Origin of the sequence: Acinetobacter sp. AOR01_HL, assembly GCF_027855455.1 — a bacterium.
Taxonomy (GTDB): domain Bacteria; phylum Pseudomonadota; class Gammaproteobacteria; order Pseudomonadales; family Moraxellaceae; genus Acinetobacter; species Acinetobacter baumannii.
In genome coordinates this window covers 57672-115058 of record NZ_JAKTIM010000019.1, presented here as the reverse complement: position 1 = coordinate 115058, position 57387 = coordinate 57672, and the positions used below count along the sequence as shown (strand labels likewise).

General features: G+C 40.8%; 53 protein-coding genes and 2 pseudogenes (1 of these 55 cut by a window edge). 16 read left to right on the top strand and 39 right to left on the bottom strand.

Going from position 1 to position 57387, the window contains the following annotated elements:
- From MKL62_RS06935 to MKL62_RS06910, 6 genes and pseudogenes are all read right to left on the bottom strand, one after another.
- A pseudogene (locus MKL62_RS06935) lies at positions 1 to 900 on the bottom strand (IS3 family transposase); the annotation flags it as partial.
- A 126-nt stretch (positions 901 to 1026) separates the two neighbouring features.
- Positions 1027 to 1158 (bottom strand): annotated as a pseudogene (locus MKL62_RS06930) (hypothetical protein); the annotation flags it as partial.
- A gap of 104 nt (positions 1159 to 1262) precedes the next feature.
- Entirely contained in the window at positions 1263 to 2267 is a 1005-nt protein-coding gene (locus tag MKL62_RS06925; RefSeq protein WP_005129363.1) for a transketolase family protein, read from the bottom strand.
- A gap of 10 nt (positions 2268 to 2277) precedes the next feature.
- On the bottom strand, positions 2278 to 3123 hold the full coding sequence (locus MKL62_RS06920) for a transketolase (protein WP_109850629.1): 846 nt from the start codon (positions 3121 to 3123) through the stop codon (positions 2278 to 2280).
- A gap of 19 nt (positions 3124 to 3142) precedes the next feature.
- Entirely contained in the window at positions 3143 to 4444 is a 1302-nt protein-coding gene (locus tag MKL62_RS06915) for an MFS transporter (RefSeq protein WP_000381876.1), read from the bottom strand.
- A gap of 75 nt (positions 4445 to 4519) precedes the next feature.
- A complete protein-coding gene (locus MKL62_RS06910) occupies positions 4520 to 5269 on the bottom strand; it encodes an SDR family NAD(P)-dependent oxidoreductase (RefSeq protein ID WP_000926505.1) in 750 nt (249 codons plus the stop codon).
- Positions 5270 to 5453: 184 nt separating this feature from the next.
- Between MKL62_RS06910 and MKL62_RS06905 the strand changes: the two genes are divergently transcribed.
- Complete coding sequence (locus MKL62_RS06905; protein ID WP_085941188.1) at positions 5454 to 6329, top strand: LysR substrate-binding domain-containing protein; 876 nt, start codon at positions 5454 to 5456, stop codon at positions 6327 to 6329.
- Positions 6330 to 6340: 11 nt separating this feature from the next.
- Here the strand turns inward: MKL62_RS06905 and MKL62_RS06900 are convergent, their stop codons facing one another.
- Positions 6341 to 6787, bottom strand: a complete 447-nt coding sequence (locus tag MKL62_RS06900) for a hypothetical protein (RefSeq protein ID WP_005129369.1) — start codon at positions 6785 to 6787, stop codon at positions 6341 to 6343.
- Positions 6788 to 6978: 191 nt separating this feature from the next.
- On the opposite strand from MKL62_RS06900, the gene MKL62_RS06895 reads away from it, so the two are divergent.
- On the top strand, positions 6979 to 8124 hold the full coding sequence (locus MKL62_RS06895; RefSeq protein WP_005129370.1) for an aldose epimerase family protein: 1146 nt from the start codon (positions 6979 to 6981) through the stop codon (positions 8122 to 8124).
- A gap of 68 nt (positions 8125 to 8192) precedes the next feature.
- Here the strand turns inward: MKL62_RS06895 and MKL62_RS06890 are convergent, their stop codons facing one another.
- The gene (locus MKL62_RS06890; protein WP_005129371.1) at positions 8193 to 9413 is read right to left on the bottom strand and encodes an MFS transporter; all 1221 of its coding nucleotides are present in this window, start codon (positions 9411 to 9413) and stop codon (positions 8193 to 8195) included.
- A gap of 106 nt (positions 9414 to 9519) precedes the next feature.
- Here MKL62_RS06890 and MKL62_RS06885 point away from each other — a divergent pair, with 106 nt between their 5' ends.
- Entirely contained in the window at positions 9520 to 10308 is a 789-nt protein-coding gene (locus MKL62_RS06885) for an AraC family transcriptional regulator (protein ID WP_030423637.1), read from the top strand.
- On the opposite strand, the gene MKL62_RS06880 is transcribed toward MKL62_RS06885, so the two are convergent.
- Together MKL62_RS06880 and def are read right to left on the bottom strand one after the other, a co-directional pair.
- Positions 10275 to 11597 (bottom strand): glutaminase, encoded by a 1323-nt coding sequence (locus MKL62_RS06880; RefSeq protein WP_030423638.1) that lies wholly within the window; start codon positions 11595 to 11597, stop codon positions 10275 to 10277. The genes MKL62_RS06885 and MKL62_RS06880 overlap by 34 nt on opposite strands.
- 178 nt (positions 11598 to 11775) lie before the next feature.
- On the bottom strand, positions 11776 to 12258 hold the full coding sequence (gene def / locus MKL62_RS06875) for a peptide deformylase (protein ID WP_000117817.1): 483 nt from the start codon (positions 12256 to 12258) through the stop codon (positions 11776 to 11778).
- A 234-nt stretch (positions 12259 to 12492) separates the two neighbouring features.
- Between def and MKL62_RS06870 the strand changes: the two genes are divergently transcribed.
- Entirely contained in the window at positions 12493 to 13791 is a 1299-nt protein-coding gene (locus MKL62_RS06870; RefSeq protein WP_000371878.1) for an MFS transporter, read from the top strand.
- A 63-nt stretch (positions 13792 to 13854) separates the two neighbouring features.
- Here MKL62_RS06870 and MKL62_RS06865 read toward each other — a convergent pair whose 3' ends face one another.
- The 14 genes from MKL62_RS06865 to MKL62_RS06800 all read right to left on the bottom strand — a co-directional run bounded on the left by MKL62_RS06865 (position 13855) and on the right by MKL62_RS06800 (position 27311).
- On the bottom strand, positions 13855 to 15051 hold the full coding sequence (locus tag MKL62_RS06865) for a putative porin (protein ID WP_005129374.1): 1197 nt from the start codon (positions 15049 to 15051) through the stop codon (positions 13855 to 13857).
- 156 nt (positions 15052 to 15207) lie between these two features.
- Positions 15208 to 16848 (bottom strand): thiamine pyrophosphate-binding protein, encoded by a 1641-nt coding sequence (locus tag MKL62_RS06860; protein WP_005129376.1) that lies wholly within the window; start codon positions 16846 to 16848, stop codon positions 15208 to 15210.
- Between the two features lie 38 nt (positions 16849 to 16886).
- On the bottom strand, positions 16887 to 18353 hold the full coding sequence (locus tag MKL62_RS06855) for an aldehyde dehydrogenase (protein ID WP_001040549.1): 1467 nt from the start codon (positions 18351 to 18353) through the stop codon (positions 16887 to 16889).
- Between the two features lie 13 nt (positions 18354 to 18366).
- Positions 18367 to 19158, bottom strand: coding sequence for an aspartate dehydrogenase (locus MKL62_RS06850; RefSeq protein ID WP_005129378.1), 792 nt, complete (start codon positions 19156 to 19158; stop codon positions 18367 to 18369).
- A 15-nt stretch (positions 19159 to 19173) separates the two neighbouring features.
- Positions 19174 to 19968 carry an SDR family oxidoreductase gene (locus tag MKL62_RS06845; protein WP_000009973.1) on the bottom strand — a complete coding sequence of 265 codons (795 nt, stop codon included), beginning with the start codon at positions 19966 to 19968 and terminating at the stop codon, positions 19174 to 19176.
- Between the two features lie 15 nt (positions 19969 to 19983).
- Positions 19984 to 20808 (bottom strand): alpha/beta fold hydrolase, encoded by an 825-nt coding sequence (locus MKL62_RS06840; protein WP_000988612.1) that lies wholly within the window; start codon positions 20806 to 20808, stop codon positions 19984 to 19986.
- A gap of 36 nt (positions 20809 to 20844) precedes the next feature.
- On the bottom strand, positions 20845 to 21366 hold the full coding sequence (locus MKL62_RS06835; RefSeq protein WP_000211626.1) for a cupin domain-containing protein: 522 nt from the start codon (positions 21364 to 21366) through the stop codon (positions 20845 to 20847).
- A 23-nt stretch (positions 21367 to 21389) separates the two neighbouring features.
- Complete coding sequence (locus MKL62_RS06830; RefSeq protein ID WP_000064049.1) at positions 21390 to 22613, bottom strand: MFS transporter; 1224 nt, start codon at positions 22611 to 22613, stop codon at positions 21390 to 21392.
- A 42-nt stretch (positions 22614 to 22655) separates the two neighbouring features.
- Positions 22656 to 23867, bottom strand: coding sequence for an NAD(P)/FAD-dependent oxidoreductase (locus tag MKL62_RS06825; RefSeq protein ID WP_005129379.1), 1212 nt, complete (start codon positions 23865 to 23867; stop codon positions 22656 to 22658).
- A 29-nt stretch (positions 23868 to 23896) separates the two neighbouring features.
- Positions 23897 to 24826 carry a VOC family protein gene (locus MKL62_RS06820; protein ID WP_005129381.1) on the bottom strand — a complete coding sequence of 310 codons (930 nt, stop codon included), beginning with the start codon at positions 24824 to 24826 and terminating at the stop codon, positions 23897 to 23899.
- Between the two features lie 11 nt (positions 24827 to 24837).
- Positions 24838 to 25602 carry an SDR family oxidoreductase gene (locus tag MKL62_RS06815; RefSeq protein ID WP_000024372.1) on the bottom strand — a complete coding sequence of 255 codons (765 nt, stop codon included), beginning with the start codon at positions 25600 to 25602 and terminating at the stop codon, positions 24838 to 24840.
- Complete coding sequence (locus MKL62_RS06810; RefSeq protein WP_000991783.1) at positions 25595 to 26662, bottom strand: Rieske 2Fe-2S domain-containing protein; 1068 nt, start codon at positions 26660 to 26662, stop codon at positions 25595 to 25597. The genes MKL62_RS06815 and MKL62_RS06810 overlap by 8 nt, the downstream gene beginning before the upstream one ends.
- A 16-nt stretch (positions 26663 to 26678) precedes the next feature.
- On the bottom strand, positions 26679 to 26978 hold the full coding sequence (locus tag MKL62_RS06805; RefSeq protein WP_000847096.1) for a recombinase-like helix-turn-helix domain-containing protein: 300 nt from the start codon (positions 26976 to 26978) through the stop codon (positions 26679 to 26681).
- A gap of 27 nt (positions 26979 to 27005) precedes the next feature.
- Positions 27006 to 27311, bottom strand: a complete 306-nt coding sequence (locus MKL62_RS06800; protein ID WP_000118514.1) for a non-heme iron oxygenase ferredoxin subunit — start codon at positions 27309 to 27311, stop codon at positions 27006 to 27008.
- 273 nt (positions 27312 to 27584) lie between these two features.
- On the opposite strand from MKL62_RS06800, the gene MKL62_RS06795 reads away from it, so the two are divergent.
- The gene (locus tag MKL62_RS06795) at positions 27585 to 28397 is read left to right on the top strand and encodes an IclR family transcriptional regulator (protein ID WP_000051057.1); all 813 of its coding nucleotides are present in this window, start codon (positions 27585 to 27587) and stop codon (positions 28395 to 28397) included.
- 46 nt (positions 28398 to 28443) lie between these two features.
- On the opposite strand, the gene MKL62_RS06790 is transcribed toward MKL62_RS06795, so the two are convergent.
- Positions 28444 to 28743, bottom strand: coding sequence for a hypothetical protein (locus MKL62_RS06790; protein WP_005129382.1), 300 nt, complete (start codon positions 28741 to 28743; stop codon positions 28444 to 28446).
- Positions 28744 to 28757: 14 nt separating this feature from the next.
- Positions 28758 to 29339, bottom strand: coding sequence for a nicotinamide riboside transporter PnuC (pnuC, locus tag MKL62_RS06785; RefSeq protein ID WP_000074694.1), 582 nt, complete (start codon positions 29337 to 29339; stop codon positions 28758 to 28760).
- A 246-nt stretch (positions 29340 to 29585) separates the two neighbouring features.
- Between pnuC and MKL62_RS06780 the strand changes: the two genes are divergently transcribed.
- A complete protein-coding gene (locus tag MKL62_RS06780; RefSeq protein ID WP_000070457.1) occupies positions 29586 to 30374 on the top strand; it encodes a crotonase/enoyl-CoA hydratase family protein in 789 nt (262 codons plus the stop codon).
- A gap of 103 nt (positions 30375 to 30477) precedes the next feature.
- Here MKL62_RS06780 and pgaD read toward each other — a convergent pair whose 3' ends face one another.
- The 5 genes from pgaD to MKL62_RS06755 all read right to left on the bottom strand — a co-directional run bounded on the left by pgaD (position 30478) and on the right by MKL62_RS06755 (position 35441).
- Positions 30478 to 30897 carry a poly-beta-1,6-N-acetyl-D-glucosamine biosynthesis protein PgaD gene (gene pgaD, locus MKL62_RS06775; protein ID WP_000856365.1) on the bottom strand — a complete coding sequence of 140 codons (420 nt, stop codon included), beginning with the start codon at positions 30895 to 30897 and terminating at the stop codon, positions 30478 to 30480.
- Between the two features lie 81 nt (positions 30898 to 30978).
- Positions 30979 to 32238, bottom strand: coding sequence for a poly-beta-1,6-N-acetyl-D-glucosamine synthase (gene pgaC, locus MKL62_RS06770; protein ID WP_000151613.1), 1260 nt, complete (start codon positions 32236 to 32238; stop codon positions 30979 to 30981).
- A 13-nt stretch (positions 32239 to 32251) separates the two neighbouring features.
- Complete coding sequence (pgaB, locus tag MKL62_RS06765; protein WP_000632825.1) at positions 32252 to 34246, bottom strand: poly-beta-1,6-N-acetyl-D-glucosamine N-deacetylase PgaB; 1995 nt, start codon at positions 34244 to 34246, stop codon at positions 32252 to 32254.
- 236 nt (positions 34247 to 34482) lie between these two features.
- Positions 34483 to 34824, bottom strand: coding sequence for an FKBP-type peptidyl-prolyl cis-trans isomerase (locus MKL62_RS06760; RefSeq protein ID WP_000627259.1), 342 nt, complete (start codon positions 34822 to 34824; stop codon positions 34483 to 34485).
- Between the two features lie 86 nt (positions 34825 to 34910).
- A complete protein-coding gene (locus MKL62_RS06755; RefSeq protein ID WP_001185269.1) occupies positions 34911 to 35441 on the bottom strand; it encodes a YaeQ family protein in 531 nt (176 codons plus the stop codon).
- Between the two features lie 188 nt (positions 35442 to 35629).
- Between MKL62_RS06755 and dctA the strand changes: the two genes are divergently transcribed.
- Positions 35630 to 36892 (top strand): C4-dicarboxylate transporter DctA, encoded by a 1263-nt coding sequence (dctA, locus tag MKL62_RS06750; protein WP_000267735.1) that lies wholly within the window; start codon positions 35630 to 35632, stop codon positions 36890 to 36892.
- Positions 36893 to 36929: 37 nt separating this feature from the next.
- On the opposite strand, the gene MKL62_RS06745 is transcribed toward dctA, so the two are convergent.
- Positions 36930 to 37928, bottom strand: coding sequence for a CobW family GTP-binding protein (locus MKL62_RS06745; protein ID WP_000766451.1), 999 nt, complete (start codon positions 37926 to 37928; stop codon positions 36930 to 36932).
- A 498-nt stretch (positions 37929 to 38426) separates the two neighbouring features.
- Here MKL62_RS06745 and MKL62_RS06740 point away from each other — a divergent pair, with 498 nt between their 5' ends.
- Positions 38427 to 38627: a hypothetical protein gene (locus MKL62_RS06740; protein WP_000761577.1), complete on the top strand. Its 201-nt coding sequence runs from the start codon at positions 38427 to 38429 to the stop codon at positions 38625 to 38627.
- A gap of 110 nt (positions 38628 to 38737) precedes the next feature.
- Here MKL62_RS06740 and MKL62_RS06735 read toward each other — a convergent pair whose 3' ends face one another.
- The 4 genes from MKL62_RS06735 to MKL62_RS06720 form a co-directional block, all read right to left on the bottom strand.
- Positions 38738 to 39253, bottom strand: coding sequence for an acyl-CoA thioesterase (locus MKL62_RS06735; RefSeq protein WP_001142469.1), 516 nt, complete (start codon positions 39251 to 39253; stop codon positions 38738 to 38740).
- Between the two features lie 261 nt (positions 39254 to 39514).
- Complete coding sequence (locus MKL62_RS06730; RefSeq protein WP_000254582.1) at positions 39515 to 40129, bottom strand: MarC family protein; 615 nt, start codon at positions 40127 to 40129, stop codon at positions 39515 to 39517.
- Between the two features lie 11 nt (positions 40130 to 40140).
- Positions 40141 to 42207: a choline transporter gene (locus MKL62_RS06725; RefSeq protein ID WP_000179784.1), complete on the bottom strand. Its 2067-nt coding sequence runs from the start codon at positions 42205 to 42207 to the stop codon at positions 40141 to 40143.
- Positions 42208 to 42324: 117 nt separating this feature from the next.
- On the bottom strand, positions 42325 to 43947 hold the full coding sequence (locus tag MKL62_RS06720) for a BCCT family transporter (RefSeq protein ID WP_005129383.1): 1623 nt from the start codon (positions 43945 to 43947) through the stop codon (positions 42325 to 42327).
- A 265-nt stretch (positions 43948 to 44212) separates the two neighbouring features.
- On the opposite strand from MKL62_RS06720, the gene betI reads away from it, so the two are divergent.
- The 7 genes from betI (at position 44213) to MKL62_RS06685 (ending at position 53203) form a co-directional block, all read left to right on the top strand.
- The gene (gene betI, locus MKL62_RS06715) at positions 44213 to 44836 is read left to right on the top strand and encodes a transcriptional regulator BetI (RefSeq protein WP_000166965.1); all 624 of its coding nucleotides are present in this window, start codon (positions 44213 to 44215) and stop codon (positions 44834 to 44836) included.
- Positions 44829 to 46301 carry a betaine-aldehyde dehydrogenase gene (betB, locus tag MKL62_RS06710; RefSeq protein WP_005129384.1) on the top strand — a complete coding sequence of 491 codons (1473 nt, stop codon included), beginning with the start codon at positions 44829 to 44831 and terminating at the stop codon, positions 46299 to 46301. The genes betI and betB overlap by 8 nt, the downstream gene beginning before the upstream one ends.
- Positions 46302 to 46396: 95 nt before the next feature.
- Positions 46397 to 48055 carry a choline dehydrogenase gene (gene betA / locus MKL62_RS06705; protein ID WP_005129386.1) on the top strand — a complete coding sequence of 553 codons (1659 nt, stop codon included), beginning with the start codon at positions 46397 to 46399 and terminating at the stop codon, positions 48053 to 48055.
- A 510-nt stretch (positions 48056 to 48565) separates the two neighbouring features.
- A complete protein-coding gene (gene mqo / locus MKL62_RS06700) occupies positions 48566 to 50206 on the top strand; it encodes a malate dehydrogenase (quinone) (RefSeq protein ID WP_005129388.1) in 1641 nt (546 codons plus the stop codon).
- A gap of 91 nt (positions 50207 to 50297) precedes the next feature.
- Positions 50298 to 50768: a hypothetical protein gene (locus MKL62_RS06695; protein ID WP_031945834.1), complete on the top strand. Its 471-nt coding sequence runs from the start codon at positions 50298 to 50300 to the stop codon at positions 50766 to 50768.
- 216 nt (positions 50769 to 50984) lie between these two features.
- Positions 50985 to 51863, top strand: a complete 879-nt coding sequence (locus MKL62_RS06690) for a homocysteine S-methyltransferase family protein (protein WP_005129396.1) — start codon at positions 50985 to 50987, stop codon at positions 51861 to 51863.
- 5 nt (positions 51864 to 51868) lie between these two features.
- Positions 51869 to 53203: a basic amino acid/polyamine antiporter gene (locus tag MKL62_RS06685; RefSeq protein ID WP_001271336.1), complete on the top strand. Its 1335-nt coding sequence runs from the start codon at positions 51869 to 51871 to the stop codon at positions 53201 to 53203.
- Between the two features lie 55 nt (positions 53204 to 53258).
- Here the strand turns inward: MKL62_RS06685 and MKL62_RS06680 are convergent, their stop codons facing one another.
- Both MKL62_RS06680 and MKL62_RS06675 read right to left on the bottom strand, forming a co-directional pair.
- Entirely contained in the window at positions 53259 to 55172 is a 1914-nt protein-coding gene (locus MKL62_RS06680) for a lipase family alpha/beta hydrolase (RefSeq protein ID WP_005129397.1), read from the bottom strand.
- 124 nt (positions 55173 to 55296) lie between these two features.
- Positions 55297 to 56004 carry a YoaK family protein gene (locus MKL62_RS06675; protein WP_001115355.1) on the bottom strand — a complete coding sequence of 236 codons (708 nt, stop codon included), beginning with the start codon at positions 56002 to 56004 and terminating at the stop codon, positions 55297 to 55299.
- A gap of 320 nt (positions 56005 to 56324) precedes the next feature.
- Here MKL62_RS06675 and MKL62_RS06670 point away from each other — a divergent pair, with 320 nt between their 5' ends.
- Positions 56325 to 56600, top strand: coding sequence for a hypothetical protein (locus MKL62_RS06670; RefSeq protein WP_000061141.1), 276 nt, complete (start codon positions 56325 to 56327; stop codon positions 56598 to 56600).
- 13 nt (positions 56601 to 56613) lie between these two features.
- Here the strand turns inward: MKL62_RS06670 and MKL62_RS06665 are convergent, their stop codons facing one another.
- Positions 56614 to 57387: the 3' portion of a LysR family transcriptional regulator gene (locus MKL62_RS06665; protein ID WP_001105546.1), read on the bottom strand. The gene runs 117 nt beyond the window's last position; only the last 774 of its 891 coding nucleotides appear in the window; its start codon lies off the right edge, out of view — the gene reads right to left on this strand; the stop codon is at positions 56614 to 56616.

Genomic DNA, 57387 nt, shown 5'->3' with positions numbered 1-57387 from the left:
CATTTGATTTCAATACATCAATAAATGCATCACTGGTAAACTGACTGCCTTGGTCTGTATTAAATATTTCAGGTCGACCATATTTTTCAATAGCTTCATTTAATGTTTCTATGCAAAATGTAACCTCCATACTAATCGATACTCTATGCGCAAGTACCTTGCGGCTATGCCAATCAATCACAGCACATAAATAAACAAAGCCTTTTGCCATAGGGATATACGTTATATCCGTAGACCACACTTGATTACTGCGCTGAATAGCCAATCCTTTGAGCAGATATGGATATTTGCGGTGAGCTTGATTAGCCTGGCTTAAATTTGGTTTGCAATATAACGCATTAATGCCCATTTTCTTCATTAAAGTACGTGTATGACGTCGTCCTATATGATGTCCTTGACGATTCAACAAATCACGCATCATACGGCTACCTGCAAAAGGGTATTGCATATGTAACTCATCCATACACCGCATCAGCTTCAGATCTGATGCACTCACAGGTTTTGGGCGATAGTAATAACAACCACGGGAGACTTTCAGCAGCTGAGCTTGCTTAGATACTGAAATCTGAAGTGAGTCATCGATTAACTTTTGTGGTTGAAGCGGCCCAGTTTCTTCAACACACCTTCTAAAAAATCAATTTCTAATGCCTGCTCACCGATTTTTGCATGTAGTTTTTTTAGATCGATGGGTGGTTCTGTTGGAGCTTTTGATTGATCGAAAGCTTGCGAGGAAGCTGAAATCAGTTGATTTTTCCAGTCGATAATTTGGTTTTGATGAACATCAAATTCAGCACTCAATTCAGCAAGTGTTTTTTCTGCTTTAATCGCAGCAAGTGCTACCTTAGCTTTAAAATCATTTGAATGATTTCTTCTTGGTCTACGTGCCATAAAATACTCCATATATTGATGTTTATAACATCATTTGGGGAGCAAAATATCACTTATAAGTGTTGTTCAAATTTCCTGATCCACCTCTGAGGGAAAATTATAAAAGCCTAGTTGTATATCATATAAGCTTTTATATGCTCACATTACATGAATTTCCTCAACTCTTAAGTGATGCATCATCTCTCGAATAAACACAAAGTAGGTAAAAACATAAAGCTGATCTGGAGACACTTGGCTTGTGTAATAGCTTAAATGCTCAATAAAATCATTTAATCTAGCAATTAGATTAAACAATCCGTAAATAAAAAGATCCCCCAATCTTTAAGATTAAGAGATTTCTTTTCGATACTATTTATACCAAGTACACATTACTTTTACTTCAAATGTGCCTTAATCTTCTCTTTAACTGCTTCTGTTGAAATACCATATCGATCATGCAAAGTGGGTAATGCACCTGCATCTAAAAATGCATCTGGCAAACCAATCATGTCAAAACGAGGATGTTGACCATTTCTTAAAAGTAGTGAGCCGACAGCTTCTCCTAACCCACCAATGACTGAGTGATTTTCGGCAGTTAAAACAGGTCGGCCACCTTTTGCGACTTCATCCAAAATAGTTTGTTCATCTAGAGGCTTAATGGTAGGCACATGCAACACTGAAACCTCAATGCCCTCTTTTTCAAGCTCTTCGGCTGCCTCAAGCGCACGCATGGTCAATAGACCAGTCGAGATAATGAGCAAGTCTTTACCCGGTTTAATCACCTGTGCCTTACCCAATTTAAACTGGTAATTGTATTTATCGAGTACTAATGGAACCTGCCCACGTAATAGACGCATATATACAGGGCCATTATGAGCGGCAATTTGAGGAATCGCCTGTTCGATTTCCAAGGCATCACATGGATCGATAACCATCAAGTTCGGCATAGCACGAAAAATCGCAATATCATCCGTTGCCTGATGGCTTGGGCCATAGCCCGTGGTTAACCCCGGGAGTGCCGCCACAATTTTGACATTGAGGTTATCTTCCGCAATGGCCATACAAATAAAGTCATAGGCACGGCGTGATGCAAACACAGCATAAGTTGTTGCAAAAGGAACAAATCCTTCACGAGCAAGTCCTGCTGCTGCGCTCATCAAAAGTTGTTCTGCCATGCCCATTTGGTAAAACTTGTCTGGGTTTTCTTTGGCAAAGATATGTAGATCAGTATATTTTGATAAATCCGCTGACAAACCCACGATATCGTCACGCTCTTTTGCCAAGGCATTCAGTGCATGTCCAAATGGAGCTGGTTTGGTCGGTTGGCCCTCGGCAGCAATAGAAGCAATCATTGCCGAAGTGGTTAGTTTTTTCTTAGGGGGATTGGCTAACTGGCTCATGGCGTATTCCTTACTGTCCGTAGTGGGTCAAAATATTTAAAGCGTCGTCCCATTCATGTTCATCAACACGAATGAAGTGTGTTTTTTCGCGGCTTTCCAAGAACGACACGCCTTTACCCATTTTGGTGTCACAAATAATGACTCTTGGGCATGCTCCCTGATGGTTTCGTGCCTGATCGAATGCCTCAAGCAGAGCTTCCATGTTGTTGCCATCTACACGTTGGGTATACCAACCAAATGACTGCCAACGATCAACAATTGGCTCAAACGCTAAAATTTCGCTTGAGTGCCCATCTGCCTGCTGATTATTCACATCAATAATGGCAATCAGGTTATCTAGTTTCCAATGCGAAGCAGACATCACGGCTTCCCATGTTGAGCCTTCATTTAGCTCTCCATCGGACAGTAAGTTATAGACAAAAGCATCCGACTTTTTCTGTTTTAGCCCTAGACATGCACCGACTGCAATTCCAAGACCATGACCCAATGAGCCACCTGTAATTTCCATACCCGGTGTGTAAGAAGCCATACCCGACATCGGTAGACGACTGTCATCTGCACCGTAGGTTTCAAGCTCTTCACGCGGGATAATTTTTGCTTCAATTAAGGCTGCATAGAGTGCAATTGCATAGTGCCCAATAGAAAGATAAAAACGGTCACGCCCTTCCCATTCGGGGTTTTCTGGCTGATATTTCATGGCATGGAAATAAGATACTGCCAGTAGATCTGCTGCACCCAAAGCTTGCCCAACATAGCCTTGGCCTTGTACTTGCCCCATACGTAAAGCATGCTGGCGAATGTGGTAGGCACGTTGTTGCAACTCGGCAATTTGGCCTGCTTTATCAACATTTAACATTGTCATTTACTATTCCTTATTAACGATTGACCAGTTTTGCCGGAACACGCAGAACCAGACTGGCACCGAAAATTAATACTGCTGTGATTAAGAACATGCCGATTGCATTTGAACCAGTGTTAGTAGTAATCCAACCAATTAAATACGGCGAGCAAAATCCGGCAAGGTTGGCAAAGCTATTCACTGCTGCAATACCTGCCGCTGCGGAAACACCACCCAAAAAGTTGGTCGGTAACATCCAGAATAAAGAGGATGCCGTCAGCACACCTGAGGCTGCAATGCAAAGGCAAATTAAAGAGAGCGTTAGATTTGAAGCGAATAAGGTCGCAAATGTGAGTGCTATAGCGCCTGCACACATGGGGATAATTAAGTGCCAGCGGCGTTCTTGAAAATGGTCACCACTACGTCCTGCCAAAATCATGACTACAATGGCACACATATAAGGCAAGCTTGTGAGCAAACCGATATGCCAGTTATCACTAATGCCAGAGTTACGAATAAGAGTTGGTAGCCAAAATGTAATGGCGTATTGGCCCATCACGACACAAAAGTAAATACCTGCCAGTAGCCATAAGCGTTTATCCGCGATGAACTCTTTGACGCTTGCATGGCCTTCTTTGTGCTGGTTATCTTGAGCAAGCTCTTGCTTCACCAAATTTTTTTCGTCTTGGGTTAACCAGTTAGCGTCTTGAACTGAATCTTTTAAAACAGCGAGTACCAATAGGCCAACAAGTACGGTAGGAATGGCCTCAATTACAAACATCCACTGCCAGCCAAACCAGCCATGTACGCCGCTCATTCGGTCCATGATTAAGCCTGAAAGTGGGCCACCAATCATTCCTGAAATTGGAATCGCGATAAACCAAAGTACGGTCATGCGTGCGCGGCGGTAAGATGGGAACCAGTAAGTGAGGTAGAGCAACAAACCCGGAGCTAGTCCAGCTTCGGCGACACCCAATAAAAAACGTAAGGTGTAAAATTGCCATTCAGTTTGAACAAAAGCAAAACAGCCTGACAAAATGCCCCATGTGATCATGATTCGGGCAATCCAACGCCGTGCACCTACTTTATGAAGCACAATATTACTTGGTACTTCACAGAGAAAGTAACCAATAAAGAAAATCCCTGCGCCTAACCCATATACAGCTTCACTAAACTGTAAATCGCTCATCATTTGGAGCTTGGCAAAACCCACATTTACCCGATCTAAATAGGCACAAAAATAACAAAGCATTAAAAATGGCATGAGCCGAAATGCAATTTTTCGATACGCCGATTTACGAACCGTTGTATCTACTTCAGATGAAAATACTGTATCCATCATGCGAATCCCTTTACATTTGGCCACAGTATCCTCTTGTGGCCATCATTCTATTTTTATTTAAATGGTGAGCGTTTAATGAATAAGCATGCCACCATTTACATCGAGTGTTACACCAGTCAAATAAGCTGACAGGTCACTTGCCAAAAATAGTGCTGCATTTGCAACGTCTTGTGCTTTACCTAAACGGCCCAGCGGAATACCAGCCAGAATGTCGTGACGACGGTCATCATTCATTAAACCGCCAGTAATATCAGTCTGGATTAGACCTGGAGTAAGAGAATTTACACGAATCTGGTCACCACCAAACTCACGAGCCATCGCTTTTGCCAGACCTAACACGCCTGCCTTTGCAGCGCTATAATGCGGTCCGCCAAAGATACCGCCACCACGTTGTGCTGAAACTGAAGATAGACAGACAATACTTCCACCACCATTTGCTTTCATAGATGGAATAACCGCTTGCGACATAATAAGCGTTCCGCGTAGGCTGACATCTAAAACACGATCATAATCACTGCGTTGAATATCAAGTGTTTTGATAGGCTGAGTAATGCCCGCATTGTTAATTAAAATATCAATCTTTCCGTAGTGCTGTAGCGCTTGTTCAACAGCAGCTTTGACCTGCTCTTCATTTGCAACATTGGCAGCAAGACCCATATGTCCTTCGCCAAGCGCCTTTGCAGCGTTTTGGCTTTGGGCAAGATCTAAATCAACAATAATGACTTTGGCACCTTGTTGTGCAAATATTTCTGCGGTTGCTCGCCCAATTCCACGTTCTGATGCTGCACCCGTAATTAATGCCACTTTTCCTTGTAGTAACATGTTGAATCCTCTTTTACGCTTTATTTCCTGAGTTCTGACTTAGAATCCCTTTTTTCACAAAGCCCAGCAATCATGTCGAATTCAACAAGGCATGAAAAAAATTCATGCCTATGCTATTTTCAAATAAGTTTTAGGGATAAAAACGGATCATTTCATGGATAGTAGTGAAAACAATTTCAACCAAATGCCCTCAATTAAAACATTACAGGCTTTTGAACAAACCGCCCGTTTCGGCAATGTTGCTAAGGCAGCAGAGAATTTAAATCTCACCCCTTCGGCAGTGAGCCATCAAATTGCTAAGCTTGAAGAAATGATTGGGCAGAGTTTATTTATTCGTGGTGCCCGTGGTGTGACACTTACTCCTTCAGGTGAACGCTATTTTCAAGATGTCACCACCATTTTGCATAATCTGATGTTAGCCACAGAAAAAGCTGCCGATAAAAGCCCTAAAGACAGTTTATATATTCATTCATCCCCAAGTTTTGGTTTACTTTGGTTACTCCCTCGCCTTGAATCATTTAAAGAAAAGTTCCCCATGATTCAGGTTAACCTATCGTGTTCGTATGAAAATTTGCACTTTACCCGCGATAAGATCGATATTGATATTCGTCATGGTTTACCCAACTGGACAGGGGTAGAAATCAGAACCATTCGTAATGAAAAGCTTGAAGTGCTTGCGTCCCCTAAGCTACTGGAACGTAGTCCGGTTCATAAACCTCAAGATTTATTAAAGAAAGAACTAATTTTATCGCGTTCAACCTTAGTGACTTGGCCCCAATGGTTTGCCCATCAGGGTTTAAGCATTCCTGAGTTTCCCTACACTTTGAGTTTTGACCGCTCTTATATGTCACTTGAGGCGGCCACACACGGGCTAGGTTTTGTTTTAGAAAGTAATTTGCTTACCCAAAATTATTTAGAATCTGGAAAGTTGGTTAGAGTTTTTGCAGATGAGCTATCGATTCCAATCTCTGCTCATCACTTGGTATATCCAAGAACCCACCAATTTATTCCTAAAATTGAGCTATTTTTAAACTGGATTCATGATGAATTGGCAGGCTGAGAAATCATTTCTTAAATGATCTGAATTTGCTCAACTCGTAAGTGATGCATCATCTCTCGGATAAATACAAAGTAGGTAAAAATATAAAGTTGATCTGGGGCTACTTGGTTTGTGTAGTAACTCAAACGCTCAATAAAACTATTAAATCCATGCTCAAGCTCAGTACGGCTGATTTGCTTTTTAGCACTAAAAAATAACTCACTCAGTTGTGCCATGGTGGTATCAGCCGTAACGGCTATACCATTTATATTGAGATTTCTGAGTGGCTGCGACTCGATGATTTCTTCAATAAAATAAATCATCTTTTCAATCGCAAGCTCATCAATAACACCATTGCTGATACTTTTTGAATTAATAAAACCTAAGCCCTGCTCAAGGTGAATATGTTGGCTGTCTACATCAAATGACATGCCATTAAGACCAAGTGAAAACTTTAAAACCGAGTTGGGATAATTCATAAAAATAGCTTATTGTTGAAGTTTGCTAATAAAGTTAATTTGTTTATAACCCTAAATGGTATCGGCTGTTCAGTACTCAGCATTAACTGATCGATTATTATTAACACTATATATAATAAAAACCTCTTTAAAAAGATGAAAAATCAATCTTATATTCATCCAGTCTTACTATTACAAAATAGAGTATAAGCATGAAAAAATTAGCAATTTTAGGTATTACGGTTTATAGCTTTGCGCAAATTGCAAATGCAGCAACGTTAAATGTAAAACCATATGGTACGACTCAAAATGGCCAAAAAGTTGATCTATACACCATGAGTAATAACAATGGAGTCTCGGTATCTTTTATTAGTTTTGGTGGTGTAATTACACAAATCTTGACTCCCGATGCCCAAGGCAAACAAAATAATATCGTTTTGGGCTTTGATGACTTAAAAGGCTATGAAGTCACTGATACCAAGGAAGGTATTCATTTTGGCGGATTAATTGGTCGTTATGCGAACCGGATTGGCAATGCTAAATTTAGCTTAGATGGAAAAACGTATAACCTCGAAAAAAATAATGGCCCGAACTCATTACATAGCGGCAATCCTGGTTTTGATAAACGTGTTTGGCAAGTTAAGCCCCTCGTTTCTCAAGGTGAAACCGTTAAAGCTTCTCTTAAGTTAACTAGTCCAAATGGTGATCAAGGTTTTCCTGGAAAATTAAATGTAGAAGTAATCTACAGTCTTTCAGATCAAAATGAATTCAAGATTGAATATAAAGCCAAAACTGATCAGCCTACAGTCGTCAACCTTACCAATCATAGTTATTTCAACTTATCAGGCGCTGGAAACAATCCTTATGGCGTACTAGATCATGTAGTACAACTCAATGCAGACCGTATATTAGTAACCGATCAAAACTCTTTACCCACAGGTGAAATTGCTTCAGTTGCAGGTACGCCTTTTGACTTTCGGAAGCCTAAAGCAATTGTGAAAGATATTCGAGCAAATAATCAGCAATTGGCCTATGGATATGGCTATGATCAAACTTGGGTAATTAATCAAAAGTCTCAAGGGAAACTCAATCTTGCAGCGATCGTGGTTGACCCAAAATCTAAACGGACCATGCAAGTCTTAACCACTGAACCAAGTGTCCAAATGTATACAGCCAATCATTTACTCGGAAATATTGTTGGCGCAAATGGGGTACTCTACCGACAAGCAGACGCGCTAGCATTAGAAACGCAGCATTTTCCAGACAGCCCGAATCAACCATCTTTCCCGTCTACACGTTTAAACCCAAATCAAACTTATAACAGTGTCACCGTATTTACGTTTGGTATTCAAAAATAGTGTTTCTAATTGAGACTATGTCCATATGAAAAAGACTCTCAGCGGAATATGGCTGAGAGTCTTTTCATTTATTTAACCTTTGTGTTTGGTAAAAGTGCTGTTGCAAAACCAAGTAATGGCAACAATGAACATAAACCAAATACCCATTCAATGCCATTAATATCCGCTAAATGTCCTAGCCCCGCTGCGGCAATACCACTTACCCCAAACATAAGGCCAAACATTAAACCTGCAATCATACCCACACGGCCCGGAACAGCTTCTTGCGCATACACCACCATCGCTGCAAAAGCCGATGACAACACCAAACCAGCAATAATTGAAAAAACTGTTGTCCAAAATAAGTTTGCATACGGCATCATTAATGCAAACGGTGCCATACCAACAAATGAAACCCAAATCACAGCTTTACGGCCAATCTTATCGCCAATTGGGCCACCCGCAAATGTACCTACAGCCACAGCTGCCAAAAAGGCAAATAAGTGTAATTGAGCTGTTTGAATGTTGATATGGAACTTTTGAATTAAGTAAAAGGTAAAGTAGTTACTAATGCTCGCAATGTAGGTAAATTTGGCAAACATCAACAAACTAATTGTGCCCAAGGCGATAATGAGCTTACGACCATGCAATTTTGTATGTGCATGAGCAGCACGCGCAACTACCTGACTTTTAGCATGACTCACGGTCCAACGGCTTACGCCAAATAAAACCCAAATCGCTAAAAGTGCAAATATCACCAAACCCGCAACTGCATGCTGCCCAAATGGAACAATTAATAACGCTGCTAATAATGGGCCAATCGCAGTACCTGTGTTTCCGCCCACTTGGAAAGTCGACTGAGCTGTACCGAAGCGCCCGCCCGATGCCATTCGTGCCACCCGTGAAGCTTCTGGATGAAAGGTTGCGGACCCGACTCCAATCAGTGCAGATGCACATAACAACACGGCAAAACTTGGCGAAAAGGCTAACAAAATAATGCCGCAGAATGTGACGACCATTCCGAGTGGAAGAAGATACGGTTTTGGATGTTTATCGGTATAAAGTCCAATCCAAGGCTGTAGCAGCGAACCTGTAATTTGATATACAAACGAAATCAGGCCAACCTCCGCAAAACTCAGCGAAAAGTTTGCTTTTAGCATTGGATAGATGGCTGGTAGCACTGCCTGAATTAAATCGTTCAGTAAATGTGCAACCGCCACGGCGCCTACAATTTTAATAATCATTCCTTGAGACTGATCATTTGCAACGGTATTGGCAATACCATCTTTCAATTGTATTGAAGACGTCATACCTGAAAAACTCCAATATTTTTAAATGAGATGCTTATTGTAAATTGTCGCTTATAAAGTTATCTTCCAATAATCATTGTATAAGTGACAATTTTTAGGATAGTTTATGTCCGATTCTCTTATTCAGTCCGATTTGTCTGAACTGGTGATTGGACTCTCTTCCGAACATTCTTACCGAGAAATCACGCCTACTCATACACATACGCGTGCTCAGTTTTTATATGCGTCCACTGGCAACATTCAGGTGTTTACACCTAATCATGTGTGGATTGTGCCGCCCATGTGTGCGTTATGGATTCCGGCAAATGTAGAGCACAGTGTGATTTCACTGAGTCACGTTAAGTTAAATACGGCACTGGTTGAAGTAAATGCAGCCGCTCGAATGGGACAACATTGCTTTATTATTCGGGTGAGTAACCTGCTGCATGAACTTTTAATACGTTTAAATGAAATTGAACGAGAGAAAATACCAAATACAGCAACCTCTCAAGAGCTTTCCCGTTCTTTACAAATTTTGATTTTTGAAGAAATACAGCGAGCCAATTTATTGCCTATCCAGATACCGTGGCCGAAAGACAAAAGACTCTTAAAAATTTGCCAAGAGTTATTACATACGCCTAACCATTCAAGAGATTTAACAGATTGGGCTGATGATATTGGCGCGAGTTCTAGAACTTTAATGCGTATGTTCCAGAAAGAAACGGGGCTATCTTATCGGGCATGGGTACAGCAAATGCATATTGCACTTGCCTTGAGTAAAATTGCGAATGGCGAATCTATTGCTCAAATTTCAGAGTCACTGGGGTATACCAACCCCAGCGCGTTCAGTGCGATGTTTAAGCGACATCTAGGTAAAACACCTCAGCAGTTTAGAAGTGCTGCGATGTCGCTATAAGTCTTTTTTTTTGCAGGGATCTCATGCTTTTCAAGCAAATCATCGAAATCATGATAAACATGAAGTTCTCGATCTTTAGCTGTTCTTGCATGATCTAATCGTTGTTCAGGATCGACTAAAACAAGAGTATGGCCATCATCAATCAGACGATCTACACCTTCTAAGAACATACGTTTACCCACATCGTGGATAAGTGAAATCTGGGTTAAATCAATCACGATTGTGCTTTGGTCAGTGGTCTCGTCTTGTAAAATACGCAACAACATTTCAGCTTCGGTAAATTTCAATACCCCTCGAAGCACATACACACTTAACGATGCATCTTTTCCTGTACGGTAATGACTTTGTACAATCGTTTGTGCAGAAGGCGTACCTTCCATGAGATGTAATCCCATGTCACGAGATAATCGCTCTAAAATATCGATTCCTCGAACGCTATGACCGTGCTCATCTAGTCGAGGTGAAAAAGCAGCAATACTGACCTGCCCCGGCAGCACACCCAAAATACCGCCTGCTACACCACTTTTAGCAGGAATACCGACAGTTGAAAGCCAGTCACCCGCGGCATCATACATACCACAGCTCATCATAACACTGAGTACTTGTCTAACTACAGATCGGTTTAACAAACGCTTTCCAGTTTTAGGGTCAACCCCACCATTGGCAAGTACACTGCCCATACGTACTAGATCTTTAACCGTAACCAAAATCGCACATTGACGAATGTACCCATTCACAATATCGACTGGGTCAGTTTCTAAAATTCCGACAGTCCGTAACATATAACCGATCGAAAGATTACGGTAAGCGGTTTTGACTTCAGAATCATAAACAGACTCATCAAAACTTAATTCGCGACCTGCAAGCTCGCTCATAAAGCGGCGTAGAATTTCTGCGCTATGTAAACCATGTTTGACCTGAATTAATGAATGTGTCGTAATTGCGCCAGAGTTGATCATCGGGTTTTTTGGACGACCATCTTTACCCAGTGAAATTTCATTGAAGGCTTCCCCTGAAGGCTCTACTCCTACTTTCGCAAGTACTGCATCAATGCCAAGCTGTTGTAAAACATAAGCATATACGAATGGTTTAGAAATCGATTGTATGGTGAATTCAACATCATCATCGCCAACCGAATAAATTTCACCGTCTACCGTAGACATTGCTAAAGCTAATCGATCTGGGTTTGCATTTGCCAACTCAGGAATATAATCGGCGAGATGACCGCTGTTATCGATGTCACAGGCTTCAATAACATTTGCCAAATATTCTGGGAGAGGGGTTTTCATGGTTAGGAACCTTAAATGAGGAGATTTACAACATCGCGCAAAATTTCAGCACAACCTGCTGATAATATTAAAATTATATCTTTTGTAATGATTTAAATATCACGATATAAGTATTTTAATTCCGATGACTTATCCTTTTCAAGCTCATTATAGGTTTTTCAAAACTTTAAACTGAAGATTAGCTTATTCTTTCTACAAACAAGATTCCATTTAAATGATCGACCTCGTGTTGAACAATACGAGCAGGAAAACCGTGAAAAATTGTTTCAACTGCTTCACCCTGAAGTGTTAAGTATTTCACCTTAACCATTTCTGCACGTTCAACTTGTCCACGCTCATCCGGTACACTTAAGCAGCCTTCTTCGCCCAAACACGTTTCACTCGAAAATTCTAAAATTTCTGGATTTACCATGACCACAGCATTCATTTCAGGCGCATCCGGATAGCGTGGATTTGGTCGAGAAGCCACAATAATAACGCGTTTAGAGATATAAACTTGCGGTGCAGCAATCCCCACTCCATTACGCTCAAGCATTGTTGCATGCATAGCGTCAGCAAGCTGATAAAGCCAATTACTGTTTAACTCATTTGCCGAAACGGGAGCCGCAATTAGTTTTAAAATATCTTCACCACGCTTCGCGACAGGTAAAACTACACTCATCCTTTGAATCTCTTATTAAACTGGCTATGACAAGTTTTATTGTGTCGCTGAACGAAACAAAAGAAAAGTCATTCCTACATCTGTTTTTGTTTCATCTAAAGCATTTTTTGTTTTAAAGCTTTTTGATCTGCGTAAGTCCAATCGGCGTTGCCCTATAGAACAAATTTCCTCCATTTACTTTTACTTCACTTTTCCATTAATATCCAAACTTCAATTACAACAATTAAGTAAAAAATGGATCAGGAATTAACTTTGCAGGACGCGAACTATCTTAATAAAGAAGATAAACGAACTCTTGCCCTTTCTTCATTGGGTGGAGCTTTAGAGTTTTACGATTTTGTGATTTATGTGTTTTACGCCAAAATCATTTCCGACCTCTTTTTCCCAAGCACACTTAGTCCGTTTTGGGCCATGCTCAATACTTACGGCATTTTTGCAGCAGGTTATTTTTTTAGGCCCTTAGGCGGGGTTGTCATGGCCCATTTTGGTGATTTGGTCGGGCGTAAAAAACTATTTTCGCTTTCTATTTTGCTCATGGCGCTGCCTACCCTATTTATCGGGATATTGCCTACCTTTGAAAATATCGGATATTTGGCACCGCTACTTTTGTTACTTATGCGTGTGGTACAAGGGATTGCGATTGGGGGTGAAATTCCAGCCGCATGGACCTTTGTATCTGAACACGTGCCTGAAAGAAAAATCGGACTGGCCAATGGTTTACTCACCGCTGGGCTGTCTTTAGGAATTTTACTAGGCGCGCTCATGTCTTTATGGATTTCACTTAATTTTAGTGAAGGACAAATCCATGACTGGGCATGGCGTATTCCTTTCATTGTGGGTGGTATTTTTGGACTCGTTGCACTTTATTTAAGAACGTATTTGAAAGAAACCCCTGTGTTTAAAGCCATGCAGGCCCGTAAAGAAATTTCTAAAGAAATGCCAGTGAAGCAAGTCTTAAAAACACATAAAACAGCCGTTGCAACTGGCATGTTATTTACATGGTTTTTAACGGGATGTGTGGTGGTGGTGATTTTAGCCATGCCAAATTTGTTGATTGGTTCATTTGGCTTTGAGCGCGCACAGACTTTTGAAATGCAAAGTGCAGCCATTGTCATGCAAATGGTGGGCTGTATTTTGGCAGGCTATTTTGCTGACCGTTTTGGCTGTGGCAAAGTCATGATGGTCGGTGCGCTTGCTGTGGCACTTACAGCGGCAGTTTTTTATAACAGTTTGGGGCACGCGGCACATTCAACCATTTTTGGTTTATATATGTTGTTGGGTCTATGCTCTGGTACTGTCGGCATGGTGTCGAGCAGTATGGTTAAAATGTTCCCCGCGCCTGTTCGCTTCTCAGGCATTTCATTTTCTTATAATTTATCGTATGCAATTGTTGGCGGTATGACGCTGCCTTTAGTTCATTGGCTCAGTCAATATAGTGATATTGGTGCGATGTATTATATTTTCGCGCTAACCATTTTGGCCTTTGTAACTGCCTTTGTGTTTTGGAATAAGTTTGAAAAAAACAGGTATTAAAAATTTTCACTTATTAAATAAAAAACCACGCCGATTGCGTGGTTTTTTTTAATGCTGCTTATTTTAGAAAGTAAACCCGATATTAAAGTTAATACGGTATAGCCATTTATCACTATTTGGTGAAGTTGCAGAGGTATACCCTGTTGAGTTGGTTGCCCCACCAATAATGTTAGAGTTTTTCCCCCAGGTATAATCTGCCCAAACCATAAATGGTGAAGCAATAAACATCATTCCTGTAGTGTTCATTTGCGAATCTGACCAATCATCACGTTTTTTATCGAGATAACTATAGTCATTATAAAACTTAATGGCTTTTAACTTGCCCATATTCGTCACCGGCAACGTATAAGCAAGGTTTAAACTGGCAATGGTACCTTCCGAAGCAATGAAATAAGCAGGTGTAAGACCATTCGCCCCCATCAAAGTCATATCACTATTTACACCATCCGGATTTTTAGCATCGTATTGATAATGAATGACCGAACTTTGTAAATTAAAGCGTTTGTAGTTGTTTTCAGTATGTAAACCGACTGCATAATATTTGCCATCTTTATCGGTAATATCATTATGAAGCTGGGCAATTGCACCCGATACACCGAACTCTTGCTTACCGAAATCAGTTTCTAACTTACGAACAATTCGGGTATTAAACTGATGACGTTTTTCATTCTGATAAGCTTTTTGAGATGGAAATGCATTTCCTGCCAAGTCATCATAAGTTGCACTCTCAGGGGAATAACGCAAGTTCGTCTCTAACATTTGTGGGTAATAACCCAGTTTTACATCCCAATCTTTGTTGTGATAATTCCAGTTAATCCCCGGCGCAATATTGTTGCCATAACCTAAAAAGAATGGGATGTGATAGGTCCAGCCATTTTGCGGATAAGGATAAATCGTAAAAGGCTTATAAACTAAACCTGCTTCAATGCTGTTATTGGCATCTAAGTTATAGCCGACATATGCTTTTTCAATGGACGTTTTCTGTTGGTCTTGAACCATATAACTGGCATTGATATAGGCATCATCAAATTTACCTTTGAGATCTACCCTGAAAATATCAAAATGTAGCTTACCAAAACCACGGTTTGGCCCTTCCCAATCTTCATAACGTTGATTTAACCGAACCACCCCACCTAACTTTAATGAATCCGTGCCATCATCACTTTTCCATTCAAGCAATGAGTCTTTTGCAAATGCATTGACGCTTACCCCCAGCGTAAGCGGTGCAATGAATGCCATGATCAATGAAGTCTTTTTCATCTCTACATCCTTGATTGAGTTCCAGCGTCCTGCTGGAACTTTATTTGTTTTACCTGTAAAACTTCGTTTTTATTGTTTTTTAGACAAAAAAATTTATCTAAAAAAAAGGATGGCTTAGCAGCTCCCATCGCATATGTACTAAACCATCCAAACTGGTTAATACAGTTTCTTTTGCGGTGGACCCGCGAAGTTTAATGGTCCAATCGAGTTCATATCGAGCTCGATCACAGTTGGCCCTTCAAAAGCGACAGCCTCTTGAATAACCGTTTTAAACTCTTCTGCACTACCGACTTTCCAGCTTTTCACACCCATTGATTCGCCAAGAAGTTTGTAGTCCGGTGTATGCAATTCATTGAAATACTGACGACCACCGAAGTAGTTATTTTGAATGCCACGCATTACGCCATAACCACCGTCATTCATAATCATTAGGACCATATTGGTGTTTTCTTGCACCATAGTTGCAATTTCACCAATACCAAGCATTAAGCCGCCATCACCGACTAAACCAATTACTTTTTTATCAGGGTTAGCAATCGAAGCACCGATTGCTGTTGCAAGACCTAAACCAATTGCACCCGCAAGCGAGTGGATGTTTTGGTTTGGTGCTTGTACCGGGAATAAACGGCTGCCCCATGTACTACCCGACATGGTGATGTCACGTACAAAAATGCCATCTTGAGGTAGAGCTGCACGTAAGTGATCACAAATTAAAGCGTACTGATCGATTTGTTTACGCAGTGCATCAATTGCAGCCTGTTTAGCAGCCACTACAGCAGCATCGTAATCGGCGTCAACTTTTGAAGTTCCTTGAAGCTGTTCTAACACACGTGTTAAGACATCTTTGGCATCGCCACAAATGAAGTTGCGAATTTTGTAATTACGTTGCTGAGCCACCGGGTTTGCATCTATCTGAATAATATTTTCAGGGAATTCAACCGAATAAGTTTTTGTTTCATTACTACGTAAACGAGAACCCACTACCACCATCAGGTCGGCATCTTTTAATAACTGCTCAACACCTGCCGAGTTATGGAACGCACCTAAGCTACGTGGATGATCATCTGGCAACACCCCACGAGCATGAGTCGATGAAACAACTGGAATACCTAAATCTGCAATTGCTTTAACTTCGGCAACGCTATTTAAAGTACCACCACCAATCCAGAAAATCGGACGTTTTGCTTTTTTGATCTCGCTTACAAGAAGATCAATTTCAGCTTGCTCTGCCTGTGGCAATTCAAGTGCTTTCACTGGCCCAAGATTAAGTGGTAAATCAATTTCTGCTGCTTGTACATCAATTGGTAACTCAACACTAACTGGTCCCATTGGAACTGTAGTTGCGACACGAATAGCCTCACGAATCACACCAACGGCATTGTCTGGACTGGTAATACGGAACGCCGCTTTGCTTGATGCACGTAAGAATGTAAGTTGGTCTTTGGTTTCATGAATGAAGCTTGCATCACGGTCGAGATATTCACGCTCAACTTGACCCGTTAAATGCAATACAGGGCTACCTGCATTCATTGCTTCAATCAGTGAACCTACTGCATTACCTGCCCCAGCACCCGTACTGGTCAACGCTACCCCTAGGCCTTTAAAGCGTGAGTGTGCATCTGCCATAGTAACCGCACCCGCTTCACCACGTGCTGCAACAAAGCGCATTTTTTCACGGCGACCCACTGCATCGGCAATAGGTAAATTGTGGATGGAAATAACACCATAAATACTATCAACTTGGTGCGCTTCTAAAACTCTTGCGATTGCTTCGCCTACATTTACACGTTCAGTCATGTCTGTTCCTCAAAATTTGTTTTCAGTCCTTGAATTTATTAATCGCACCAAGGGTTAGGCTGTTCATTCAGCCCCATATAAATACTCTTTTGTTGCATGTACGATAAAATGCCCAAACGGCCTTTTTCGCGCCCGATCCCACTGTCTTTAAAGCCACCAAACGGTGCACTAATCGAGAATTTTTTGTAGGTATTAATCCATACCGTTCCCACTTCTAATGCACGTGCAATACGCCAAGCTTTACGATAACTTTCAGTCCAAATACCTGCAGCAAGACCAAAACAACTGTCATTGGCTTGGGCAATTAAATCTTGCTCGTTGTCGTATTTCATAACGACTAAAACAGGACCAAAAATTTCTTCCTGACAGGTTTGAGCACTGTTATTTAAGCCCGTAATAATGGTCGGTAAGTAATAGCTTCCTTTGGCATAGTCACCAGTCGTAAGTGCCTCACCACCAATCAGAACCTGACCACCTTCGCTTTTAGCAAGTTGCACATAGCGGTCAACTGACTGCAAATGTTTGTCATTGACCAGTGGCCCTAAATGCACACCAGCTTGTTCCGGATGACCCACACGTAAGCCTTTAGTAATTTCAACCAAACGCGTTAAAAACTGATCGTAAAGACTGCTATGAATAAACAAGCGAGAACCTGCGATACACGCTTGGCCTGCCGAGCTAAAAATACCGTAAGCCACACCTTTAGCAGCCAGTTCGACATCTGCATCTGGTAAAACGATAGTTGGTGACTTACCACCTAACTCAAGCGAAGTGGTAATGAGTTTATCAGCGGCAATGTGTGCCAAATGACGCCCCGTGGTTGTTCCACCTGTAAAAGAAATTTTACGAACCAATGGGTGCTGAGCAATTGCGTCACCAATGATAGAACCACGTCCCACTAACACACTAAGTAAGCCTTTTGGTAAACCTGCTTCTTCAAAAATTTTGGCAAGCTCTAAAGCAATGAGTGAAGTTGCTTCTGCTGGTTTTAACACCACGGCATTTCCTGCTGCCAAAGCTGGAGCAAGCTTTTGAACTTCACTCGCAATTGGAGAGTTCCAAGGGGTAATTGCTGCCACAACGCCTACAGGTTCATGCACACTCATGGTCATAAAGTCTGGAGCACGCTGAGTGGTGAGCTCATCGTTCAGCGTTTCACATGCTGCTGCAACATAACGCGCAGTTGCCGCCGCGCTCATCACTAAACCACGAGTTTCGGTTAAAGGCTTTCCATTATCGCGGGTTTGTAATTTCGCTAATTCATCTACACGCGCTTCAATAATATCTGCAACTTTATAGAGAATACGTGCGCGCTCATGCGGCAAGCTGTTTCTCCAGCTCGGTTGACGCCAAGCCTGATCCGCTTTTTCAATTGCTTCATTTACATCTTCAAGCGTTGCTGTTGAAAGCTCAGCGTTTACCGACTGATCTGCCGGAAATAGGCTTTGAATGACTGCACCACGGCCTAATCGCCATTCACCCGCAATATAAATTTCCTTTGCCATGATCAAATCCTTCTTAAATCTGTATTGCTTCTACACTGTTGCGACAAGCACGAATCACGCTAAGCGCAGCCAAAGTTGATGTTTTCGGGTTACTTGGCAGCGGCACACCCACCAGTTCAATGGTCATTTGTCCAAAGCCACCTTCCGCCACAATGGTGTGTTTGTTCTTGTTGATAGTTGGATCAACAGTTAACTCAACCATGGTTTCATCCATTCCAAGCCCTGCAAGTGCAATGGTTGCTGCAACGTTGGCATTGGCCGGAAATTTCATGGCAGCTTCACGGGCAGTTCCAGTAAAAAAGACCGTAGGTTCTGAAACATGGTCTAAATCGACCAATTGCTCTGCATAACTACCCTTCCAGCTTTTTGGACTTTTACAGCCTTTATAAGTGACCTTTTGCAAGCCACCTTCTTTAGCAGCAGAAATACCGTCAATACCTGCGATAGCCCCTGCAAGTAAATGCAGATGGGCATCATTTTTTTCAGCAGTTTGTTTAAGCTGAATTAAAAACTCGCTATCAGCCAAAGTACCCACCGAAATCAGACCAATGGTCCAGCCTTTCGCTAAAACTTTTTGAGCATGCTCTTTTACTGCTGCTTGACCTGCCACCTCAATGACATAGTCTGGTGTACCATCACATTGCTCAATATCTGAAATCACTTGAATGTCAGAAGAGACTTGTGATTGCACTTTTTCAATGCTGCGAGATGGCACTACAATCCACTTGAGTTGCAGATCTTGAGGCAAGTGGGCATACACTTCTGCTGCCATTGCACCAAAACCAATCATCATCAACTTTTTCATGACAGCACCTGATATTTATAAATGTTTGTTAAAACCACCTGAGACATCTATTGCCGAGCCTGTGGTGTAAGATGCCAATGGTGATGCCAAGAAAACTAAAGCACGTGCAGGCTCTTCTGGACGGCCTAAGCGCTGCATAGGAATGCCACGATTTTTTGCAATATTGCCTGTCCACTCTTCCCATGACAGATTTAAATCTGAACGGGTTTCATAACGGCGTTTCCACTGCGCAGATTCGACCATTCCGAGTAAAATCGAGTTCACACGAACGCCATACTGAGTAAACTCATGCGCCAACGAATGGGTTAAATTCAACAGTGCAGCACGTGCAGATGAAGTCGCAATCATGTGCGGTTCCGGTTGCAATGCCAGTAACGAGTTCACATTGGTAATTGAGGCATTTGCCGACTGTTTTAAGTCGTCAAGAAAAGCCCGTACCGGATGTAAAACACTGAAATATTTCAGCTCAATCTCTTTCATCCAGTCTTCATCTTGCGTATTTTCAAAATTTGAAACACGGCCTTGTCCAGCATTGTTAATAAGCATGTCCACATTGCCCAAATTGAGTTTGACCTCTTTGGCAAATTGCTGAACTTCTTCTTTTTTCAAAACATTACATGCTTTGGTAAAAATATTGGCGTGTGGAAATTTTTCTAAAATATAGTGCTTAGAAGCATTTAAACGTTCTTCATCGCGACCACACCAAGCAACTTTTGCACCCTCTGCAACCAGTATTTCAACAGCAGCCAGCCCAATCCCAGATGAGCCACCGGTAACAACTGCAACTTTTCCTTCAACTTGGAAGCTCATAATCCTTAATCTCTCTTACGATTGTTCCTGAATCGTCAACATAATTTGGTTAAATGCTTGCGGTTGGTCGACATAACTTAAATGTCCTGCATCTTCTATGACGAAGCGCTGTTCCAACTGCAATTCCTGAGCAAGCTCTTGTATACCTAACGCAGGAGTGATTTGATCTTGCTGCCCTGCAATGACTGTGCATGGGACTTTTAAATCGGTTAAATAATTACGTATTTCGTCATATGCCAGTAAGTACGATGCATGTGTGAAACCTTGTAAGGTCAATTGCTGCATCACTTCTGAAACTAAAGCTAAGGCCTGTGGCTCTTGTTTATAAATCAAATGAGGTCCACGGCTTTGGGCCATTCCTTTAGCGCCGAGTTCTTTCAACATTTTTGGTCTTTTTTCAAAAACCTGAATTTGTGTTTGTTCATCGTGGCGTTGGTAGCCTTGCGCCAAGTTAGCGACCACCAAGTGTTTCACTCGCTCTGGGTAAAGTGCAGCAAATGCACTGCCCTGTAAGGCACCTAAGGAGTGTCCCACTACAATTGCTTTTTCAATTTTTAAAGCATCGAACAATGCTGCCAAACGCTTTGCGTAGTCGGTCGCATTCGGTTGATCCGTTAAAAGCTCATCTGATTTGCCATAGCCCGGTGCGTCCCAGGCAATGACATGAAAATGATGAGACAGCACTTCAAGTTGGTTTACCCATGAAGCAGAACCGGAACTAATGCCATGCAACAGCACAAGGTATTCGCCCTGACCAGCTTCCCGATAGGCTTGTTGCTGGCCTTGAACATTGACCGTTTTCACCGGAAATTCTGCTAACTTTTCAATGAGTGTCATCATTTTTAATTCTTTCCTTTCATTCACTTCATCAAACAATTAACGTTTGATTTGAGACAATGGATGCTCTGGTGGATAGTTCGGAATTGTTGGTTTACCTGTTCCCAACATCACGCACATCAAGGCATCTTCTTGACCTGGGTTAAATAAACCACGGTAGATACCCGGTGGAATTGAAATCAGGTCACGCTCTTTTAAGCGGGTCTGGAATTTCTCGCCGTTGTGCTCAATAAACAAATCAATTTCGCCGCGGAGCATAAAGAAAACTTCTTCAACGTCGTGGTGAATGTGCAAAGGACCTTCACACTGTGGTGGTAGCACCATAGTCGAAAACGTAAAGTTCTCTGCAGGTACAGTATTGCTGTCATTTGCAACACCAGTTGCACCCGTACCCATATAGCGCATTTGAGCACGACGATATTTCGGGTCGTAATCGGCTTGGAACTTCAAAGCCTCAAAGTCATATTTACGAGTCTCAAAGCGAGCAATACGTGTGTTTAACCAATCTTCTAAAGAAGCGCCTTCCGGCTGTTTCCACGATTCGAATTGTTGTGTAGTCATTTTTTAAACTCCTATACAGTGAATTAATAACGTTTTAAAAGAGGAACCAAAAACAACGACCCAATGACAGCGACTGCAGCCAAGAAGGTAATTCCCAAATTAAAACTATGTGTTTGCATCACGATGTAACCGATCAGTACAGGTGCAATTGCACTTGCAAAATTGCCTAACCCATTAAATATTCCACCCGCTGTTGCACCTACATTTGAGGTGGTTACTCGGGCAAGCAAAGCAAATACCGCAGCCACTCCAAAGCCCCACGCCATAGCACTTAAAGACATAGCAGCAATAATCAATAATGGCTCAGTCATAATGACCATCACATACATGAAGATGCCTGCGAGTAATAAACCGCTGAATACTTGAATTGCGCGGCGGCCTAATTTGTCAGATAAAAACGCACCAACCACTTCGCCAATTAACATGGCAATGAATGGAAAGCTTGAATACACCCCAAACTCCTTGAGGTTGAATCCTTTGTCTTGCATGAGATAAGAAGGAACCCAACTGTTTAGGCCCCACAAATAAGTCATTAAGGCAATATTGAATAAGCACACCAACCAGAACGCGCTATTGCTCACAAGTACTTTGGTGTTGGCGATATGGCCTTTGAAGTTAGTACGTTTACTTTCACCTTCAAGCTCAACAGTTTTCTTGAGTTGCAAGTTACGCAGACCAAAAACAATGCTTAAAATTGCAATGAGTGTTAGTGCAGCCATCACAAAAAAAGTGGTGTGCCAGTCGTGGTGTGCCAGAACGGCTGCCGTAATTGGGAACCCAAGGAATGCACCAATCGGTGTACCCAGTAAGAACATGGTTGAGGCACGTGCTTGCTGACGGTCTGTATAAGTCTGCTTAACAATGGTGTACGCCAAAGCAAATAGCGGACCTTCTGCCAAACCGAGTAGAACCCGTAAAATCAACATGCCTGAGTAGCTGGTGGTAAAGCCCATGCAAAGCATGAGTAAACCCCAAGAAGTCACACTCCAGAACAACATTTTCTTTGGGTTAAAAATGTCGCCTAAAAAGCTTAGAAAGACTGATGAAAAACCATAAGCAAGTAAAAAACTTGTCATGAGCCATCCGAGCTTGGCTTTATCTTCAGCAATTCCCATCGAGCTTTGAAAATGTGGGTCTGAAAATAAAACCGCAATACTGATCTTGTCGAAAAATGCCAGTACTACACACACCATAAGGACAAAAGCAGGTACCCAATGCTTTAATCCACTTTTTTCTTCATTACTCATGTGTCATTCCTTCGATTTGGTAATGAGAACCAGATTTAATGTTTACGGTTTTAACTTCATGACATTAAATTCAGCATCTGCTAATAATTTTGGATCTAAAACGGTGTTGGCTTGCATCCAACGCTTTGCCAGCTTGATTAACTTCGAGTCATTAATGGCAATCATATTCAGCAAGCGATTTTCATGGTCCAGATATAAATAGCTCACCTGATCTTCACCACCTTGGCGAATCACCACTTCTTTGGTTTTTTCAGGTTGATATGTTCCTAAAACCTGGATATTAAAGTGATATTGATCAGACCAAAGCCAAGGAATATCGGTATATTCAGTTTCAATTCCGAGCATTGATTTCGCAGCTGCAATCGCCTGATTTTGTGCATTTGCCCAAGACTGAATGCAATAGCCCAAGCCCGGATGAATCGCGACATCACCTGCGGCATAAATGTCTTGATCTGAGGTTTGTCCAAAACAATTCACCACAATGCCATCTTTCACATCGAGCCCAGCGTGCACGCCTAACTCTTTAGCAATTTCGGCACCTGCACCCACTACAACACAATCAAATAACTGGCTATGTTGAGGATGGTTCACTACTTCAACTTTTTGATCTGGTGCTTCCACTAAGTGAAGGCTCTTGCTGTCTAAATGAATTTTTGTGCCTTGAGCCTCATGCATATTTTTTAAAAATGCAGAAACTTCCGGACTCACACTTCTTGCACATAAGCGGTCGCCATATTCAAAAATATGAACATCTTTCCCTTGCTTACGTGCAGTTGCAGCGATTTCCAAACCAATCCAGCCACCGCCAATCACAGCCACATTTTTTGCATTCTTTAAAATTTCAGCCAGACGTTCACAGTCACGTACATTTCGCAAAGTCACAACATTTGGAATGAACTGCCATGTATTGACGGGTACACGGGCGCGGCTTCCTGTTGCAATCAACAATTTGTCATACGGCAAAATCTGACCACTTTCTAAATGAACCTGCTTTTGCTCGCGATCGACTTTTGTTGCAATTTCCGGTTTGTGCCATTGAATGTTGAACTCTTGAACCTGTTCTGGAGAGAACAGATTCAAACTTTCATAACTTGCTTCTTTTGAAAGTACTTGCTTAGACAGTGGCGGACGCTCATAAAACACGTGATCTTCATTTGAGACCACATGAATTTCACCCACATATCCATTTTGACGTAAGGTACTAACTGCCCAACCTGCAGCCTGCCCCGCCCCTACAATTACAATCTTTTCCATAGCCTTTCTTCCTTGTAAAGCAATGCCTGTTACACAGGCTTTACCTGACGGCGGGTTTTGTCATCAAGACCACCTTCAATCGCCCACTCGGTGAAAAGCTCTAGACGATGTTCTTCTACACGTGGCTGCCATTCTTCGGTCAAATAATCATCGTTGGTGTAATATTCAAATGCACCACCCAATGGTGAGTTGACGTACCAGAAATAAGCAGAAGAAATTGGATGACGTCCCGGTCCAATAAAGGTTGACCACTCTGAACGGTTCATATGTAAACCGCCTCCAATCACCTCATGAATATCACGAACAACAAATGCAACGTGATTTAGACCAGCAGGTTTATTTGGAACGCTAAGTAAGAATAAATCGTGGTGATAACCTTCACCGCGGCAACGTAAGAATGCACCGCGATTTTTGTAAGCATCAGATAAATGAAAGCCTACTTTTTCAATATAGAAGTTTTCAGTAGTTGCCAAATCCGGTGTGAAGAACACTACATGTCCAATCGCAACAGGTTGACCTTTTTCATAGACAGGACTTGCTGCATTCACACGTTGAATGTTGCCGTATTGGTTAATACCTTCCGTTTTAAGTTCTGGTACTTCTTTTACAAAACTTTGTTCAAAACGAATGGTCATGCCATTTGGGTCAAGACACTGAACTGTATTTTCAGTACGTTTAAAACCGTCTACATCGGCCAAACGAGCTGCCAAGTCTTCAAGGTCTTGAGCATTTTCAACACCCCACGTAACTTCACGTAAAGTTGAACCTTGCTCAATAGCAGGCGGTAAACGGTTATCATCACAATTAAATAGATAAATCTTGCTGCCGTTTTGAGTCTGGTATAAATCTGCGCCTTCAATATCCGAAGTACTTTGGCTTAAACCAAAATCTACCAAAAACTTGTTTGAAGCGGCTCTATCTTCAACTCCAAACTTTAAAATCTCAATCCCTGTAATCATTTGACTACTCCTTAGTTAAAGACAAAACCGCCATTGACCGGAATATTTTGACCTGTCACAAAAGAGGACAAATCCGACAGTAGATACAATGCTGTTCCATTTAAATCTTGTGGAAGTTGCTGGCGTTGAATCGCTCTTCCGTTGACATATAAATCATGACGTTCCTGTGGCACATACTCGGTTGCTTCAACCAGTGTCAGCCCCGGAGACAATGTGTTGACACAGATATTGAACTGCCCCAACTCTCTTGCCATTGAACGTGTCATGGCAAGAATTGCACCTTTACTTGCCACATAAGCCATCAGGTTCGGTGCGCCCCAAAGTGCTGTATCTGACGCAACATTAATAATCTTGCCGGCAGCCGATTGTTTTAAATGTGGAATACACGCTTTTGTAATTAACCATGTGCCTTTTACATTAATATTCATGACTCGATCCCAAAGTTCAGGATCGTAATCAATCATATTTTTTCCACCGACATTGGTTGCAAGCGCTGCACAGTTCACAAGGCCATCTAGTCCTTGTAATACTTCCACGCTTTTTGCAACCGCATTTTCAATAGAGTCTGCATTGGCAAGGTCAACTGTTACTGCATGAACGTTTAGCCCTTGTTGCTGTAACGCTTGCGCTTCTTGTTGCACGAGGTCAGATAAAATATCTGCCATTACAACTTCAGCGCCTGCCTCAGCAATGGCTTGAGCGAAATCTCGCCCTAAACCACGTGCAGCACCAGTCACTAAAACTTTTTTGCCTTGCAACAACGCTACATTAGCCATGAGCTTCTTCCTGCATCTCGATACGGTTTGATGCATTTAGTGCAGCAATTTTCTTTAATTGCTTCTCAGCTTCTTTCTTCATTAAACGGCGTAAACGTGCAAGTCCAACATCGTGTTGATATAAGAATTCTCGTGCACGTGCATTTGGCGCAAGGTTTTCTAAAATAATGCGGTCTTGTTCCAATACATCCCAATGCAATTGTTCTAAATGATTGCGATATAAGAAGCGCCATACATTACGTTGCCAACCACTCACCTTACGGCAGCGCCAGAAAAATACACGGGTATTATTGGCATCAATTGGCGTTGCGTAACCCACAATCCAGAATTCACCACCCGGACCAAACTGTTTACGGTAAGGAATTGAAAGGCGTAACCAACTTGCCCCAGTCGAACCATATTCAACCCAGTCAAAGTTCACACCTGTTTGGCCTTCTTTTTCAAAAACAAAACCATTTTCAGTTGTGCGGTGTTTCATCTCTGCGGTACGTTCACCTTCTGCCATAGAGTGTGAAGTACAGTGCAAATATGTACCGTGCATTGGATCCATCACGTTATCAATGGCATATTGATGGTTTACTTTCCAGTCTGCTTGGCAAAGGAATGAACTCCACTCTTCGCTTGCCAGTTGTTCTGGGAACTCAAGCGGTGCGGGTTGTTCATTTGCATCGATACCAAACCAGATGAAGATTGCACCATGCTGTTCAATGACCGGATAGCTTTTTAAACACTTGGTTCCAGTCATTGGACATTCATGAACGGCTGGCACATCGGCAACCACACCATCAGCACGAACTTCAACACCGTGATACCAGCAAGCAACTCGATCACCCAAGTTCCAGCCGAGTGAAAGACGAGCACCGCGGTGTGGACAGCGATCTTCAAGCGCATGAACCTGACCTTCGGCATCACGCCAAACCACAATGTTTTCACCTAAACGGGTAATCCCAACCGGATTAGCAGCGACTTCCCAACTTGCTAAAACCGGATGCCATTGGTCACGTAAACCCAGTTCTAAATATTCTTCAGCGCTTTGTGAAGTTGATACGATTGCGTTCATTTTATTCTTCCCTGAATCAATAACCTAAACGTTGCATTTCTTCTGTAAAGCTCTCAGAAGTCCATTCATCACCAGATTCACAGCGGAAACCTTGCTGATTAAGTGCAGAAACAACCTCATCTAATTCTGTTGCGCCCGCAGAAAATGCCTGAATCAAGTTCTTTACAAAGTCTTGTTCGTAGAGAGTCGGTTCTTTATAACGTGTTTGCCAAACCAACAATTCAGATTGACCTGGAACTTGAATATTGTTGATACCTGCTTCGGTTGCCGGCGTTGCATGAATCCAGCTTGCCAACTTTTCATTAAATGTCTTCATTGTTCTGCTTCCTTGTACATGTGAGGACTAGAGTTGAATTTGAATATCCTGTCCTTCAACACGAACTGGGTACGTACATAGGTTTCTACACCCGGGTCCACTTTTTAGCTCACCTGTCTGAATGTCAAAAATTGCTTCGTGCAATGGACATTCCACAGTTTGATCTTCGATAAATCCTTCCGTTAATAAGGCATACGCATGAGGGCAAACATTTTCGATAGCGAAGTAATTTTCATCGACAAAAAAAACACCAATTTTTTTCCCTTCAACTTCGACGGCTTTCGGCTCATCTTCGCTAACGTCACCCTGCTGACAAACTGAGATCCAACTCATACCTTGCGTCCTCATTTTGTTTTATATACAAAACATAATTTGATTTTCAAAACACAAGCTAAGCATAATCCTCTTGATTAATTTTTGTCAAAGTAAAAATAAATATTAAAATCAATTGATTAATAAATTTTAAATAATTTGTTACGTTTCAAGTTAGAAACAATGTTTTAAATATAAAAATTGTTTTATGTAATCTTTATAATTACAATAGTTCTAAAATAAAGCATAATGCCCCAATTCGAACCCTGTTTTATTTATAGGAAAACGACACGAATGAGCCTAGAGATTGAAGAAGATTCGCAAGAATCAGAAACAACAAAAAATGATGATCGGTATTTAGTACCAGGGCTTGTGCGTGGTTTAGCCATCTTGCAAGCATTTAATCAACAAGCACAAGAAATGACGATTACAGAAATTGCCGAAATTTTGGAAGTGAACCGTTCTAGTGCATTTCGGCTTATCTATACACTTGAAGCTTGCGGTTACTTAAGAAAGGCTTCACAAAAAACATATGCGCTTGATTCAAAAGTTATGGAGCTGGGTTTTAACAGTTTATCAAAGCTTTCATTACTTGATTTATCTACGCCTTTAATGAAAGAACTACGTGACCAGACCAAACTTGCAGTACACCTGACCGTTTTAGAAGGTACACACATTGTTTTTGTAAATAACGTTCAATCTATGGGTACGTTTACCAGCAATATTAGTTTAGGTACTCGCTGGCCTGCCCATGCTACAGTTATTGGTCAAATGTTATTGTCAGATTTACCAGAGGCAGAAGTACGACAACGCTATCGCAATTTTAATGACTGGGATAGTTACTCAGAACTTACCCCAACCAGTTTAAAAGCGTTATTGCAAAAATTAAATTATGTAAAAACTCAAAAGTCGATGGTGAGCTGGGGACATTACAATCATGACATGGCTGCTTGTGCTGCTCCTATTTTCAAACAATCAAATGGAAAAATGGTGGCTGTCCTTTCAGTGAGTTGTCCAATTACCACTTATGATGAGAAGACCTTTAAAGAAGATATCGCTGCTCTAGTCATCGCAACGGCAGATAAAATTTCAAAATTTATCTATTAAAAAAAGCGACGTTAAGTCGCTTTTTTTAATACTCTTATTTCTTCAATTAAAAATTACACTTAAAATTTTCACCATTCATATTCTGAAAACTCAGTGTTGAATGATTTTCTTTAATATCAAACTTTAAGTACTGCTGTTTAAACTGTACTACTGCATAAAACTCTTCAGCCCCATCATCTAAACCTGTCGCAGAGACTTGGGTCCCTTGTGGAAAGTCCTTGAGCCAAGCAGCGTTATAAAAATCCGCTACTGAATTAAAATCTATATATTTTGCAGGCTCAGCTATAATTTTTGCAGCAATTTGATCAAACTGTTGTTGTTTATAAGCATCTAAACTCAACAACATGCTTATTCTCCCAATTAAAGCTGCCCAGCACCTAAGTTCTGCTTTCTTTTAACCTTTTCCCATTGATACCAACCATAAGCTGCCATTAATACAAAGGCTGCGTATAAGGCTGAAGTTAAAAACAGATCTTTATAGATAAACATGCCGACATAAACAATATCGACAAATACCCAAAGGATCCATGTCGCAATATGCTTTCGGCTGGTCCAGTAAGTTGCAAGCAAACTAAATGCTGCAAGCTGTGAGTCAAGCATTGGCACTGCTGCATCGGTAAAGTTTTTAAGAACCAAACCAAAGACTAAGCCACCTACCGCGGCAATAATCATTTGAATGATAGCTGTTTGAACTGCAATAGGCTCGATTCGAATGTCATGATCTTGCTGTTTTCCTTTGAGCCAATAGTAAAAGCCATAAAAATTTACGACCATAAAAAAGAATTGCAAAATCGTTTCGCCATAAAGCTTAAATTCGTAAAACAAATAGGCATATAGGACAAAAGCAAAGAAATTAAACAGCCAGCACCACATATTACGGATTACCGTTAATCCAACTCCAATGAGGCTAATTAAGACCGCGAAAATTTCTAGAGGAGACATAAGAGAAGCTGCTTATTGAGATCAATTTGACAGCGTATTATGAGAAAAATATAAAGCGAAGCAAACTGCTAATTTAAATAAATCATGGAAAATAACATTTCTAAGGATTTATCCTTTTCGCATGAAATTGATTTATTTCAATAGATAAATAAAAGAAATACTGATCGAGTTGCTAACAATTTCTATTTGCTAGTTTTTAAATGATTGTTTAAAAGATAATGAAAGACAAATAAAGAGCGTGAAAATATGTCAAATCAAGAAGGAAAAGTCAGCCGTGAAACTCGCGGGCATATTTTTTTAATTGGCTTAGATCGGGCAGCAAAACGTAATGCCTTTGATAGCCACATGATTAAAGACTTATCACTAGCGCTCACTGAATATGAAAATAATGACGCCCTGCGCTGTGCGATTGTTTTTGCTCACGGTGACCATTTTACAGCTGGCTTAGATTTGGTTGAGTTACAACCTAAGCTTGCTACAGGTGTTTTTGACTTTAGTGAAAACGAAATTAACCCTTGGGGCACTGTAGGCCGCAAGCTTAGTAAACCCTTGATTGTGGCAGTACAAGGTTATTGTTATACCGCTGGTATAGAATTATTTCTCAACGCAGATATTGCGATTGCGAGTGAAAATACCCAATTTGCTCAAATGGAAGTTCAACGTGGCATCTTACCTTTTGGCGGAGCAACTGCACGTTTTATTCAAGCCGCAGGTTGGGCCAAAGCCATGCGCTATTTGCTCACTGGTGACTCTTTTGATGCCAAAGCAGCTTTTGATATGAACCTCATTACAGAAATATCCCCAGAAGGTACAGAGCTTAAACGTGCCATAGAAGTTGCTGAACATATCGCGCAAGCTGCACCACTTGCTGTAAAAGCGACCCTCGCCTCTGCTCGTGAGGCAGTCAATGAAGGTTACAAAGTGGCTTTTAACCAACTGCAAAACCATCTTCAACCTTTACTCACAACAGAAGATGTTCAAGAAGGTGTTTTCGCCATGCTGCAAAAAAGACCTCCTGTTTTTAAAGGTAAATAAGTCCTACTCAAGCACTGCGCTCTACAGTTTAAAACTTATGGATATACCGAAATTAGCGTAAAAGAAAGCCCACATGATGTGGGCTTTCTTTTATAAATGTACTTTATTCAACTCTAATGATTTTACCAAATTCATTATGGTGAACGACCGTAATTTTTTGGCTACGGCCCTGCTCAATTTCTTGCACAGGCAAATCAAAATAGCGCGCATAGTCATCTGTCTGTTTCATGTTAAGCTCACTACCTTCTACACGGCGTTCAGGTAATACATGACTCCAGAGTAGCAACCCGACTGCACAAGCAATCAGCGCTGTAATACCATGTTCAATACCTACACCGAATGCACTGAACAGACGATGTACTAAATGAGTTTTTTGCAGCTCGGCCAATACCCAGATAAACACGAATGGACGCCACAACAACAACCAAGCCGCCCACATCATGGCTGTGCTTGTTGTAGAAGCATAGCGTTTATGCCATGGCAATTGACGGCGTAAATCAATAATCAACGAATTTGTCTTCATTTCTCTTTACCTAACGAAGTGCTGTGGTTTTCCCCAGACATCAATACAGCACGATCTTTAAAATCTCATGACTCTTGCATTTCATCCACGAATGCCCCGATCCGGGCTCACCCAACGCGCACGTTTCTCATCTCCACGTCGTAAGACTTTTGGAAATGCCACAATAGTTGCCGAGATGGTGATTAGCCAAAAGACCAATGGATACCAGATCATCCAGAAATAGTTTTTTCCTAGATGCGGTTCATAACGACTATCCATCCATTTGCTTAAAGCAAACTGAATGAGACAGGTTGCCCCCAATAAAATACCGCTACCATACGGTAAAAATGGAGAGCTCACAACGGCTAATGCAGGGACCGGTAAAATAAAATGTACCAACCACAACAAAGCCATCGCCAGCATTAAATATGACCAGACTAAAGTTAAGCAAAGCTCAAACATTAAAGGCCATAAAAAATTCAATTTTGGTTTGGTGAACACATCAATATTTTTAATTAATACCTGTGCTCCACCCATTGCCCAACGTAAACGTTGTTTCCACAATCCGTTTAAAGTTTCAGGCATTAAAATCCAAACCAAGGCATTCGGTTCAAAACGAATGTCCCAGCCGGCACGTTGCAATTTCCAAGTAATATCGATGTCTTCAGTCAACATATTGGGTGACCAATAGTCCACTTGGTGAACAGCGCTCTTACGAAAAGCCGTAATAACACCAGATACGGTAAATAAACGGCCAAAGGTACGCTGAGCACGTTTAATCATGCCGACAATCGAAGAAAACTCACCAACCTGAATACGACCTAATAAAGTTGAACGGGTACGGATACGCGGGTTACCCGTCACGGCTGCAACAGTCGGATTTTGAAGAAAATGACGAACCATCCACTTTGCTGCATGCGGGTCAAGTAAAGCATCACCATCAATACCAATTAAAAACTCGGCATCGGTCATTAAGCTTCCAGCTTGCAACCCCATGGCTTTACCTTGGTTTTGTGCAAGATGAACAACACGGAGTTTTTCATGTTGTTCAGCTAACCGATCCAGCACTTCACCTGTATTATCCGAACTGCCATCATTAATCGCAATGACTTCAAAATGAGGATAATCCAATTTTAAAGCATGAGTAATCGTTTCCTCTGCATTATCCCCTTCATTAAAACAAGGAATTAACACAGCGACTTTTGGATAGCTTTCTAATGGAGCTGGCTGATCATAAGGCGGAGCTTTACGTTCCTTCCAATAGAAAATGATCGCGCCAATCATCCATAAATACGACATAAATAATGGATAATAGAAAACGAATTTTAAGGCATGCGACCATATAGCAGCAAAGATTGTCATGTTTCAGCCTCGCCTATGGCACAAGACGAGATGATTTTTCGGCAAATGCTTTATGCATCACGTTCACGTCCGGATGATCTTTGATTGGGTCATCTGGATAGTATGCAACGTGCATTGCACCTTGCTGATAGAGTGAGTGAATTGTTGCTGCCATTTCAGTTGACGGTACCTTTTCGTTGTTACGCCAGTTTGTTGCTTGTAGCTCAAAAACTGTTTTCTTAATGCCGTTTGGATATTTTTTCACGCGATCAATCATGTCTTTATAAAATTGATCGGCGTTATCGACCTGCTCCATATAAGGCATTGCCATAATAGCCGTAAAATCATAACGTCTTAATGACTCTTCAAGCGATTGTGAATACCAGTTTTCCGCATATGGTTTTAAGGCAACTTGCGCATATAAGTTACGAGCTGTAAGCAAGAACGGTTCATATTGTCGCACGTCTTCAACAAGTTGCATTGCAAAATCATCTAGATATTTTGTCTTATATGCGGTCCATTTTTGCAAATCTTGATCGTTTTCACGGATTTTTGCCAAATCTGTTGGTAAGCCTTGTTTCGCATAAGCTTTTAATGCATCTGGGCTTGCATCTTCATAATCAGATAATGTGACATCGTCATGGAATAAAATTCCATTGAAAGATGCTGACTTGGCCAAATCTTGATAAATCTCACGAATAGTTTGGCGTGCCTGAGGTGAGAACGGACTTAAACGGATATACCCCATATTTAAGTGTTCACCAGCTTTTGCCTGCTCTGTCACAACTAAATCTTTTGATACCGGATCAGTTTTTGGTAATTCCCAGGCCAATAAAGGCATCCAAGCATAAATACGACTTACAGGCGTACGGGTTTGAATTTGCCATGCTACACGGTTAAACAAGTCCGCACGCATTGGGATATGACGGTTCGGGAAATATACCATATCGGCAGAACCATTCGCATCCGGATCTGAAAATGCCTGCAAATAAACTGTATTTACACCCATCGCATTAATTCGATCTAACAAGTGACCTAAATTTCGTTCTTGTTGTTGCGGATCCGGATCATAAATATAGTCGAGATCAATATGCATAATTTTTTGCGGACGGTTGTTATCCGTTAAGTTTAATTCACGGTTCTTAATCTCTTGAGCCAAATCATTAGTACTCATTCCGCCCTCTACCAAAATACGGCTCATATTTTGTAGAGATTGTTTCGCATGATCTGCGCCATCATCAAGCGTGATGGTAATTGGCATACCAAGCTTTTTAGCAATTTGGACCGTTTGCATATTATAGCGACCATATGGCCACACCATAATACGTGGTGAACGTATACCATGCTCTTTAAGTAGCTGATTATTCTTTTTTAAGTCATTATAAATACGAGCCTGATATTGGCTGTCATTTTCATAAGTTTTAGTTTTTACATCATAAAAACGTGTCGTTGCCGCTGGTTCAGAGTTCCCTTGTGGGTTGCCTGTAATACCGCGGTGTAAATGATAGCTATGGCTTGCGATTTCAACAAACCCGCTATCTTGCATTTCTTTGAGCTCACCCCAGCTTAAGATTTTATCACGTGGAATTTCTTCACCCGAAAAATCGACTTTCTGCCCTGCTTTGGGCTCTAACCATGAACCCACTACCGCAAGTACCACTGGGATTTTTTTAGCCTTAATAACAGGATACGCATTTTGGTAAAAAGACTGATAACCATCATCTACAGTTAATAAAACTGGCTTGGTTGGAAGTGCCGCCTTGCCCTGATGAGCACGGATCAACTGGTCTACGGTAATAAAATGGAAGCCATTTTTTTGCAGCCAATCGACATGCTCAGTAAATTGTTGAGTGGTGACCGCATATTGAGGAATTAAGGCATTTTTAGTATCGGTAATTTCATGATACCCAATGACCGTAAGTGTTGAAGCATCTATTTTAGGTGGGTTAGCTAATGCCATACCTGACAAGCCTGCTAGAGCCAAGCCAAGCGTGAGGTTCAACAAAGGAGATGCAAAGCGGGTAATCATGAAATAGCGTCTCAATAGCAATATAGATTATTTATGTGAAATTTAAACTTAAGAACTAAAATTCACATTTATTTAGTCCATAAGTTCAAACTGCTCCAACAGAACAGTTTTTCAGTTCACCTTTATAATTAAATAAACTGAAAATAATCTTAAATATTTAAAAAGCTAAAATATAAATATCGAATATATTTATATTTAAAGCTTATAGATAAAGTCGAGCTCTAAACGGTTTGATTTCAATCATCGCGAGTTTTTACATCAAATAATTCAATTTCAAAAATCAAATTTGAGTTTGCCGGAATAATTTTACCCATTTTGCGTTCGCCATAAGCCAAATGAGCAGGAACCATAAGTTTACGTTTTCCGCCAACTTTCATTCCCATAATGCCTTGGTCCCAACCTTTAATCACACGGCCTGTACCAATGACACACTCGAAATAATTTCCGCGGTCAAGGGAAGAGTCGAATTTAGTGCCGTCTTCTAACCAACCTGTATAGTGAGTCGTAATTAAGGCACCTTTAACCGCTTCTTTACCTTCGCCTACTTTTAAATCGATAATTTCTAATTCAGTGATCATAATATTCCCGTTCGTTTAATTTCACAGCTCAGACTTGATCTTTAGTCTAACAAGTGAATTTGTAAAATTTGTTGCGCTTTTCAGTTTTACTGTAATTGGGTCCACACAACATTCGCTTGGCCCTTGTCACTTAACAAAGTCCATTCATTGTCCATAACATTTAACTGAAGCTGCATGGTACGTTCACAAAGCTGCTCTAACTCTGCTGTACTTTCAGGTGCTAGCTGCCAAACTTGAACATTACTCAATGTTTTAATTTTACTGTTTCTCTTCCACCAATCTTCAACTTGTGAACCATAAGCGACAATTGCCACAGTTTTACAACGGGCACTGGCTTTTTTCACTTTATCTTCAGACGGTAAACCAACTTCAATCCAGGTTTCTAACTGTCCTGTTAAGTCTTTTTGCCAAAGTGCAGGCTCATCGGTTTCAAAAAGGTCTTTGGTAAACTCAAGGCTATCACTTGCGAAACGTGCAAAAGCCATGACACGAACCATTAATCGTTCTAAAGTTTCAGAAGGATGTAAGGCAAGCGTCAGTTGATAATCGCCATAAATATGGTCATCCATATTGGCAATATTCAGATCTGCTTTATAAATTGTTGCTTTAAGCGCCATAGTTAATATGTCCAAAAATTTGGCGCTAAGAATACTCGATTTTAATTAAAAAATTATAGAAAAAACTCAGTAATGTAAAACTTCTTATCCTCTCCATTTGCATCTTATTTCAAAACATCTAACCACTTTCAAAGTTGGCGGGCTTTTTGCTTGAAAGGGGTTGTATTCCTCTCTTGATTTGATGACTTATGTGGCAAAAACTTAAACGTAGTTTATTTCTACAAGTCCTCTGCGCTCTCTTCCTCGGTATTGCAGTAGGTCTTGCTTTTCATGATTTCTCCCTAGCTTTAAAACCTCTTGGTGATGGTTTTATTTCTCTCATTAAAATGTTGATTGCCCCGATTGTATTCTGTGTAGTGGTACTGGGAATCTATGGTGCAAACGATATTAAAAAAATGGGCAAAGTCGGTGCAAAAACGATTCTTTATTTTGAAGTGGTCACGAGTATTGCTTTAATTTTGGGAATTATTGTTGCTTATGTCTTTAAACCGGGCGTCGGTATGAATATCGATATTACTCATTTAGATGCTAAAGATTTAAGTACCTATACCGAACGTGCTCATGACATGCATACAGGTTCGGAGTTTTTACTCAATATTATTCCGAAAACATTTACTGCCGCTTTTGCCAACGGCGATATTTTACAAGTTTTACTCATCGCTATTTTATTTGGCGTTTCTCTACTGTTAATTCCTAAACATTTAGCAGAGTTGGTCCGTCAAGCGCTTGAAGCTTTTTCGGAAGTCTTCTTTAAAATTATGGGACTCATTATTCGCTTGGCACCAATTGGTGTATTTGGTTCAGTTGCTTATACCACTGCAAAATTTGGATTAGATTCACTCTTGCAACTCGGTTATTTAGTTTTACTCTTTTATGCGACTTGCATTTTATTTGTTGTCATTATTTTGGGTTCAATTTTAAAACTCACCGGACTGAATATCTTTAAATTTGTCGGCTATTTTAAAGATGAACTCGCCATTGTTTTAGGGACAGCCTCTTCTGATTCTGTTTTACCCCAAATCATGAAAAAGCTTAAAAACTTGGGAATTAAAGATTCAACAGTCGGTCTGGTGATTCCTACCGGTTATTCTTTTAATTTAGACGGCTTTTCAATTTATTTAACATTAGGCGTGATCTTTATTGCACAGGCCTGCAATATCAATCTCTCCATGCATGACTTACTGGCTATTTTATTAGTTTCGCTTATTACATCGAAAGGCGCACACGGCATTCCGGGGTCAGCCTTAGTGATTCTTGCTGCAACACTTTCCGTAATTCCAAGTTTACCTGCAATTGGTTTGGTACTTTTACTATCTGTAGACTGGTTTATCGGAATTATCCGTGCCTGCACCAACTTAATTGGTAACTGTGTAGCGACCGTAGTCATTGCCCATTGGGAAAAAGACATCGATCATGCACAAGCGAAACAAGTACTTAATATAAAAAATTAAATCTCTCATAGAGAATATTGAAGTACTTCAATGTTCTCTATTGTTCAATTCTGCAAGCTAATAGTTCAGTTTCAAATGCCAGCCAGTCATGTTCATGTTGGCTAATCATTTCAATCCGGTTATCAATGCCCTCTTCACCAGACTTATAGTTAAACTGCTCAGGATTAAAGTTAAAGGTCTTCCATCCCTGATCTGTATTAAAAATTCCCTTAATACGTAGCCAGTCTTGTTGAGCACACAACACATCGAGCAAAGCATAAAACTCAAATTTCCAACGCTTAGGAAATTTCCAACCCGCGACCATATAACCCTGCGCCGACTCGACATAATGATAAGGCAGTTGGTGAATTTCTTTTGCAACTTCGGCTTCAGTCATTTGCTTTTGCAGCTTGAGTAAAGGCTGTATAGAGCGTGCAGTTAAACGCGCAGGCACATCAATTTGCGCCAGTTCAAGTTGACCATGTTCAGTCTTTAGCCATTGTTGCTGATAAGGTTGGTATTCTTCTTTAAGCTCAACAAGTGCCTGTTCATCTTCAAAAGTCATGGTATCGGCATGAGAGACCACCACAATCTGTGCAGCTTTTAATTGGTCTTCATATAGGTTTTGCTTGACCCAATTGGTGTCATGCAAACGACTACCATCAACCACAGTCACTAGTGCACGCATAGCTAAGCTGTTTTGCCAATGTGGTTCCGTTAACTGATCAAATAATTGCGAAGGATGTCCAAGCCCTGTAGGTTCAATAAAGAGTCGGTCTGGCTTTTGTTCACTTAACAAGCGAGCCAAAGCAATATGCATAGGAAGTTGGCTACTACAACATAAACAGCCGCCCAATAGTTCTTTGACTGCATAGCCTTGATCTTGAGGTAGGAGTTGTTGATCGACTCCGATTTGCCCAAATTCATTCATTAAGACAGCCCACACTTCATCTTTCGGTTTCTGACTTAATAAATGTTGCAATAATGTCGTTTTCCCTGCCCCTAAAAACCCTGAAATAATATGGGTAGGAACAGTTTTTTGGGCAATCAGTTTCACAAGCGGCTCAAATCAACAAGGTTTAAAAACTAAGAAAGGTATATCACTGTTTAAGTAGCATGAAAATAATTTTTCACTTTGAAGATATACTTTTCAATTATCAGGCTAAAGCACCAAATATGTGACATATATCTCATCAATTATCTAAATTAACTTTAGAAAAATAATAATTAAACGAAATATCCTATTTATGGACATTCACAATTCATGCCAGAGTGTTTTGTTTACGTAACTAACTTGCTTTTTTTTTACTCAATACGAAATATTCTTTCACATTTTTAGCGCTCAAGTAGCGCTTTAATTTTACAGTAGACGCACATAAACGGACGTTATATTTCATATTGTTAAGATAGGCGTAATAGATTGTTAAGTTAATTGATGTAATCCCAAGCTCGGCTTAGCATGTGTCCTAGCTTAATCATTCAGCCCTATATGTTCGATGTAGGTCAGAACGATTAGGTTTGATTTATTTTTTAATGAATTTAAGGATGCCATAAAATGAAATTAGCTAAAACTTTACTCGCTACTACACTAGCTTTAACTGCTGCTTCAACTTTCGCTGCTTCTAAGCACGACCAAGCACATAACACTGCTGGTGAAGAAAAAGTTGTTGTTTCAACTCAAGAGCAAGCAAACACTGCAAATGCTGCTTCTGACGCTGTAGGTTCTGCTTCTGAAGCTGCTCCTGCAACTCGTTAATTATCTCTGCACTCTCCTCCAAGCTCAGAGATAATTTTACTGAAACGAAACAGGACGTTAAATTTCGGTGAAGAAAAAAGATCGAACCATGCTGCGGTTCGATCTTTTTTTTAAGAAGTTTTCTTATACATGCTGCAAGAAGGGTTATGATTCTCTTGTAGGCGCAACACCTTACGATGTTCAGCCGCTTCAAATCGGCAACGTTTCCACTCGGTATCTAAATTTAATTTAGGCACTTCGCGTGGTTTACCATGCTCATCAACCGCAACCATCGTGAAATAACAGCTATTGGTATGACGAACGGTACGCTTTTGAATATTTTGAGCTTCCACACGGATACCCACTTCCATTGAAGTACGTCCCACATGGTTCACACTCGCTAAAAATGTAACGAGTTCGCCTACATAAATAGGTTCTTTAAAATTTACTTTGTCTACAGACAACGTTACGACATAGCTGCCTGAATAACGACTTGCACAAGCATAGGCCACTTGGTCTAGCAACTTTAGAATTGTTCCACCATGAACATTACCTGAAAAATTTGCCATGTCCGGTGTCATTAAAACTGACATGGTTAATTCTGACTGATCGTCAGTTACGGTTGTCATTTCATCTAATGTAGGCATGACTCAACTCTGTCTCAAACAAGCTCAGAAAACATTATGGTTGATAATTCACAAAAAAAACATGCTTAAATCCACAACATAGCATCGTATTTTTTAATATTGTTAATTCTTTTTTTGAACGAATATTTTTTAAACTATTATTTTTAATAATTTTTTAGTTTTTCTTAAATAAACAGTTATTGAGCGGTCAAAAATAATCAAAAGATGCTATGCCATTTTGTTCCATTTTAAATGACATAGCATCGTTTTATATGAGGTTCGCTATACTTTATGGATCAGTCCGGTAACGCCATTAATAATCATATCAACAGCAATCGTACCGATTAATAAAGCAGATAAACGCCCGACAATATCGAAATAGCGATCGATGTATTTTGCATGTTTGTAACGCAAATGATCATGTGAAAATTTCATCAGGATCAAAATACTGCATGTTAAAAACATGGTAAACCCGATCACAAGTGCCGCAGCACCAATCGACATTTCAATACCTGTCACCACAGCTGCACTAATGGTACCCGGCCCAATCATAAAAGGCATAGCGATGGTGCCAGCCAAATGTTCTGGTGCACCGCGCATTTCACCAATGGTATCTGCACCCTGAAACACATAGCGGTAACCAATCACCAAAAAGATAAGACCACCAAAAATCTGGAAAGCCTCAAAGCGTACATTCAGGTATTTACTAAAGATTGCTTCACCGCCCCATGCAAACAGCATAAAGACGATATAAGCAATCAAACTCCCCTGAATTAAAGCTTTGTTAAATACCTTGGTTTCTGAATGGCGGATGAGGCCAATCATATAAATGCTCATTAAAAAAGGATTGAGCAAAGAGAAAAATAAAGCAAAAGAATGCAGATATGGTGAAACCATGCATATTCCCCTTAAGCTTGTGGATCTGGGAATAATGGACGGTTCCCAGGGCTAATACGATTAATATGCAAGAACGTCATATGTCTTTCATATTTATCTAAAATGTCATTAATAACCTGTTCTTTACTGTAACCAACAAGGTCGTTGTCTTGAGAACCTTCATAAAGATAGGTTTCGAGACGGTAATAGAACTGTTTGCCTCGTTTTACACGCTGACTAAAGTTAGGCGCGCTATAACGGACAGGCCAAATCTGATAAACGAAGTTTTGCTCTTCTTCCAAATGAATAGTGATATCGAGGTGATATAGCGCCTCTTCATCTTCAAGTGGTGTTTGTTGCACATCTACGTTCATACCTTGCTTAATGAGTTCATCGGCAACAGCTTGAACGGCAGGTTTGCAAACGGTATCGAGCATTCGTCTGGTTTCAGTCGTTCCCGGATGATGCATAACCCGAGTCAAACGCTGTTTCCAATTGAGAATATCGACGTTACCCACCACAGGTGCCGCGTTCATACTTCGACTGGCATGCCTATAGTCTTCAAGCCTGAGCGACTTATAAAGCCCCGCCATGACAAGGAACATCACGAAACTAAACGGCAGTCCCATAATAATGGTTGCATTCTGCAAAGCGGTAATCCCGTTGGTCATCAGCATAGCGAGTGTTAATAACCCAATGGCAATTGCCCAAAACACGCTTAACCAACGCGGCGCATCATTATCAATATGGGTAAGCTTGGTCGTGAAGTTACCTAAAACCAATGCCCCCGAATCGGCAGAAGTCACATAGAATAAAAGGCCCGTCACTGTTGCGACTGAAGCAATAAAGGTAAAACCCGGGTACTGCGCTAACAAGTCATAAAAACCATGTGCCGGATTAGATAATACCGTTGCAGCTAAAGTCTGGTTGCCTTCAAAAATAACACTGTGCAATGCGCTATTACCAAAAATGGATAACCAGGTTAAGGTAAATAACAGAGGAATAATTAAAGTCCCGCACACAAACTCACGAATAGTACGGCCTCTAGAAATACGGGCCAAAAATAACCCTACAAATGGCGACCAAGCAATCCACCATGCCCAGAAGAACAAGGTCCAACTGCTCATCCAATCTTTAGGTTGCTCAAAGGCAAAACTTTGTAAGGCTAAGGTTGGGAAGCGAGTTAAATAATCACCAATATTTTGTACCAGCGCATTGAGTAAAAACTCGGTATTGCCCAAGAACAAAATAAACAGTAAAAGACCAATCGATACATAAATATTGATTTCAGACAAAATCCGAAGGCCTTTATTCACCCCAGATGTCACTGAAATAATACTAATACCGACTGCAATAGCAATGAGTGCAAACTGCATCCAGATATTCTCTGGCAGTCCTAATAAAACATGTAAACCATAGTTCAGCTGTACCACGCCAATCCCGCAGGTGGTCGCAATACCAAAAATTGTCCCAATGACGGCGGCAGTATCTACACTATGGCCGATGGCCCCATTAATCCTATTCCCAAAAATTGGGTAAAGTGCAGAACGAATGGTAAGCGGCAAGTTGTAGCGATAACTGAAATAACCAAGGGCCATACCAATCAAGGCATACATACACCATCCGGTCAAACCATAGTGAAACAGCGTCCACACCATACTTTGGCGTGCCGCTTCATAGGTCTGGCCTACGCCGACAGGCGGTTGCATATAATGAGATAATGGCTCAGCCACCGAGAAGAACATTAAATCGATACCAATACCTGCCGAAAACAGCATGGCAGACCAACTCAGTAGACTAAACTCAGGCTTTGAATGTTTAGGGCCAAGCTTAATTTCACCATATCTTGAACAGGCAATGAAAATGACAAACACCATATATAGCGTTGCAGCCAGTAAATAATACCAACCAAAGGTTGAGGTTACCCACGCAAGAACGGTGTTAATGGTTCGATTTGCGAAATCGTTAAATAAAAAAGTAACGAGAGAAAAGATTAAAATGATTAGAGCTGAAATATAAAAAACCACACGGTTAAGCGGGTCTTTTTTAGATTTAGATAATGTTAAATCATCAACTGCTCTTGGATTATCTGTTGCCATACAATCCTCAAGGAATAGAAGAAAAATAAAATATTCAATTTAGTCTTTTCACTATTTAACCATAATGAAAAGACTGCTTTGAACGCAAAAAATATAAATAAATGTGATGAACCAAGATTATAAAACCTCGGTTACTTTGTTCTGGTCACAATTCGATGGAATAGAAATGTCTTTTGAAATAGCTAACTGCTTTTTCGCAACATTCGGGTCAAAATCATCTTGCTTTAGGGCTTTGGCTAGACCAAACATATAAAGCAAAATAATCACAGAAAATGGTAAACCACATAACACCACTGCACTTTGCATGGAGTTAAAACTACCTGCTAATAATAAGCCGATACTTACAATGGTAATGACCACGGACCAAAAGATGCGTAACCAGATCGGTGAATCACTATCACTGGTGCCCCCTTTCGAGGACAAATTGGCGATCATTAGTGTACCAGACCCAACCGGTGTCAAAAATAAAACGAAACAAATTACAACAACAATCCCGGCAATATACGGATTAAACGGGAGATATTCGAGTAATTTAAATAATGACAACGCAGGGTCACTTAAAACCATCTCACCTAAAACTTTCTGTTTTTGATTGAGAATTAAATGAATTGCAGTATTTCCAAAAATTGAGATCCAAGCCAAGGTAAAACCTAGTGGAATGAGGCATACACCCAAAACCACTTCTCGAATAGTTCGGCCTTTAGAAATTCGGGCAATAAACATTCCTACAAAAGGTGCCCAAGCAATCCACCATGCCCAATAAAACACAGTCCATGAACCCAACCAGCCACTGGCTTTTTGATTGTATAAATACATATCAAAACTTTTACCCATAAAATTATTAAGGTAATCGCCCGTATTTTGCACAAGACCATTTAACAAATGGTTAGTCGGTCCTGTTAAAAATACAAATAAAAGCAAAGCATAGAGCAAACGTAAATTAATCCGTGATAACCATGCCAAGCCTTTTTCAATCCCGACCACTGTGGTGACTGTCGCCACAAACATCATGATTAAGACTGCAGTAATTAAAGTTGCAGAGCTATGCGGTATTTCAGGAATTAAATAACAAATACCTGAAACTAACACCAAAGCACCAATACCTAAGTTGGTCACTAATGAAATGACAGTTGCTAAAATACCAAAGCCATCAACAAAATCGCCAACTAGACCATGCACTCGCTCTCCAAAAATTGGATAGAGCGCCGAGCGTAGTGCGAGTGGTAAATCTTGTCTAAAGGCAAAATAACCTAAGGTCACACCTAGCAAGGCATAAAGTACCCAACCATGAATCCCCCAGTGCAAAAAGCTATAGGTCATAGCATTACGGGCGGCCTGAACAGTACCTGCCTCACCTTCTGGTGGTCTTAGAAAATGGTCAACAGGTTCAGCAACACCATAATAAAGTAGCGCGATACCAATACCTGCCGAAAACAGCATTGAGGTCCAAGCCAAATAGCCAAACTCAGGTTTATCGTGGTCTTTTCCTAAAGGAATCTGTCCCACTTTTGAGAAGGCAAGCCAAGCCACAAAGCCTAAACACAGCACAATGACTAACATGTAATACCACCCAAAAAAGTGGTTTACCTGCTCTTGCACATAGGTCAGCCAAAACTGACTTTTTTCTGGAAACAGTACAAATAACAGGCCAAAAATACCGATACTGACTGCCGAACTCCAAAATACGAAACGATTTAACCGAATATGGTCTGAAGAATATCCATCACTTTTCAACACCATCTTATTGCTCCTTGCAATCGGTGTATTTTTTCCAAAATAACGTGATAAGTACTGGACTTATGCGCATCATCCTATCCGTAAGAACTTCTGATTCTACCTCTTCTTCCCCGAAGTCAGATTCAAAAATTCATTGATTTTTACACATCATACTTGTTATTGATTGAACGTTCAATCAATAACAAGTATGATAAAAAAAGTGCTATGATGCTCTGCAAGTTAACATGCTGAATTTAAAGCACCCCTAAAAGTGCTGATGTGGACAATCATGACAAAACGCAGAGTAAAACCAGAGCATGTGCGCCGTGAAGAGATTATGAACGCTGCACTCGACGTAATTTATGAAGTGGGGTTATCCAATACCACCATTGCACAAATTGCAAAAAAAGCCGAGCTGTCGACCGGTATTGTCAGCCATTACTTTGGCGACAAACAAGGGTTAATAAATACCTGTATGCAAGAAATGCTCAATGTGTTGCGTCGGAAAACCGAACAGTACAGAGCAGAAGCAGATTCGCATCCGGAAAGCCAGATTAAGGCAATTATTGACTCTAACTTTGACATTAGTCAGGTAAATGAAAAAGCAATGCGGGTCTGGTTAGACTTTTGGTCTGCAAGTATGCATGTACCGGACCTGAGCCGTTTGCAAAAGATTAATGATCAACGCCTGTATTCCAACTTGAAGTTTTATTTTCTCAAGTTAATGGATGAACAACAGGCCAGTGTTGCCGCAAGAGGTCTGGCAGCATTGATTGATGGATTATGGCTACGTGGCAGTTTAAGCCGTCACAACGAATTTGACAGCGAACTGGCCCGTTCCATTGCTTACGATTATGTAAAAACGCAATTGCAATTTGCGAACAAGCCTTTGCAGGAGAGACAAAATGAGTGATGTACAAGTTTATCAACTGTATATCCATGGACGCTACGTTGAAGCAACCAGTGGTAAAACATTTAATAGTATTAACCCTGCCAACGGCGAGACAATCGCGACTCTTCAACAGGCATCTGAACAAGATATTGAAGCTGCTGTAAAAAGTGCCCAACAAGGACAAAAAATCTGGGCAGCCATGACCGCTATGGAGCGTTCACGTATTTTACGCCGTGCTGTCGATATTCTCCGTGAACGTAATGATGAGCTTGCCCGTCTTGAAACACTCGACACTGGTAAAGCCTACAGCGAAACATCTACCGTCGATATTGTGACTGGTGCAGATGTACTCGAATACTACGCCGGACTTGCAACAGCTATTCAGGGCGAACAAGTCCCACTTCGCGAATCAAGTTTCTTTTATACACGCCGTGAACCTTTAGGCGTGGTTGCAGGTATTGGTGCCTGGAACTATCCAATCCAAATCGCTTTATGGAAATCTGCCCCTGCCCTTGCTGCCGGCAATGCCATGATTTTCAAGCCAAGCGAAACAACCCCACTTACTGCATTAAAACTTGCAGAAATCTATACAGAAGCTGGCTTACCAGACGGCGTATTTAACGTAGTACAAGGTGCTGGTCGTGAAATTGGTCAATGGCTCACTGAACATCCTGTGATTGAAAAAATCTCATTCACGGGTGGCGTAGAAACTGGCAAAAAAGTGATGGCAAGCGCTGCTGGCTCTACCCTTAAAGAAGTGACTATGGAGCTTGGTGGTAAGTCACCACTCATTATTTGTGAAGATGCTGACCTTAACCGTGCCGCAGACATTGCGGTTATGGCGAACTTCTTTAGCTCAGGTCAAGTATGTACCAACGGTACACGTGTATTTGTTCCAAAATCACGTTTAGCCGACTTTGAAAAAGCCGTTGTAGAGCGTGTAAAACGTATTCGCATTGGTGACCCAATGGCTGAAGACACAAACTTCGGCCCGCTCACTAGCTTCCCTCATATGGAAAAAGTGTTGTCTTTCATTGAGTCAGGCAAACAACAAGGCGCTAAAGTGTTAATCGGTGGTGGTCGTGCGACCGAAGGCGAACTTGCCAAAGGCGCTTATGTACTACCGACTGTATTTAGCGACTGCACTGACAAAATGGCGATTGTTCAAGAAGAAATTTTTGGACCGGTTATGAGCATTTTAAGCTATGAAACCGAAGAAGAAGTGATTCAACGTGCCAACGACACGACCTTTGGTTTAGCTGCTGGCGTAGTCACTCAAGATATTAGCCGCGCTCATCGCATTATTCACCAAATTGAAGCTGGTATTTGCTGGATTAACACCTGGGGCGAATCACCTGCCGAAATGCCAGTCGGTGGCTACAAGCAATCTGGTGTGGGCCGCGAAAATGGCTTAACCACGCTTGGGCACTATACCCGTATCAAATCTATTCAAGTTGAACTTGGCGATTATCAAAGCATTTTTTAATGCCTCAATCGCACTAAAACCTTCAACCTAAATCACATATGCCGAGCAGTCTTTATAGATTGCTCAGGCAAACTGTTAGTAAAAAAAGGATAGTTATGAATATTAAAGAATATGATTACATTATTATTGGCGCAGGATCTGCCGGAAATGTACTCGCTGCGCGTCTTACTGAAGACAAAGATATCACCGTTTTACTGCTAGAAGCAGGTGGACCAGATTATCGCTTGGATTTCCGTACACAAATGCCGGCAGCTTTGGCCTACCCTCTTCAAGGTCGTCGCTATAACTGGGCTTATTTAACTGACCCAGAGCCACACATGAACAACCGCCGTATGGAATGTGGTCGTGGTAAAGGCTTAGGTGGCTCATCTTTAATTAATGGTATGTGCTATATCCGCGGTAACGCCATGGATTTAGAACAATGGGCAACCCATAAAGGCCTTGAAAACTGGACTTATGCCGATTGTTTACCTTACTACAAAAAAGCCGAAACTCGTGACATTGGTGGCAACGACTATCATGGTGATAGCGGCCCTGTATCAGTGGCTACACCAAAAAATGGCAACAACGTGCTATTCCATGCCATGGTTGAAGCAGGTGTACAGGCAGGTTACCCACGTACTGACGACTTAAACGGTTACCAACAAGAAGGTTTTGGTCCAATGGACCGTACGGTTACCCCTAAAGGCCGTCGTTCAAGTACCGCACGTGGTTATTTGGATATGGCAAAAGGTCGCCCAAACCTGACTATTTTAACTCATGCAACGACCAACAAAATCTTGTTTAATCAAAAGCAAGCGATTGGTGTTGAATATATTATTGGTGCCGACCAAAACAACTTGCAACGCGCCTTGGTTAAACGCGAAGTATTACTTTGTGCAGGCGCAATTGCATCACCGCAAATTTTACAGCGCTCAGGTGTAGGTCAAAGTACCTTCTTAAAATCAATGGACATTGATGTGGTTCATGATTTGCCGGGCGTGGGTGAAAACTTGCAAGATCACTTGGAAATGTACTTACAGTATAAATGTAAGCAGCCCGTTTCTTTATACCCTGCTTTAAAATGGTATAACCAACCTGCCATTGGTGCCGAGTGGTTATTCAATGGTACAGGTATTGGTGCAAGCAACCAGTTTGAAGCGGGTGGATTTATCCGTAGCTCGGATGAGTTTAAGTGGCCAAACATTCAATACCATTTCTTACCAGTAGCTATTAACTACAACGGTAGTAATGCCGTAAAAGAACATGGCTTCCAAGCACACGTGGGTTCAATGCGTTCCCCTTCACGCGGTCGTATCAAACTTAAATCGAAAGACCCGTTTGCGCACCCAAGTATATTATTTAACTACATGTCGACTGAACAAGACTGGCGCGAGTTCCGTGATGCAATCCGTATTACGCGTGAAATCATACAGCAACCTGCGCTTGATCCATATCGTGGTGATGAAATTAGTCCGGGCAAACATTTGCAGACAGATGCAGAGCTTGATGACTTTGTTCGCAACCATGCAGAAACAGCTTACCACCCGTCTTGTAGCTGTAAGATGGGCGAAGACGAAATGGCTGTTGTAGATGGTCAAGGCCGCGTACACGGTATGAATGGTTTGCGTGTGGTTGATGCCTCAATCATGCCGCTCATTATTACCGGTAACTTAAATGCAACTACCATTATGATAGCTGAGAAAATTGCAGACCAAATTCGTGGACGTGAAGCATTACCACGTTCAACTGCACCTTTTTATGTAGCTTCATAAAACCATTTAGGGCATATTTCTTATATAGGAATATGCCCTAAATTTAATACGTAACGCAGAAGCATTAATAAGAACTATGTATGACAAAAAATAAGCGACTATAAGGTGAACATTTACATAAATCGGGTATGAAATAAAAATTAATTTATTTTTATAGGCAAATTACTATTAAGTGATTCAAGTTTAATCAATATTATTTTATTTATTAAATTTCAATTATTTAAATTAAAATAAAATCTAAAAACAATCTTATAAAAGCCTAATTTGATCAAATATAAATCATATTTATGATTTTAATAGAACCCATTTATTATAAAAATTGTCTTGTCAATGCAAAATTAGTCTAAAATATAGAGTGTTTGCGATAATCCCAAGTAATTTTTCTTTTTTCAAAGTTCTCTGTTTTGGAGAATTTTATTTTCGCATTTATATCCGTTTTGTCTGGATACGCTGTCTAGGTTTCCTCACACCTTAAGTGACTCAAATAACTTATTTTAAGGTTCCCCTTGCATGAAAAAGTTTTTGAAATACCTTCTGGTATTAATCATTCTTATTTTAATTGCAGGTATTGTTTTCTTGTTTAGACCAATTGCGTCAAAACAGGTACAAACTGCAAAAGATGAGCCAGTTGTTGATGCCGTTCTTGTTGGCGGCGGCATCATGAGTGCCACTCTCGGTACTTATTTCACTGAGCTTGAACCGAATTGGCAAATTCGTATGTATGAACGTCTTGACCAAGTTGCTCAAGAAAGTTCAAACGGCTTTAACAATGCCGGAACAGGCCACTCTGGCTTTATGGAAATGAACTATACCGAAGAGAAAAACGGTAAGATGGAAATTGCCAAAGCTGAAAAAGTTGCTTCTCAGTTTGAAGTCGCTAAACAGTTCTGGTCATATCAGGTAAAACAAGGTGTTTTAGCTGAACCAAAATCATTCATTAACCCTGTTCCACACATTGCTTTCGTTTGGGGCGATAACGTTCAGTTCTTAGAAAAACGTTATGCTGCCATGATTCAAAGCCCGTTGTTCAAAGGTATGAAATTTACTGAAGACCCAGCTGTAATTAAGCAATGGGCACCTTTAGTGATGAACGATCGTGATCCAACTCAAAAAGTTGCAGCGACTCGTATGGAAGTTGGTTCAGACGTAAACTACGGTTCAATCACGAATCAGTTAGTGAAACACTTAAACCAAAACCCAAATTTCAAATTACAGACTTCAACTGAAGTGACTGGCATCAGCCAAAATGATGACAAAACTTGGACTGTGTCTTTCAAAGATTTGAAAACTGGTAAAACAGATCACGTTAAAACACGTTTTGTATTTATCGGTGCAGGCGGTGCAGCGGTTAAATTATTGCAACTTACTGGTTTACCAGAAGCGAAGCAATATGCTGGCTTCCCTGTAGGTGGTGAGTTCTTAATTACTGACAACCCAGCAATTACTGCTCAGCACACAGCGAAAGTTTATGGTCGTGCGGAACTTGGTGCGCCTCCAATGTCTGTACCACATATTGATACACGTTATATCGACGGTAAAAAATATGTATTGTTTGGACCATTTGCAACGTATTCAAACAAGTTCCTGAAAAACGGTTCTCAACTTGACTTACTTGCATCAACCAACAAAAGCAATGTTTTACCAATGACCACTGTTGGCTTGGAAAACCTTGATCTTGTTAAATACTTGGTGAGCCAAGTGATGATGTCAGATGAAGACCGTCTCAATGAACTTCGTAAATACTACCCAGATGCGAAAGCTGAAGACTGGCGTTTAAGCCAAGGTGGTCAACGTGTTCAGATCATCAAAAAAGAACCGGGTAAACCTGCAACACTTCAATTCGGCACAGAAATCTTTGCGTCTAAAGATGGTGCTGTAACTGCATTGTTAGGTGCGTCTCCGGGTGCTTCGACTTCTCCATACATCATGCTTAACTTGCTTGAAAAAGCTTTCCCTCAGCAAACTGAAGGTAAGTGGAACCAGAAGCTTCATGAAATTGTGGTTTCTTATAAACAAGACTTAAGCAAAGACCCTGTGTTACTCGACAAAGTTCGTCAGTACACAAGCTCTACACTTGGCTTGAACTATACATCTCCGTTCAAAGCTGCAAACGATGAAACTGCTGCTGCCCCTGTTGCAAAAGCAAACTAAGTTTGATGATGTATAAGTAAAATATCAAAAGGATGAATTTCGATTCGTCCTTTTGTTTTTTAAGACTTCTGTTGAAATATTTAGACTTGCCATGACGCCTTTAAAATCATCACCTCGCCTCTTACCGTTTTGTTTTAAGCTCGTGCTTGTTTTGCTACTGGCTTATCTTTTGTTAAGCGGATTTTATATGTGGATGATTGGTGGTACAGCCATTTATGTCAGCTCAGCCGTGTTATTTGTCATAACAGCTTATGCATTTAAGCTCGGTAAATATCAAAGACTATGTGCTGTTTTAAATGTGCTCATGAGCGCAGTCGCGTTATATTTCAGCACGGCTCATCTATTTTTCTCCCCTATCCAGTTCTTTATATTTTTACCTGCCTTATTTTTTGTTGTGTTGGCTTTTACTCAAGTAAGTAAAGTTCGTAGTTTATCTAAAGTACTCATATTAATTAGTTTATTGATTTGGTCAGGCGTACATTTTACGCAGCTTCAACAACTTAAAGCGTATTATCAAACACAGCATACTGGTGAAAGCTGGCAGCAATACGGCGCGCTATAAGAGTATTTTTAGTCTGTATACTTCATGAAAATGTATTTTCTTTTTCACATGAAGTTCATCAGTAAAACTGAACAGCATTTACAGAATTCCTTTTAAGAAAAAATATTCATAACAATCTAATTTATTTAGAAATATATCGAGCATATTAGCGATTGAATAGCATTCATCTACACGCTAGATTAGCTGAATTATTTTTCTCCCTTTACGTTGTAATTTATGAAAATTTTAGATGGCGGTTTAGGCCGTGAATTGGCTCGCCGTGGCGCTCCGTTTCGTCAACCAGAGTGGTCTGCGCTTGCACTCATTGAAGCACCTGAAACAGTAAAAGAAGTCCACCTCGACTTTATCAACGCTGGTGCAGAAGTCATTACAACCAATAACTATGCGGTTGTGCCATTTCATATTGGTCAGGAACGTTTTGAAACTGACGGTGTGCGTTTAATTAAAGTTGCGATTGAACAAGCAAAAAATGCAGTTAAAGAAAGCGGCAAAAATGTCAAAATCGCAGGCTGCTTACCGCCACTATTTGGTTCTTACCGCGCCGACTTGTTCCAGCCAGAACAGGCTAAAAACCTTGCTGAGCCAATTATTAACACATTGGCACCAGAGGTAGATTTCTGGCTCGCTGAAACCCAATCATGCTTAAAAGAAGTTGAAACAGTCCATGCGTTATTGCCACAAGATGGTAAAGACTATTGGGTGTCATTTACGCTGCAAGATGAGATTAAACAAGAACAAGCTTTACTTCGTTCTGGCGAAAACATGCAACAAGTGGCTGATTTCATCAAACAATCAAACGCCAAAGCAGTGTTGTTTAACTGCTGCCAACCTGAAGTAATCTTGCAAGCAATTAATGAAATTAAAGGACTCATTCCTGAGTCTGTGCAAATTGGTGCTTATGCCAACGCTTTCCCACCGCAAGATGAAAGCGCTACTGCTAACGATGGCCTTGATGAAATTCGTAAAGACTTAGATGCTCGAGCTTATCTTGCTTTTGCCAAACAATGGCAGCAAGCAGGTGCAAGTTTAGTGGGCGGTTGCTGTGGTATTGGACCAGAACACATTGCTGAACTTTCTCAATTTTTTAAAGAATAAATACCATGTCTGCTGCCAAAATCGGATTATTGTCTCTTACAGCGCTGGTATTTAGTTCTATGGTGGGGTCAGGCGTATTTAGCCTTCCCCAAAATATGGCTCAAGTTGCCAACGGCTCTGCCCTTCTTGTTGCATGGCTCATTACCGGAGTCGGCATTATTTTCTTGGCTCTTTCATTGTTGCATTTAACCCGTCAACGACCAGATCTAGATGGCGGTATTTATAACTATGCACGCGAAGGCTTTGGAGACCTCATCGGGTTTTGCTCGGCGTGGGGCTATTGGTTGTGTACTACCATTGGTATTGTTGGTTATGTGGTGATTGCCTTTTCAGGCGTCGGCATGTTTACCGACAGCAAAGACCACGTTATTTTTGGTGAAGGTAATACACTTTACTCACTGATTGGTTCAAGCATTTTTGTATGGCTGGTGCACTGGTTAGTAAGCCGAGGCATTAAAGAAGCTGCCATTGTGAATTTACTGGCAACCATTGCCAAAATTATTCCAATGGTGGTGTTCATCTTCTTTACCTTTATTGCCTTTAAGTTTGATTTATTCAAACTCAACTTAAATGATTTCTCTTTAAAAGTTCCCCTTTGGCAGCAAGTAAAAGACCTGATGCTCATTACCCTTTGGGTATTTACCGGTATTGAAGGTGCAGTGGTTTTATCATCACGTGCAAAAAACCGTCATGACATTGGCAAAGCGACCATTTTAGGTGTTTTACTGGCATTAAGTTTTTACGTGATGGTGACAGTGTTGGCTTATGGGGTGGTGAGCCGTGAAGCGCTTGCAGGCATGCACAACCCATCAATGGCGACTATTTTGCAGCAACTCATCGGTCTACCGGGTACCATCATTATTACTATCGGCTTGATTATTTCAGTTTCATCGTCTTATTTAAGCTGGACGTTATTTGCCACTGAAATTCCATATTTAGCTGCAAAAAATGGTGCTTTCCCGAAACTATTTTTAAAGAATAACCAAAATAATGTGCCGATTTCATCACTATGGCTAACTACTATTGTGGTGCAAGGTTCTCTGATTGCCGTGTATTTTTTCAATAAAAATTACACTCAGCTTTTACTGATTTCATCGGTGATGATTTTGCTGCCTTATTTTCTGGTATCGGCGTTTTATCTTAAAGAATCTATTCGCCACAAACGCACGCCGCATATTGCGATTGCCAGCGTCGCTTCAATCTATGCGCTTTGGTTACTCTATGCAGCAGGTTTAGACTTACTTCTGTTGTCTGGCGTGTTGTATTTGGTCGGCTTGGTTATTTTTTCAATCAGCTACTTTGAGCATAAAAAATCGCTCAAACAAAATCAGTTAAATTAATTATTTCAACCACTGTTGACCTAGTTCAGCAGTGGTTTTCTAAAAACAAAAATTTCTATTTTGAAGGCTGTGACTGCTTTAAATGCAATCGTAAAATACGGCGTAATTCTAAAATTGCCTCAGGGCTAGTTTGAATCGAATGCCCACCTTTAATAATCAGCTCCGACTGCTCCCCACCCAAATGTGAACTTTGATACGGCACAATCCCATCGCTCATTTTTGACTTATCTGTCGTACCATTTATGTTGCCCATAATTGAGTGATAGACCACGTTGGACGAGGGTTGAATGGCTTGGGTCAACTGCATAAAGTTAGAAGAACGACTTAAATTACTCGCTCCATTTTCAATTAAGCCTTTTCTGAGTTTGGTATTTTTCTCATCTCTCATTTCAACGGCAATAAAAAAGTCGGCAGGTAAGCGAATAATACGGCGAGCAATTTGGGTAAACCATCGGTCAGCATAGTCAGTACCATGATGCGGTGCCGAAACAAAAACAACTCGATTAAAATAGGGCAAATCTTTGAACTGAAAACGCTCACGAATAACTGGATTTTCTTTTAAACGCTTTAGCTGTGCTTCATTCATTTTTTGCATGGCTTGCTCTGAAACATCTGCATCGCTTACTAGCAAGCGACTAATCACGCCGCCCATACTATGCCCAACCAATACGGCATCATGTGTAGCGTAGCTGTCTTTGGCAACGTTTTGAAAAGCCTGATTCAGCAAAGAATAAATCTGAAAACGACTTTCAAAAATTGGCATATTGGTTGAATAAAACACCTGCCAAACTTGGTAGTTTTGTCTTAATTCGGCATCACCCATAATGTCATTGGTTAGGCTCACCCATGCCTCTGGGCTGCTTGCCAAGCCATGAATAAACACAATAATTTTCTTATTGGGGTTAAAGGGTTCCAGCATATATAAATGCGGCATAATCAAATTGGCTTCTTTATTAATTAAAGACCAATAGCCTGCTGCACCTAAATTATATTTCGATAACCATAGCCCATAAGGCGCTGAATAGTTAGCAGTGAGTGGATAGTCCACACCTTCAACTTTTACGCGGTCCTGTCGGTATGGGTCAAACATGGCAATTTCTAACTCTGCCCCATCAATGACCTGATCGGCTGTGGCCTTTTGTTTTGGGTAGGCAATAGCCGTGACCGGAAAGAAACGTGGTAAATGAATGTTGGGATTACTCTGGTGAGCATAAAAAGCGTCGGGATCTAAAATAAAACCATGATTTACATCATGCTCCTTACGTCCCACAATAAACTCCGCACCTAAACCATCCTTACGGTTGACGGTATTAAACCCTGAAAAGTTCATGTTATAGCTAGAACGAAAGGTATCGACTTCAATATGCTGTACATCTACAGCATGATCAAAGTTAACGTGATACTCATGACCATCTGCTTTCAGTAAAGGTGGGAAATGAAGCGTATTTAAATGATTAAAATACGTGGTCATGAGCTTCGACAAGGCGACGTTATAAAAAATCCGTACCTGATTTTGGCGATGGTCAAATACCCGATCAAAAGGCGACTCTTCAGAGTCAAATAAATAGACATAACTATAGCGCAAGCTTTTATCAAACAACGCCAGCTCTTGCTCAACACAACTGTTACTTTTAAGAGTGACATTACACTGGCTACTACGCCCAACATCTAAAGCTTTTGCCAAATAAATTTCACTCAGCGCCGCATAGCGTTCCTCTCGGCTGCTATTTTCTGACAATCCCTGAATTTTATTTAAACAGAAATTAAAATTTTGCAGACAAGACGTTTCACTTTCTTTGACCAAATACAGCAAGTTTTGGGTCTGATGACTTAGAGTATTGTTAGTCAAAATGCTTTCATTTTTACTTTTTAAAGCACTGCTTAAGTTACTTTCTTTTAAATGAATGACCTGACAACCGCTCAGCAGTCCCATTATTGTAAGCACTAAATAATGGCCGGATTTTGTCATTGTGCATTCCTTTATCGAATGTATTTCCCCACCCATCATTATGCCTGTAAAGCTGTGCCTGAACAATTTCGGCTCAGCCTCGATTGGACTTTATTTGGAAAATAAAATTTGAACGTCTATTTTATTAAGCTTGTTTAAACTTCTGCTGGGAAGCCAAATAAGAAAAATAGAGTATGGGTAAAATAAACGGCGCTACGCTCCAAAAGTCAAAATAGACATAGAGTACCGCCCCCATCAAAGCACCTATAACAAAGCCAATTACAATACTGGCACTTTTAAGCAAACTTGCCCGATTGGCAGCATTATTATTTTTAAGCAAGTTGGCAATATCAATCCCAAGCTGGGTGGTGTTGCCTGTCATCATGGTGCTTGGGCTAATATTTTTAATAAGGGTTTTGCTTGATGTATTACGAATCGCTAAAGCAATTAAACCGAGGCCACCTGTGATTGCAACCGTAATCGAATCGGCATTTTTAAATGGCTCAAAGTAAAGCCCAGCAGCCATAAAAGCAAAGAGAAAAATAGCTTCAAATAAAAATAAATAAGACAGCGTTTTGTGTTTGGTCTGACTACGGTCAATTAAAAGTTTGGTAATAACCACCGTCACAATAAACAATGGAATAGCCGCAAGTTTAATCCATAAACCGGCACCACCCTTCACCAACGCAGCCCCGGCCAATACCAAGTTGCCCGTCACATGAGCAGTAAAAAAACCAAATAACGCGATAAAGCCAATGGTATCAATTGCCCCGCCCACCATAGTCAATAAAACAGGATCTCGACATATTACCCACGTACTTTGTGTTTCTTGTTGAATTGAAGTCTCTGGCATAAGCAGCATCCTATTCTTTTAAAGTCATTAAATTCAGTACGAAGATGTTTTAAGTATTTAAAAACAATTCAAAGCTAAAGCATTTATCAAAACAAAAAAGTATGTAAAAACATAGAGTGTTTAATGTCGCAACACTGTCTTCAAAACAGCAACAATAAAATTTGTTTATTTTTAAAACATTAAACGCTTCTCATCCGCAAATCAATTTGACCTCTAAAACCGTTCTAACTATGATGAAGCCGCAAGTTTCGCCAATATTTTGCACAAACGGCTGTTGTGCTGAGTGATTGATAAAGAAAACAACAACGACGAGAAGGAATATGTCTCTTTATAATTTTTCAGTTTTTTTGGGTGGATTGTTATTTGTATCGATTGCCTCTGCCGGCTATAAAAGTAATGCACACCGTGACTTTTACTCAAAATGCGTAGCCGCTGGACATAGTCGCGCGACCTGTCTGTGTATTTATCACCGTTTAGAGCGCCAATATTCTCCAAAACTCATGCATAAGCTTGGAAAGTTAAGTCTACAAAGCCCAGAAGTGCCGCGTGATTTTGTAAAAACCATGCTTCGAACGATGCAACAGTGCCAGTCATAAAGTTATAAGTTTTTTAAAGCAAATCGGCCAAATTTCTAATTTCTTCCATCACTGCCTTACACGCAGGCGTTAAATAGCCATGTTTAGAAATAGACAAAGAAATATAACGCTTTAGGGCAGGGTTAATAATTTTTGCGGCTTGAATTGAGGTGTATTGGCTGGCTTTTTTTAAAGCTTGCGGCCCCAGCATGGTATACATGCGAGATTCGGAAACCAAATGGGTTTGTAAGCTAATCGAGTCAGCTTCAAACACAATATTTAGTTCTACCCCATTTTCATAAGCCATGTGGTCTAAAAAATTACGCCAATTACTTGGCCTGCAAAAGGTGACCAGCGGTAACTCACTTACTGCTTTAAAGTCGACTTCATTGGCCTGAGTGAGCGCGTCTCCTTCACAGCCGACCAAATAAGTATCGGCTTCGGTAAGGTAAACATCGCCCTGTTTAGGCGTCGGATTAAACCGATAGAGAATAGCTAAATCGACGCTGCCATCTTCAAGCCATTTTTCTAAATGTACCCCTTGCCCTTCACGCACCGACAGCTTAATTAGGGGATATTTCTCTTGAAGCACTTTATACAGGGTCGATAACAACGGATGTGCAGTAGACGGCAAACTGGCAATACGCACCGTACCAATTGGGGTATCGGTCGAGTGCAGAATTTCATTATTGAGTTGATCGGTCACGTTCAGCCATGAACGAATTTTAGGAAGTAAATGCTGGCCTAAATCGGTGAGTTCTACACCACGGCCAGTTCGGTTAAACAAACGTCCGCCACACTGCGCTTC

Excerpts from the sequence above, each read along its gene's own strand:
- MKL62_RS06925 (WP_005129363.1), bottom strand. The coding sequence starts at position 2,267 with ATGAGCCAGTTAGCCAATCCCCCTAAGAAAAAACTAACCACTTCGGCA.
- MKL62_RS06920 (WP_109850629.1), bottom strand. The coding sequence starts at position 3,123 with ATGTTAAATGTTGATAAAGCAGGCCAAATTGCCGAGTTGCAACAACGT.
- MKL62_RS06915 (WP_000381876.1), bottom strand. The coding sequence starts at position 4,444 with ATGGATACAGTATTTTCATCTGAAGTAGATACAACGGTTCGTAAATCG.
- MKL62_RS06910 (WP_000926505.1), bottom strand. The coding sequence starts at position 5,269 with ATGTTACTACAAGGAAAAGTGGCATTAATTACGGGTGCAGCATCAGAA.
- MKL62_RS06905 (WP_085941188.1), top strand. The coding sequence starts at position 5,454 with ATGCCCTCAATTAAAACATTACAGGCTTTTGAACAAACCGCCCGTTTC.
- MKL62_RS06900 (WP_005129369.1), bottom strand. The coding sequence starts at position 6,787 with ATGAATTATCCCAACTCGGTTTTAAAGTTTTCACTTGGTCTTAATGGC.
- MKL62_RS06895 (WP_005129370.1), top strand. The coding sequence starts at position 6,979 with ATGAAAAAATTAGCAATTTTAGGTATTACGGTTTATAGCTTTGCGCAA.
- MKL62_RS06890 (WP_005129371.1), bottom strand. The coding sequence starts at position 9,413 with ATGACGTCTTCAATACAATTGAAAGATGGTATTGCCAATACCGTTGCA.
- MKL62_RS06885 (WP_030423637.1), top strand. The coding sequence starts at position 9,520 with ATGTCCGATTCTCTTATTCAGTCCGATTTGTCTGAACTGGTGATTGGA.
- MKL62_RS06880 (WP_030423638.1), bottom strand. The coding sequence starts at position 11,597 with ATGAAAACCCCTCTCCCAGAATATTTGGCAAATGTTATTGAAGCCTGT.
- def (WP_000117817.1), bottom strand. The coding sequence starts at position 12,258 with ATGAGTGTAGTTTTACCTGTCGCGAAGCGTGGTGAAGATATTTTAAAA.
- MKL62_RS06870 (WP_000371878.1), top strand. The coding sequence starts at position 12,493 with ATGGATCAGGAATTAACTTTGCAGGACGCGAACTATCTTAATAAAGAA.
- MKL62_RS06865 (WP_005129374.1), bottom strand. The coding sequence starts at position 15,051 with ATGAAAAAGACTTCATTGATCATGGCATTCATTGCACCGCTTACGCTG.
- MKL62_RS06860 (WP_005129376.1), bottom strand. The coding sequence starts at position 16,848 with ATGACTGAACGTGTAAATGTAGGCGAAGCAATCGCAAGAGTTTTAGAA.
- MKL62_RS06855 (WP_001040549.1), bottom strand. The coding sequence starts at position 18,353 with ATGGCAAAGGAAATTTATATTGCGGGTGAATGGCGATTAGGCCGTGGT.
- MKL62_RS06850 (WP_005129378.1), bottom strand. The coding sequence starts at position 19,158 with ATGAAAAAGTTGATGATGATTGGTTTTGGTGCAATGGCAGCAGAAGTG.
- MKL62_RS06845 (WP_000009973.1), bottom strand. The coding sequence starts at position 19,968 with ATGAGCTTCCAAGTTGAAGGAAAAGTTGCAGTTGTTACCGGTGGCTCA.
- MKL62_RS06840 (WP_000988612.1), bottom strand. The coding sequence starts at position 20,808 with ATGATGACACTCATTGAAAAGTTAGCAGAATTTCCGGTGAAAACGGTC.
- MKL62_RS06835 (WP_000211626.1), bottom strand. The coding sequence starts at position 21,366 with ATGACTACACAACAATTCGAATCGTGGAAACAGCCGGAAGGCGCTTCT.
- MKL62_RS06830 (WP_000064049.1), bottom strand. The coding sequence starts at position 22,613 with ATGAGTAATGAAGAAAAAAGTGGATTAAAGCATTGGGTACCTGCTTTT.
- MKL62_RS06825 (WP_005129379.1), bottom strand. The coding sequence starts at position 23,867 with ATGGAAAAGATTGTAATTGTAGGGGCGGGGCAGGCTGCAGGTTGGGCA.
- MKL62_RS06820 (WP_005129381.1), bottom strand. The coding sequence starts at position 24,826 with ATGATTACAGGGATTGAGATTTTAAAGTTTGGAGTTGAAGATAGAGCC.
- MKL62_RS06815 (WP_000024372.1), bottom strand. The coding sequence starts at position 25,602 with ATGGCTAATGTAGCGTTGTTGCAAGGCAAAAAAGTTTTAGTGACTGGT.
- MKL62_RS06810 (WP_000991783.1), bottom strand. The coding sequence starts at position 26,662 with ATGAACGCAATCGTATCAACTTCACAAAGCGCTGAAGAATATTTAGAA.
- MKL62_RS06805 (WP_000847096.1), bottom strand. The coding sequence starts at position 26,978 with ATGAAGACATTTAATGAAAAGTTGGCAAGCTGGATTCATGCAACGCCG.
- MKL62_RS06800 (WP_000118514.1), bottom strand. The coding sequence starts at position 27,311 with ATGAGTTGGATCTCAGTTTGTCAGCAGGGTGACGTTAGCGAAGATGAG.
- MKL62_RS06795 (WP_000051057.1), top strand. The coding sequence starts at position 27,585 with ATGAGCCTAGAGATTGAAGAAGATTCGCAAGAATCAGAAACAACAAAA.
- MKL62_RS06790 (WP_005129382.1), bottom strand. The coding sequence starts at position 28,743 with ATGTTGTTGAGTTTAGATGCTTATAAACAACAACAGTTTGATCAAATT.
- pnuC (WP_000074694.1), bottom strand. The coding sequence starts at position 29,339 with ATGTCTCCTCTAGAAATTTTCGCGGTCTTAATTAGCCTCATTGGAGTT.
- MKL62_RS06780 (WP_000070457.1), top strand. The coding sequence starts at position 29,586 with ATGTCAAATCAAGAAGGAAAAGTCAGCCGTGAAACTCGCGGGCATATT.
- pgaD (WP_000856365.1), bottom strand. The coding sequence starts at position 30,897 with ATGAAGACAAATTCGTTGATTATTGATTTACGCCGTCAATTGCCATGG.
- pgaC (WP_000151613.1), bottom strand. The coding sequence starts at position 32,238 with ATGACAATCTTTGCTGCTATATGGTCGCATGCCTTAAAATTCGTTTTC.
- pgaB (WP_000632825.1), bottom strand. The coding sequence starts at position 34,246 with ATGATTACCCGCTTTGCATCTCCTTTGTTGAACCTCACGCTTGGCTTG.
- MKL62_RS06760 (WP_000627259.1), bottom strand. The coding sequence starts at position 34,824 with ATGATCACTGAATTAGAAATTATCGATTTAAAAGTAGGCGAAGGTAAA.
- MKL62_RS06755 (WP_001185269.1), bottom strand. The coding sequence starts at position 35,441 with ATGGCGCTTAAAGCAACAATTTATAAAGCAGATCTGAATATTGCCAAT.
- dctA (WP_000267735.1), top strand. The coding sequence starts at position 35,630 with ATGTGGCAAAAACTTAAACGTAGTTTATTTCTACAAGTCCTCTGCGCT.
- MKL62_RS06740 (WP_000761577.1), top strand. The coding sequence starts at position 38,427 with ATGAAATTAGCTAAAACTTTACTCGCTACTACACTAGCTTTAACTGCT.
- MKL62_RS06735 (WP_001142469.1), bottom strand. The coding sequence starts at position 39,253 with ATGCCTACATTAGATGAAATGACAACCGTAACTGACGATCAGTCAGAA.
- MKL62_RS06730 (WP_000254582.1), bottom strand. The coding sequence starts at position 40,129 with ATGGTTTCACCATATCTGCATTCTTTTGCTTTATTTTTCTCTTTGCTC.
- MKL62_RS06725 (WP_000179784.1), bottom strand. The coding sequence starts at position 42,207 with ATGGCAACAGATAATCCAAGAGCAGTTGATGATTTAACATTATCTAAA.
- MKL62_RS06720 (WP_005129383.1), bottom strand. The coding sequence starts at position 43,947 with ATGGTGTTGAAAAGTGATGGATATTCTTCAGACCATATTCGGTTAAAT.
- betI (WP_000166965.1), top strand. The coding sequence starts at position 44,213 with ATGACAAAACGCAGAGTAAAACCAGAGCATGTGCGCCGTGAAGAGATT.
- betB (WP_005129384.1), top strand. The coding sequence starts at position 44,829 with ATGAGTGATGTACAAGTTTATCAACTGTATATCCATGGACGCTACGTT.
- betA (WP_005129386.1), top strand. The coding sequence starts at position 46,397 with ATGAATATTAAAGAATATGATTACATTATTATTGGCGCAGGATCTGCC.
- mqo (WP_005129388.1), top strand. The coding sequence starts at position 48,566 with ATGAAAAAGTTTTTGAAATACCTTCTGGTATTAATCATTCTTATTTTA.
- MKL62_RS06695 (WP_031945834.1), top strand. The coding sequence starts at position 50,298 with ATGACGCCTTTAAAATCATCACCTCGCCTCTTACCGTTTTGTTTTAAG.
- MKL62_RS06690 (WP_005129396.1), top strand. The coding sequence starts at position 50,985 with ATGAAAATTTTAGATGGCGGTTTAGGCCGTGAATTGGCTCGCCGTGGC.
- MKL62_RS06685 (WP_001271336.1), top strand. The coding sequence starts at position 51,869 with ATGTCTGCTGCCAAAATCGGATTATTGTCTCTTACAGCGCTGGTATTT.
- MKL62_RS06680 (WP_005129397.1), bottom strand. The coding sequence starts at position 55,172 with ATGACAAAATCCGGCCATTATTTAGTGCTTACAATAATGGGACTGCTG.
- MKL62_RS06675 (WP_001115355.1), bottom strand. The coding sequence starts at position 56,004 with ATGCCAGAGACTTCAATTCAACAAGAAACACAAAGTACGTGGGTAATA.
- MKL62_RS06670 (WP_000061141.1), top strand. The coding sequence starts at position 56,325 with ATGTCTCTTTATAATTTTTCAGTTTTTTTGGGTGGATTGTTATTTGTA.